General features: G+C 68.5%; 49 protein-coding genes (1 of these 49 cut by a window edge). 29 read left to right on the top strand and 20 right to left on the bottom strand.

The window, feature by feature from the left end; genetic code table 11:
- On the top strand, window positions 1-2,383 hold the 3' portion of the coding sequence (gene leuS, locus FAB82_RS19360; RefSeq protein ID WP_136536178.1) for a leucine--tRNA ligase. Its footprint begins 434 nt before the window's first position; only the last 2,383 of its 2,817 coding nucleotides appear in the window; the start codon falls outside the window, past its left edge; its stop codon occupies window positions 2,381-2,383.
- 25 nt (window positions 2,384-2,408) lie between these two features.
- Here the strand turns inward: leuS and FAB82_RS19355 are convergent, their stop codons facing one another.
- Entirely contained in the window at window positions 2,409-2,834 is a 426-nt protein-coding gene (locus tag FAB82_RS19355; RefSeq protein WP_136536177.1) for a hypothetical protein, read from the bottom strand.
- A 218-nt stretch (window positions 2,835-3,052) separates the two neighbouring features.
- On the opposite strand from FAB82_RS19355, the gene FAB82_RS19350 reads away from it, so the two are divergent.
- Window positions 3,053-4,459 (top strand): glycoside hydrolase family 10 protein, encoded by a 1,407-nt coding sequence (locus FAB82_RS19350; protein ID WP_136536176.1) that lies wholly within the window; start codon window positions 3,053-3,055, stop codon window positions 4,457-4,459.
- A 97-nt stretch (window positions 4,460-4,556) separates the two neighbouring features.
- Here FAB82_RS19350 and FAB82_RS19345 read toward each other — a convergent pair whose 3' ends face one another.
- On the bottom strand, window positions 4,557-5,027 hold the full coding sequence (locus FAB82_RS19345) for a Dps family protein (RefSeq protein ID WP_136536175.1): 471 nt from the start codon (window positions 5,025-5,027) through the stop codon (window positions 4,557-4,559).
- A gap of 233 nt (window positions 5,028-5,260) precedes the next feature.
- On the opposite strand from FAB82_RS19345, the gene FAB82_RS19340 reads away from it, so the two are divergent.
- From FAB82_RS19340 to FAB82_RS19320, 5 genes are all read left to right on the top strand, one after another.
- Entirely contained in the window at window positions 5,261-7,552 is a 2,292-nt protein-coding gene (locus tag FAB82_RS19340; RefSeq protein ID WP_136536174.1) for a TIM-barrel domain-containing protein, read from the top strand.
- Window positions 7,553-8,944 carry a xylulokinase gene (gene xylB / locus FAB82_RS19335; protein ID WP_136536173.1) on the top strand — a complete coding sequence of 464 codons (1,392 nt, stop codon included), beginning with the start codon at window positions 7,553-7,555 and terminating at the stop codon, window positions 8,942-8,944. It abuts the gene before it with no gap.
- A gap of 18 nt (window positions 8,945-8,962) precedes the next feature.
- Window positions 8,963-10,129 carry a xylose isomerase gene (xylA, locus tag FAB82_RS19330; RefSeq protein ID WP_136536172.1) on the top strand — a complete coding sequence of 389 codons (1,167 nt, stop codon included), beginning with the start codon at window positions 8,963-8,965 and terminating at the stop codon, window positions 10,127-10,129.
- Window positions 10,130-10,300: 171 nt separating this feature from the next.
- On the top strand, window positions 10,301-10,507 hold the full coding sequence (locus FAB82_RS19325) for a type II toxin-antitoxin system VapB family antitoxin (RefSeq protein WP_136536312.1): 207 nt from the start codon (window positions 10,301-10,303) through the stop codon (window positions 10,505-10,507).
- The gene (locus FAB82_RS19320) at window positions 10,498-10,917 is read left to right on the top strand and encodes a PIN domain nuclease (protein WP_136536171.1); all 420 of its coding nucleotides are present in this window, start codon (window positions 10,498-10,500) and stop codon (window positions 10,915-10,917) included. Before FAB82_RS19325 ends, FAB82_RS19320 begins: the two co-directional genes overlap by 10 nt.
- A gap of 209 nt (window positions 10,918-11,126) precedes the next feature.
- On the opposite strand, the gene FAB82_RS19315 is transcribed toward FAB82_RS19320, so the two are convergent.
- The 4 genes from FAB82_RS19315 to iscB form a co-directional block, all read right to left on the bottom strand.
- Window positions 11,127-11,912 (bottom strand): hypothetical protein, encoded by a 786-nt coding sequence (locus FAB82_RS19315; RefSeq protein ID WP_136536170.1) that lies wholly within the window; start codon window positions 11,910-11,912, stop codon window positions 11,127-11,129.
- A gap of 79 nt (window positions 11,913-11,991) precedes the next feature.
- Window positions 11,992-12,672 (bottom strand): GNAT family N-acetyltransferase, encoded by a 681-nt coding sequence (locus tag FAB82_RS19310; RefSeq protein WP_281276924.1) that lies wholly within the window; start codon window positions 12,670-12,672, stop codon window positions 11,992-11,994.
- Window positions 12,614-13,099: an Imm1 family immunity protein gene (locus tag FAB82_RS19305; protein WP_168801674.1), complete on the bottom strand. Its 486-nt coding sequence runs from the start codon at window positions 13,097-13,099 to the stop codon at window positions 12,614-12,616. The genes FAB82_RS19310 and FAB82_RS19305 overlap by 59 nt, the downstream gene beginning before the upstream one ends.
- Window positions 13,100-13,272: 173 nt before the next feature.
- Entirely contained in the window at window positions 13,273-14,577 is a 1,305-nt protein-coding gene (iscB, locus tag FAB82_RS19300; protein ID WP_136536167.1) for an RNA-guided endonuclease IscB, read from the bottom strand.
- Window positions 14,578-15,148: 571 nt separating this feature from the next.
- Between iscB and FAB82_RS19295 the strand changes: the two genes are divergently transcribed.
- Window positions 15,149-18,016: an AfsR/SARP family transcriptional regulator gene (locus FAB82_RS19295; protein WP_136536166.1), complete on the top strand. Its 2,868-nt coding sequence runs from the start codon at window positions 15,149-15,151 to the stop codon at window positions 18,014-18,016.
- Here the strand turns inward: FAB82_RS19295 and FAB82_RS19290 are convergent.
- From FAB82_RS19290 to FAB82_RS19270, 5 genes are all read right to left on the bottom strand, one after another.
- Window positions 18,006-18,794, bottom strand: coding sequence for an ABC transporter permease (locus tag FAB82_RS19290; RefSeq protein ID WP_136536165.1), 789 nt, complete (start codon window positions 18,792-18,794; stop codon window positions 18,006-18,008). The genes FAB82_RS19295 and FAB82_RS19290 overlap by 11 nt on opposite strands.
- Window positions 18,791-19,753 (bottom strand): ATP-binding cassette domain-containing protein, encoded by a 963-nt coding sequence (locus tag FAB82_RS19285; RefSeq protein ID WP_136536164.1) that lies wholly within the window; start codon window positions 19,751-19,753, stop codon window positions 18,791-18,793. The genes FAB82_RS19290 and FAB82_RS19285 overlap by 4 nt, the downstream gene beginning before the upstream one ends.
- 137 nt (window positions 19,754-19,890) lie before the next feature.
- Complete coding sequence (locus tag FAB82_RS19280) at window positions 19,891-20,835, bottom strand: carbohydrate ABC transporter permease (RefSeq protein WP_136536163.1); 945 nt, start codon at window positions 20,833-20,835, stop codon at window positions 19,891-19,893.
- Entirely contained in the window at window positions 20,832-21,815 is a 984-nt protein-coding gene (locus tag FAB82_RS19275; RefSeq protein ID WP_136536162.1) for an ABC transporter permease, read from the bottom strand. The genes FAB82_RS19280 and FAB82_RS19275 overlap by 4 nt, the downstream gene beginning before the upstream one ends.
- A gap of 80 nt (window positions 21,816-21,895) precedes the next feature.
- On the bottom strand, window positions 21,896-23,587 hold the full coding sequence (locus tag FAB82_RS19270; RefSeq protein ID WP_136536161.1) for an extracellular solute-binding protein: 1,692 nt from the start codon (window positions 23,585-23,587) through the stop codon (window positions 21,896-21,898).
- Between the two features lie 238 nt (window positions 23,588-23,825).
- Between FAB82_RS19270 and FAB82_RS19265 the strand changes: the two genes are divergently transcribed.
- Window positions 23,826-25,076 (top strand): ROK family protein, encoded by a 1,251-nt coding sequence (locus FAB82_RS19265; RefSeq protein WP_211116690.1) that lies wholly within the window; start codon window positions 23,826-23,828, stop codon window positions 25,074-25,076.
- Window positions 25,077-25,153: 77 nt separating this feature from the next.
- On the opposite strand, the gene FAB82_RS27210 is transcribed toward FAB82_RS19265, so the two are convergent.
- A complete protein-coding gene (locus tag FAB82_RS27210; protein ID WP_168801673.1) occupies window positions 25,154-25,297 on the bottom strand; it encodes a hypothetical protein in 144 nt (47 codons plus the stop codon).
- Between the two features lie 98 nt (window positions 25,298-25,395).
- On the opposite strand from FAB82_RS27210, the gene FAB82_RS19260 reads away from it, so the two are divergent.
- The 3 genes from FAB82_RS19260 to FAB82_RS19250 are packed head-to-tail and all read left to right on the top strand — an operon-like array spanning window position 25,396 to window position 30,364.
- Window positions 25,396-28,275: a glycoside hydrolase family 3 protein gene (locus FAB82_RS19260; RefSeq protein WP_136536160.1), complete on the top strand. Its 2,880-nt coding sequence runs from the start codon at window positions 25,396-25,398 to the stop codon at window positions 28,273-28,275.
- On the top strand, window positions 28,272-29,270 hold the full coding sequence (locus tag FAB82_RS19255; RefSeq protein WP_246039721.1) for a LacI family DNA-binding transcriptional regulator: 999 nt from the start codon (window positions 28,272-28,274) through the stop codon (window positions 29,268-29,270). Before FAB82_RS19260 ends, FAB82_RS19255 begins: the two co-directional genes overlap by 4 nt.
- A gap of 53 nt (window positions 29,271-29,323) precedes the next feature.
- A complete protein-coding gene (locus tag FAB82_RS19250) occupies window positions 29,324-30,364 on the top strand; it encodes an SAM-dependent methyltransferase (RefSeq protein ID WP_211116689.1) in 1,041 nt (346 codons plus the stop codon).
- Here the strand turns inward: FAB82_RS19250 and FAB82_RS19245 are convergent.
- Window positions 30,361-31,215, bottom strand: a complete 855-nt coding sequence (locus FAB82_RS19245) for a M23 family metallopeptidase (protein ID WP_136536158.1) — start codon at window positions 31,213-31,215, stop codon at window positions 30,361-30,363. The two genes, FAB82_RS19250 and FAB82_RS19245, sit on opposite strands and share 4 nt — an antisense overlap.
- Window positions 31,216-31,554: 339 nt before the next feature.
- Between FAB82_RS19245 and FAB82_RS19240 the strand changes: the two genes are divergently transcribed.
- A complete protein-coding gene (locus FAB82_RS19240) occupies window positions 31,555-33,174 on the top strand; it encodes an ABC-F family ATP-binding cassette domain-containing protein (protein ID WP_136536157.1) in 1,620 nt (539 codons plus the stop codon).
- A gap of 56 nt (window positions 33,175-33,230) precedes the next feature.
- Here the strand turns inward: FAB82_RS19240 and FAB82_RS19235 are convergent, their stop codons facing one another.
- Window positions 33,231-34,460 (bottom strand): hypothetical protein, encoded by a 1,230-nt coding sequence (locus FAB82_RS19235; RefSeq protein WP_136536156.1) that lies wholly within the window; start codon window positions 34,458-34,460, stop codon window positions 33,231-33,233.
- A 104-nt stretch (window positions 34,461-34,564) separates the two neighbouring features.
- Here FAB82_RS19235 and FAB82_RS19230 point away from each other — a divergent pair, with 104 nt between their 5' ends.
- From FAB82_RS19230 to FAB82_RS19220, 3 genes are all read left to right on the top strand, one after another.
- On the top strand, window positions 34,565-34,819 hold the full coding sequence (locus FAB82_RS19230) for a helix-turn-helix domain-containing protein (protein WP_136536155.1): 255 nt from the start codon (window positions 34,565-34,567) through the stop codon (window positions 34,817-34,819).
- A gap of 179 nt (window positions 34,820-34,998) precedes the next feature.
- Complete coding sequence (locus FAB82_RS19225; RefSeq protein WP_136536309.1) at window positions 34,999-36,903, top strand: ABC transporter ATP-binding protein; 1,905 nt, start codon at window positions 34,999-35,001, stop codon at window positions 36,901-36,903.
- A gap of 263 nt (window positions 36,904-37,166) precedes the next feature.
- Entirely contained in the window at window positions 37,167-37,370 is a 204-nt protein-coding gene (locus FAB82_RS19220; protein ID WP_136536154.1) for a cold-shock protein, read from the top strand.
- A 69-nt stretch (window positions 37,371-37,439) separates the two neighbouring features.
- Here FAB82_RS19220 and FAB82_RS19215 read toward each other — a convergent pair whose 3' ends face one another.
- The gene (locus tag FAB82_RS19215) at window positions 37,440-38,594 is read right to left on the bottom strand and encodes a TolB-like translocation protein (RefSeq protein ID WP_136536153.1); all 1,155 of its coding nucleotides are present in this window, start codon (window positions 38,592-38,594) and stop codon (window positions 37,440-37,442) included.
- A complete protein-coding gene (locus FAB82_RS19210) occupies window positions 38,587-39,171 on the bottom strand; it encodes a SigE family RNA polymerase sigma factor (RefSeq protein WP_246039720.1) in 585 nt (194 codons plus the stop codon). The genes FAB82_RS19215 and FAB82_RS19210 overlap by 8 nt, the downstream gene beginning before the upstream one ends.
- Before the next feature lie 157 nt (window positions 39,172-39,328).
- On the opposite strand from FAB82_RS19210, the gene FAB82_RS19205 reads away from it, so the two are divergent.
- The 4 genes from FAB82_RS19205 (at window position 39,329) to FAB82_RS19190 (ending at window position 44,695) form a co-directional block, all read left to right on the top strand.
- Window positions 39,329-40,351 (top strand): GNAT family N-acetyltransferase, encoded by a 1,023-nt coding sequence (locus tag FAB82_RS19205; protein ID WP_136536151.1) that lies wholly within the window; start codon window positions 39,329-39,331, stop codon window positions 40,349-40,351.
- A 1-nt stretch (window position 40,352) separates the two neighbouring features.
- A complete protein-coding gene (locus FAB82_RS19200; protein ID WP_136536150.1) occupies window positions 40,353-41,378 on the top strand; it encodes a GNAT family N-acetyltransferase in 1,026 nt (341 codons plus the stop codon).
- 58 nt (window positions 41,379-41,436) lie between these two features.
- Window positions 41,437-42,456, top strand: coding sequence for a GNAT family N-acetyltransferase (locus FAB82_RS19195; protein WP_168801672.1), 1,020 nt, complete (start codon window positions 41,437-41,439; stop codon window positions 42,454-42,456).
- A 187-nt stretch (window positions 42,457-42,643) separates the two neighbouring features.
- A complete protein-coding gene (locus tag FAB82_RS19190; RefSeq protein ID WP_211116688.1) occupies window positions 42,644-44,695 on the top strand; it encodes a DEAD/DEAH box helicase in 2,052 nt (683 codons plus the stop codon).
- A gap of 280 nt (window positions 44,696-44,975) precedes the next feature.
- On the opposite strand, the gene FAB82_RS19185 is transcribed toward FAB82_RS19190, so the two are convergent.
- The gene (locus FAB82_RS19185) at window positions 44,976-45,437 is read right to left on the bottom strand and encodes a DoxX family protein (RefSeq protein WP_136536148.1); all 462 of its coding nucleotides are present in this window, start codon (window positions 45,435-45,437) and stop codon (window positions 44,976-44,978) included.
- A 182-nt stretch (window positions 45,438-45,619) separates the two neighbouring features.
- The gene (locus tag FAB82_RS19180) at window positions 45,620-46,192 is read right to left on the bottom strand and encodes a TetR/AcrR family transcriptional regulator (protein WP_136536147.1); all 573 of its coding nucleotides are present in this window, start codon (window positions 46,190-46,192) and stop codon (window positions 45,620-45,622) included.
- Between the two features lie 150 nt (window positions 46,193-46,342).
- Here FAB82_RS19180 and FAB82_RS19175 point away from each other — a divergent pair, with 150 nt between their 5' ends.
- The 8 genes from FAB82_RS19175 (at window position 46,343) to FAB82_RS19140 (ending at window position 54,645) form a co-directional block, all read left to right on the top strand.
- On the top strand, window positions 46,343-46,546 hold the full coding sequence (locus FAB82_RS19175; protein ID WP_136536146.1) for a DUF3046 domain-containing protein: 204 nt from the start codon (window positions 46,343-46,345) through the stop codon (window positions 46,544-46,546).
- Between the two features lie 121 nt (window positions 46,547-46,667).
- Window positions 46,668-47,720: a recombinase RecA gene (gene recA, locus FAB82_RS19170; protein ID WP_136536145.1), complete on the top strand. Its 1,053-nt coding sequence runs from the start codon at window positions 46,668-46,670 to the stop codon at window positions 47,718-47,720.
- Window positions 47,695-48,231: a regulatory protein RecX gene (locus tag FAB82_RS19165; protein WP_246039719.1), complete on the top strand. Its 537-nt coding sequence runs from the start codon at window positions 47,695-47,697 to the stop codon at window positions 48,229-48,231. The genes recA and FAB82_RS19165 overlap by 26 nt, the downstream gene beginning before the upstream one ends.
- Window positions 48,232-48,390: 159 nt before the next feature.
- Complete coding sequence (gene serA / locus FAB82_RS19160) at window positions 48,391-49,989, top strand: phosphoglycerate dehydrogenase (RefSeq protein WP_136536144.1); 1,599 nt, start codon at window positions 48,391-48,393, stop codon at window positions 49,987-49,989.
- A 187-nt stretch (window positions 49,990-50,176) separates the two neighbouring features.
- Entirely contained in the window at window positions 50,177-51,214 is a 1,038-nt protein-coding gene (locus tag FAB82_RS19155; protein WP_136536143.1) for a 3-isopropylmalate dehydrogenase, read from the top strand.
- Window positions 51,215-51,367: 153 nt separating this feature from the next.
- Window positions 51,368-52,465: a branched-chain amino acid aminotransferase gene (locus FAB82_RS19150; protein WP_136536142.1), complete on the top strand. Its 1,098-nt coding sequence runs from the start codon at window positions 51,368-51,370 to the stop codon at window positions 52,463-52,465.
- Between the two features lie 288 nt (window positions 52,466-52,753).
- Window positions 52,754-53,347, top strand: a complete 594-nt coding sequence (locus FAB82_RS19145) for a hypothetical protein (protein ID WP_136536141.1) — start codon at window positions 52,754-52,756, stop codon at window positions 53,345-53,347.
- Window positions 53,344-54,645, top strand: coding sequence for a PrsW family intramembrane metalloprotease (locus FAB82_RS19140; RefSeq protein WP_136536140.1), 1,302 nt, complete (start codon window positions 53,344-53,346; stop codon window positions 54,643-54,645). Before FAB82_RS19145 ends, FAB82_RS19140 begins: the two co-directional genes overlap by 4 nt.
- On the opposite strand, the gene FAB82_RS19135 is transcribed toward FAB82_RS19140, so the two are convergent.
- Together FAB82_RS19135 and FAB82_RS19130 are read right to left on the bottom strand one after the other, a co-directional pair.
- Window positions 54,640-55,335: a hypothetical protein gene (locus FAB82_RS19135; RefSeq protein WP_136536139.1), complete on the bottom strand. Its 696-nt coding sequence runs from the start codon at window positions 55,333-55,335 to the stop codon at window positions 54,640-54,642. The two genes, FAB82_RS19140 and FAB82_RS19135, sit on opposite strands and share 6 nt — an antisense overlap.
- A 175-nt stretch (window positions 55,336-55,510) precedes the next feature.
- Window positions 55,511-56,563, bottom strand: coding sequence for a polyprenyl synthetase family protein (locus tag FAB82_RS19130; protein WP_211116687.1), 1,053 nt, complete (start codon window positions 56,561-56,563; stop codon window positions 55,511-55,513).
- A gap of 182 nt (window positions 56,564-56,745) precedes the next feature.
- Between FAB82_RS19130 and metF the strand changes: the two genes are divergently transcribed.
- A partial coding sequence (gene metF / locus FAB82_RS19125; RefSeq protein ID WP_136536306.1) for a methylenetetrahydrofolate reductase [NAD(P)H] occupies window positions 56,746-57,671 on the top strand: 926 nt, incomplete at its 3' end.

Here is a 57,671-nt window from a genome sequence, read left to right as displayed (position 1 = left end):
CACCGACCCCGAGTTCTTCAAGTGGACGCAGTGGATCTTCCTGCAGGTCTTCAACTCCTACTACGACTCGGAGGTCGACGCGGCGCGCCCGATCGAGGAGCTGATCGCGAAGTTCGAGTCCGGTGAGCGCACCACCGGCGACGGCCGCGCCTGGGCCGAGCTGAGCCCGATCGAGCGCCGCCGCGCCGTCGACGACCACCGCCTGGCCTACGTCACCGAGGCGCCCGTGAACTGGTGCCCGGGACTGGGCACGGTGCTGTCCAACGAGGAGGTCACCTCCGAGGGCCGCTCCGAGCGCGGCAACTTCCCCGTGTACACCCGCACCCTGAAGCAGTGGATGATGCGGATCACCGCCTACGCCGACCGGCTGCTGTCGGACCTGGACGGCCTGGACTGGACCGAGTCGCTGAAGTCCATGCAGCGCAACTGGATCGGCAAGTCCACCGGCGCCTACGCCGACTTCGCGACCTACGCGGGCGACGTGCGGGTGTTCACCACCCGCCCCGACACCCTGTTCGGCGCCACCTACATGGTCCTGGCCCCCGAGCACGCCCTGGTCGACCCGCTGACCGCCGAGTCCTGGCCGGCCGGCGTGCCCGAGTCCTGGACCGGCGGGCACGCCTCGCCCGCCGCGGCCGTCGCCGCCTACCGCGCCGAGGCCGCCGCCAAGACCGATGTGGAGCGCCAGGCCGACGCCAAGGTCAAGACCGGCGTCTTCACCGGCGGCTACGCCACCAACCCGGTCAACGGCGAGAACGTACCGGTGTTCATCGCCGACTACGTCCTGGCCGGCTACGGCACCGGCGCGATCATGGCCGTGCCCGCCCACGACGAGCGCGACTTCGCCTTCGCGACCGCCTTCGACATCCCCATCCGCCAGGTCGTCGCCGGCGCGGAAAAGTGGGACGGCGAGGCCGCCTACACCGACAACATCAATGGCGTGGTGGTCAACTCCGGCTTCCTGGACGGCCTGAAGGTCCCCGAGGCCAAGCAGCGCATCGCCGCCTGGCTGGTCGAACACGGCCGCGGCGAGGCGGCCACCACGTTCCGCCTGCGCGACTGGCTGTTCAGCCGCCAGCGCTACTGGGGCGAGCCGTTCCCCATCGTCTACGACGAGACCGGCCTGCCCGTCGCGCTGCCCGCCGACCACCTGCCCGTCGAACTGCCCCAAATGGACGACTTCTCGCCCAAGACCTACGAAGCCGAGGACGCCGACACCGCGCCCGAGCCGCCGCTGGGCCGCGCCAAGGAATGGGTCGAGGTCGAACTGGACCTGGGCGACGGGCCGAAGATGTACACCCGCGAGCTGAACACCATGCCCAACTGGGCCGGCTCCTCGTGGTACGAGCTGCGCTACACCGACCCGACTTCGACCGCGGCGCTGGCCGATCCGGCCAACGAGGCCTACTGGATGGGTCCGCAGGGCGAAGGCGACGTCGGAGGCGTCGACCTGTACATCGGCGGCGTCGAACATGCGGTCCTGCACCTGCTGTACGCCCGCTTCTGGCAGAAGGTCCTGTTCGACCTGGGGCACGTCTCCAGCCGGGAGCCCTTCCGCCGCCTGTTCAATCAGGGCTACATCTCGGCCTACGCCTACACCGACTCGCGGGGCGTCTACGTCCCGGCCGAAGAGGTCACCGAGGAAGACGGCGTCTTCTATTACGAGGGCGAGAAGGTCGACCGCGAGTACGGGAAGATCGGCAAGTCGCTGAAGAACGTCGTCACCCCCGACGGCGTGTGCGACGAGTACGGCGCGGACACCTTCCGCGTCTACGAGATGTCGATGGGCCCGCTGGCCGACTCCAAGCCGTGGGACACCCGCGCGATCGTCGGCTCTCAGCGGTTCCTGCAACGCCTGTGGCGCAACGTCATCGACGAGGAGACCGGCGAGGTCACCATCTCCGAGGACGCCCCGGGTCAGGCCACGCTGCGCGAGCTGCACCAGGCCATCGCCGGCGTCCGCGAGGACTACGAGCACCTGCGCATGAACACCGCCATCGCCAAGCTGATCACGCTGAACAACCACCTGACCGGCCTGGACTCGGTGCCGCGCGAGGCGGCCGAGGCCGCGGTGCGGATGGTCGCGCCGGTCGCCCCGCACATCGCCGAGGAGCTGTGGGAGCGCATGGGCCACACCGAGAGCGTGGCCTACGCCGACTTCCCCCGCGCCGACGAGCGCTACCTGGTGGCGGACACGGTCACCTATCCGGTGCAGGTCAACGGGAAGCTGCGCGGCCGCATCGAGGTCGCCGCCGACGCCGCTCAGGACGTGGTCCGCGAGGCCGCCCTGGCGGAGGAGAACGTCGCGGTGAACCTGGAGGGCAAGGACGTCAAGAAGGTCATCGTCGTCCCCGGCAAGATGGTCTCGATCGTCGCGAAGTAAGCGCGAGATGAGCGGGCGCGGGCTGTCAGGTTCGCGCCCGTCGCCTTCTCGGCGGGCGCCCGCACCATTCCTTCGCGTCGGCGCTGATGAGCATGGCGTACATGAGGATGCACAGGGCGAGCGCGATGAAGCCCGCAGCGCCGGTGGCCAGACTGGCGAGCGAGCCGACGGTGAAGACGGCGCTGAAGACCATGGCGGTGACCCTCGCCCAGTTCTTCCGCTGCTGCAGGCCGATCGCCGAGGCGATGAGCGCGCACCCGATGAGCGGGACCACCAACGCCTGGGCCGGGTAGTAGTAGAGGAAGTCCCCAAGGCTGTCCATGCCGCCGAAGGTCGCCCAGGTGCTGAAGGCGAGGAGCAGGGACCCGGCCCCCAGGATCCAGGTCAGTACCAGTGCCGTGACGACCTTGCCGGGAGGGCTGGTGCGCGGCGTCGATTCGTCGAGTTCCATGCCCGCACGGTAAGGCCCGAACTGCGGGAGGGGTCCCGGGCACGGGCGCCTTGGTTCGGCCGCAAGGGGACCGGCGGGTGCGGGCCTCGGATCGTCGCGGCCGGACAGTATTGACAGTAATCGATACGTGGATTAGCCTGGGCCTACCTTTGGGAGCGCTCCGCTCCCGTCCGCCAGTGCCACGTCCCCTCACGCGCGGCCGAGCATGAGGAGATTCCATGCTGTCCACCCGCACCCGCCGTCGAGCCTGGACCGCGGGGCTCGTCACCGTTGTCGCGGCGACGCTGGGCGTCGCCATGTCGACCCAGTTCGCCCACGCCCAGACGACCCTCCGCGATTCGGCCGACGCGATCGGCAAGGACATCGGTGTCGCCGTCGATGTCAACAAGCTGCAGAACGACGCGAGCTACCGCAACCTCGTCGCCACCGAGTTCAACTCGCTCACCGCCGAGAACGCCATGAAGTGGAACGCCACCGAGCCCTCCCAGGGCCAGTTCACCTTCGCCGGCGGCGACGCCATCGTCGACTTCGCCCAGCAGAACGACCAGTCCGTTCACGGCCACACCCTCGTCTGGCACTCCCAGACCCCGTCCTGGGTCCAGAACCTCTCGGCCGCGCAGATGCAGTCGGCCATGCAGAACCACATCACCACGGTGATGGACCACTACGAGGGCGACGTGGCCACGTGGGACGTCGTCAATGAGGTCGTCAGCGACTCCAATGGGGCGCTTCGCGATTCGTTCTGGCTCCAGAGGCTCGGCGAGGGCTACATCGCGCAGGCCTTCCAGTACGCGCGGGCGGCCGATCCGAACGCGGACCTGTACATCAACGACTATTCGATCGAGGCCATCGGCGCCAAGTCCGACCGGATCTACACGATCGCGCAGGGTCTGGCGAACCAGGACCTGGTCGACGGGGTCGGCCTCCAGTCCCACCTGATCCTGGGCCAGGTGCCGAGCACCATGGAGGCCAACCTCCAGCGCTTTGTGGACCTGGGCCTGAAGGTGCGCATCACCGAGCTGGACATCCGCATTCCGATGCCGGCCGACGGCAACGAGCTCGCCCAGCAGAAGGCGGACTTCCAGCGGGTCACCGAGCTGTGCGCGGACCTGGTCGACTGCTCGGGCGTCACGGTCTGGGGCCTGCGGGACGTCGACTCCTGGGTGCCCGACGTCTTCCCCGGCGAGGGCGCGCCGCTGCTGTTCGACGACAATTACAACCCCAAGCCCGCCTACGACGGCGTGCTGGCCGCCCTCGGCGGGACCCCCGGCGGCGGCAACCCGTCGACCCCGGGCGAGACCACCAGCCCGCCGCCCGCGGGCGACGGCTGCACCGCCACATTGTCGGTGGCGAGCCAGTGGGGCGCCGGAGCGACGTATTCGGCGACCGTGACCGCGGGGCAGTCCCTCTCGGGATGGAAGGTGACGTGGACCTGGCCGGGATCGGAGCGGATCTCCAACGCCTGGAGCATCGAGGGGGCCCTCTCGGGCCAGGCGGTGACGGCCTCGAACGCCGGCTACAACGGCACGCTCAGCGCCGGGCAGTCGACCAGTTTCGGCTTCAACATCACCAAGTCGGAGGGATCGACCGCCTCGCTCCCGGCGGTGACCTGCACGCCCGCCTGACGAACTGTGGGCCGGAGCGCGAAGCGCTCCGGCCCACCGGTCCCATGTCCTCGTCGCTGATCGCGGCGGCTCGTTCATGGGTATTGCTGACGGCTGGTCAGCTGAGTTCGGCCTGGAACATCCAGCTCTGCTTTTCGAGCTCGGCGGTGATGCCGATGAGGATGTCCTGGCTGACCGGGTCGGCGGACTCCGTTGCGGCGATGCGCTCGCGCATTCGTCCGATGATCGAGGTGTAGGCCTCGATGAAGAGGGTCACGACCTCGGAGTCGGCGATCTGGCCCTCGCGGATCTTGGGCATCGAGGTGTTGTCCGCGATCGTGGCGGCCCGTCCGTCGGCGCTCACGCCGATGGCGATGGCCCGTTCGGCGACGGTGTCGGCGGCATTTCGGGCCGAGGTGACGATATCGTCCAGCTGCAGGTGCAGCGACCGGAAGTTGCGGCCGTACACGTTCCAGTGCGCCTGCTTGCCCACGAGCGACAGGTCGATGAGATCCACCAGCGCGCCCTGCAGGGCCTCGGCGGTGGTGTCCCGGTTCTCGTCGGAAAGGCTGGATCGGACTGTCGACATCTCGGTACCTCGCAAGGAATTCTCGTTATTCCCAGTGTCTCAGGTCAGGGTAGTGGGGGAGTGCCCGGCGGGGAGGGAAGTCGGGCATGTCCGCGCGATTCGACGTTCCGGATCGGTCCGCTCCCCGTGATGCAGTTTGTTGGATTAGTCGATAAACTAAATACGGCCGTCCGCGTTCCTCTCGGATCCGCAGGGCGGTCGCAACCGTTCACACACTACGGCTGGAGTCACGAATGCCTTACCGCCCACCGCTGGTCGCACGCGAATTCTTCGTCGCCGATCCGCCGGAGCTGCCGCAGCGCGCCCCCGGTGAGCAGGGCCTGTCGGCGGTCAAGTCCGCCGAGGTCGTCGAGACCGGCCCGTCCTCGGTCCTGCTGAAGGCCGTCACGAGCGCGGAGGAGGAACTGTACGTCCGCCTCACCGCCGTCGCTGAGGGCGTCATCCGGGCCCGCCTGTCGGCCGACCCCGACGTGCGGCCCGACTCGGCCAAGGTCATCGAGATGCTCAATGTCGGCGAGTACGAGGGCGCCCGCATCGCGGTCGACGGCGCCTCGGTCACTGTCGACGCCGGCTCGGTCAAGGCCGTCGTCACCCTGGACGAGTGGACGCTGCTGTATACCGACGCCGCCGGCAAGACCCTCGTCGCCCAGAACCCGGGCGAGGTCGACATCTCCGGGCGCCTGCGCACCCTCCCGTTCGGCCGCAGCCTGGTCGACGGCGAGCCCGTCGCCTACCACGAGTCCTTCACCTGCGCCCCCGACGAGGCCTTCGCCGGCTTCGGCGAGCGGTTCGCGCCGCTGAACGCGCGCGGCCAGCGCCCGCTGATGTGGAACTTCGACGCGTTCGGCTCGGAGTCGATCCGCGCCTACAAGAACGTCCCGATCTACGTCTCCAGCCGCGGTTACGGCATCGTGGTCAACTCCGGCGCCCCCGTCGAGTTCGACGTCGCCCAGCAGACGCACGCGGCCGTCGAGATCCTCGTGCCCGACTCGGTCATGGAGTACTTCGTGCTCGCCGGGACCCCCGTGGAGGTCCTCGACCGCTTCGACGGGATCTCCTCGCGTCCGGTCCTGCCGCCGAAGTGGGCCTTCGGCACCTGGATCTCCTCGGGCTTCTTCGAGGACAGCCGGGGCCAGGTCATGGAGCGGGCCAAGAAGATCCGCGAGCGCGGCATTCCCTGCGACGTGCTCCACCTCGACACCTTCTGGCAGACCGACGGGCGCTGGTCGGACATGCAGTGGGACCCCGAGAACTTCCCCGAGCCCGATTCCATGCTGGCCGACCTGGCCGAGCAGGGCTTCAAGGTCTGCCTCTGGATGAACTCCTACATCTCCTACAAGTCGCCGCTGTTCAAGGTGGCCGACGAGAAGGGGTACTTCCTCAAGAACGCCAAGGGCGAGACGTACGTGGCCGACACGTGGCACGGCACCTTCCCGGCCTGCGGCATCGTCGACTTCACCAACCCCGAGGCCACCGCGTGGTGGCAGGACCTGCTGCGGCCCCCGCTCCAGGCGGGCGCGGCCCTGTACAAGACCGACTTCGCCGAGGGCGTCCCGGCCGACGCCGTCGCGTTCAACGGCATGAGCGGCACTGAGCTGCACAACGTCTACACCCTGCTGTTCAATGACGCGGTGTGCGAGGTGACCCGCGAGATCCACGGCTACGACTTCGTGTGGGCCCGGTCCTCGTTCCTCGGCGGTCAGCGCCACCCCGCGCAGTGGTCGGGCGACGTCCAGACCACCTGGGCCGGCCTGGGCGGCACCATCCGCGGCGGCGCGTCCCACGGCCTGTCGGGGATGCCGTTCTGGTCGCACGACACGGGCGGTTTCAACGGGACCCCCACCGACGACCTGTACATCCGCTGGGCCCAGTTCGGCGCGCTGTCGCCGCTGCTGCGCTACCACGGGACCACCACCCGTGAGCTGTGGGAGTTCTCCGAGGAGGCCGAGCGCCTGGCGATCGAGTCGCTGAAGCTCCGCTACTCGCTGGCCCCGTACATCTACTCGGCGGCCGTGAAGTCCTCGCGCACCGGCGAGCCGGTGCTGCGCGCGCTGAGCGTCGACAATCCGGGCGACCCGGTCGCGTGGAACGCCGACCAGGAGTACCGCTTCGGCACCGACCTGCTGGTCGCCCCGGTCAACGACCCGTCGGGCGAGCGCAAGGTGTACCTGCCCGAGGGCAGGTGGATCGACTTCTGGACCAAGGAGGTCATCGAGGGCGGTCGCTACATCGACACCAAGCACGAACTGGAGACCTTCCCGGTCTTCGTCCGCTACGGGGCGATCCTGCCGCGCGTCGAGCCCGGCGCGACCTTCGGCGACGAGCCGTTCGAGGCGATCACGCTCCAGGTCTGGGGCACCCCGGACCGGGACCTGGTCATCTCGGATGTAAACGGTGACACGAAAGTTTCGGTAACTGTTTCTGAAACTTATGTGACCCTGGTTTCGCAGGGTCCCGCCGACATCAGTAAGGTGGAGGTCGTCGATGTCGACGGCAAGCCTGAAAAGGTCGGACTGGAGCGGTAGATGGCGCTAGTAGCGGGTGTTGATTCCTCAACGCAGTCAACCAAGGTCCTCTTGGTCGAGTCCGAGACCGGCGAGATCGTCGGTTCCGGCAAGGCCCCCCACCCCGACGGGACCGAGTGCCCGCCCGAGGCCTGGTGGGACGCCCTCCAGGAGGCCGGCAAGGGCCTCCTCGACCGAGCCGACGCAGTCGCCGTCTCCGGACAGCAGCACGGCATGGTCGCGCTCGACGCCGAGGGCCGGGTCGTCCGGCCGGCACTGCTGTGGAACGACACCCGCTCGGCGCCCCAGGCCGAGCGCCTGACCGCCGACGGCGGCCCGGCCGCCTGGGCCGAGGACACCGGCCTGGTCCTGGCCGCCTCCTTCACCGTCACCAAGCTCGCCTGGATGGCCGAGCACGAACCCGAGAACGCCGCCAAGACGGCCGCGGTCATGCTCCCGCACGACTGGCTCACCATGAAGCTGCGCGGCGTCGGATTCGACCAGGCCACCACCGACCGCTCCGACGCCTCCGGCACCGGCTACTGGTCCCCGTCCACCGGGGAATACCTGCCCGCCAAGGTGATCGGGGCCCTCGGACACGAAGCAGCGCTGCCGCGGGTGGCGGCCCCGAACGAGATCGTCGGCCGCACCCGGAGCGGCGCGGCCGTCGCCCCCGGCACCGGCGACAATGCCGGCGCCGCCCTCGGGCTCGGCCTCGGGGCGGGCGACGTGGTCGTCTCCCTGGGCACCTCCGGCACCGTCTTCGGCGTCTCCGACACCCGCGCGGCCGACGCCTCCGGGCTCGTCGCCGGCTTCGCCGACGCGACCGGCCGGTACCTGCCGCTGGTGTGCACCCTCAATGCCGCCCGCGTCCTCGACACGTTCCGTAACCTCCTGGGAGTGGACCACGCCGAATTCGACGCGCTCGCCCTCGCCGCCGAACCGGGAGCCGACGGGCTCACCCTCCTCCCGTACCTCGACGGCGAACGGACCCCCAACCGCCCCAACGCGACCGGGGTCATTAGCGGGATCACCACCGGCACCACCCGCGCCGGACTTGCCCGCGCCGCCGTCGAAGGCATGCTCTCGGCCCAGGCCGACGGGCTGGCAGCGCTCGCGGACCAGGGCCTGGACGCCCAGCGCGTCCTTCTCATCGGGGGAGCCTCGGCCTCGCAGGCGGTCCGCCGGATTGCGGCGTCGGTGTTCGGCGTCGACGTGGAGATCCCGCCGTCGGCCGAGTACGTGGCCCTCGGCGCCGCCAAGCAGGCGGCCTGGGCCCTCTCGGGCCGGGCAGAACCGCCACAGTGGAATGTAGGAGACACGGCGCGGCTGAGCGGCAAGGCCGCAACCGCTGTGTCCGAGCAGTATTCGACGCTCAGGAACGAAACCGGCTCCTGGGCCTCGCACCAGTAAGCAGCAAAGGACAGCATTATGAGCGACAAGTACGCGCCCACACCAGAAGACAAGTTCTCCTTCGGTATCTGGACGGTCGGCTGGGCCGCCCAGGACGTGTTCGGCTCCGCGACGCGCGCGCCGATGGCCGCCGACCGGGCCGTTCGCAAGCTCGCCGAGATCGGCGCTTACGGGGTCAACTTCCACGACAACGACGTGTTCGAGTTCGACGAGTCCGACCGCGACGAGAAGATCTCCTCGTTCCGCAAGGCCCTGGACGAGACGGGCCTGAAGGTCACCACCGCGACCACGAACCTGTTCAGCCACCCGATCTTCAAGGACGGCGGCTTCACCCACAACGACCGCGACGTCCGCCGCTTCGCGATCTCGAAGGTCATGCGCAACCTGGACCTCGCCGCCGAGCTCGGCGCCGAGATCTACGTGTGCTGGGGCGGTCGCGAGGGCGCCGAGTCCGGCGGCTCCAAGGACGTCCAGTCCGCCATGGCCCGGATGAAGGAGGCCTACGACACGCTCGGCCAGTACGTCACCGAGCAGGGCTACGGCATTCGCTTCGCCATCGAGCCCAAGCCCAACGAACCCCGCGGGAACATCCTGCTGCCGACCCTCGGCCACGCCCTGGCGTTCATCAACGAGCTGGAGCAGCCCGAACTCGTGGGCATCAACCCCGAGATCGGGCACGAGGAGATGGCCGGCCTCGACTACGCCGCCGGCATCCGCCAGGCGCTGTGGCACGGCAAGCTCTACCACATCGACCTCAATGGCCAGACCGGTCCGCGCTACGACCAGGACCTGCGCTTCGGCGCCGGGAACGTCGGCGGGGCCTTCTGGACCGTCGACGCGGTCGAGGAGGGCATCGCCAAGGGCCAGTACACCGGGCCCGTCCACTTCGACTTCAAGCCCCCGCGCACCGAGGACGACGAGGGCGTGTGGGTCTCGGCCGCCGCCTGCATGCGCAACTACAAGATCCTGCAGGACAAGGTCCGCGCCTTCCGCGCCGACCCCGAGGTCCAGGAGGCGCTGGCGGCCGCCCGCGTCGACCAGCTCGCCGTGCCGACGCTCGCCGAGGGCGAGACCTTCGCCGACCTCAAGCACGTCGAGATCGACGTCGATGGCCTGGCCGCCAAGGGCATGGGCTTCGAGCGCCTCGACCAGCTCGCGCTCGAGCACCTCTACGGTGTCCGCTAGACCGAGTGACGAAGGGCGGTGGCCCCGGAGATCTGCTCCGGGGCCACCGCCCTTTCGATATCTTGTCTGAATAGAATGAGATGTCGATAAAAATTGCTCAGGGATGCCGACGCGCCGAAGTAAAAGCTATGATTGAGCAGACCTGTCACGTACGGTCAGGGGGTGAAAACGATGACCAGAACAGTGATCAATCTCGACGACGAACTCTTGGCCCAAGCCAGCGAGATCTTTGGAACCACAACCAAGGTCTCAACGGTTCACGCGGCACTCAAGGAAGCGGTCGACCGGCGTGGCCGGCAGGAGTTCCTTGACTGGCTGGCGGGGGGCAATCTGCCGGATCTCGCTGACGAGGGGCTCAGGGAGCAAATGTGGCGGTAGCCGGTTACCTGGTAGACAACAGTGTATTTGCACGCCAGGCCAAGCCCGTAGTCGCTGCGCGGCTCGGTCCTCTGTCGCAGCAAGGAAAGCTGGCTCTGTGTGGGATCGGCATCCTGGAGATGCAGGTCAGCGCTAGGAACCAGCAGGATCTCGAATTTCTTCGCCGATCGTTCAATACGTTCGAACGGTTGACAACGCCCGATGATGTCTGGGATAGGGCGATTGAGGTGCAAGTCGAGCTGGTCGAACGCTCGTTGCACCGCAGCGTCAAGATCCCCGACCTACTCGTGGCGGCAACAGCTGAACGGCACCGGGTCACCGTGTTGCACTACGACAAGGACTTCGACCGGATCGCGGACGTGACCGGGCAGCCGATGGAGTGGGTGGTCCCGGCCGGGGAGGCGGACTGACAGCGACAACGAGACAAGGCCCGGAGCCATGCTCCGGGCCTTGTCTACACCCCACACCCATACTTCGAGACGAGTTGTCCACTCTCCTCTTTCACAGTTTCCCCTCAGAGAACTGAGAACGGATCCCGGGCCTGTGCCGCCCGGGCTTCGCTCGTATCAGTGAATCTACGACCGGACCCTAGGTATTGGGGGCGAAAAGCTTTAGAGGTTCATGAGAACCGGCCGTAGTAGGACTCGTACGGCGTCTGGGGCCGCGGCGCCGTCCAGCAGTTCAGCACGATCGGCGAGAGGCGCAGCGTCAGCCAGCACAGGAACATGTGCGACAAGGCGATCCCGAGCAGGATCAGGACCAGGGTCGGGTCCGTGCCCGCGTTGCCGCCGTTGAGCTTCCCGACCAGGTTGATCAGGCCCATCGGGATGATGCAAGGCAGGCACAGGATGACCGGCAGCACCACCATGGCCGAGGGGGCCGAGGCGAGGCTGACGTTCAGCAGCCCGGTCCACCAGCGCTGCGGCGTCCAGCGGTAGGACACGAAGTACGCGGCCAGCACCAGCGCCAGGTAGCCGGCGGTGAGCCAGTTGAACTGGATGAGCAGCGGCACCAGCCGCCACAGGTTCGCCTCGTAGTGGGCCGGGTCGGCATCGGTTTTGGTGTCGAGGTCCGCCCAGTGGCCGTCCACGTCGCCGGTGAGCGACAGGAACTGGCCGATGAGGAAGCACAGCAGCACCACGAAGACCTGCGCCCCGACCGCGAAGCCCGACACCGTCAGCTTCGACCAACGCTGTTTCGGGGTGAAGGACCTGACCCGCGCGATGGCGGTGCGCAGGGCCCGCCGGGTGGTCTTCCCGGCCTCGGTGAGGGTCTTGACGGTGTCGAGCCAGGACTTGGCGAAGATGTACAGGAAGACCAGGAAGATGATCGCCGAGCCGACACCCATGGCGCCGAGGAGTTGCTTGAGGAGGTGGTTCGGATCGAGTTGATCGAAGAGTTCCATATGCCGGGGTCAGCCAATTGCCTTGGAGGAGTGGGGAACCCCGATATCCTATAGCGATCGCGCCCGATGGGCGACGGCTTTAATCCTCGGTCGGCGCGGTGGTCGGCCGAGGCGGATCGGCCAGCTCCGCCAGGTCCTTCTGCCAGTAGGCCACGTCGTACCAGGTGCCGAACTTGTAGCCCGCGTGGTCGAGTTTGCCGACCCACCTGAAGCCGAACGCGCGGTGGAGCGCCTCGCTGCCGGGGTTCGGACTGGTCACCCCCGCGACGACGCTGCGGAAGCCCTGCTGTTCGAGAAGCTTGAACAGGCGGCCGTAGAGCGAGGAGCCGATGCCCTTGCCGGTGTTCCCTGGAGCGATGTAGACCGTCGCCTCGGCGGTCCAGTCGTAGGCCCCGCGGGGGTTCCACGGCTTCGCATAGGCCAGGCCCACCACCGCACCGGACTCGACGGCCACCAGCCACGGGAATCGCCCGCCGTAGGTCGCCAAGTCATGGGCCCACTCCGACTCCCGCTGCGGCTCGGTGCGCAGGTTCGAGGTGTCGTGGGCGATGTAGTGATTGACGATCGCGCAGATGGCGCTCACGTCGTCGGGCCCGGCGAAACGCACTTGGATGGCGTGGTCATGGCTCATGGGGAACAAGACTAGCCGCGTGTACAGGTGGCGGCCGGGTTCCGTCTTGCCTAGTGGATCACCAGTCGGATCACCAAACAGTGCTGGGCCGCCACGACACGATCGTCGGACGCAGTCCGCCGGTGGCACGGAAGTCCTCGACCGCGCGGGCCAGCGTGCTCAACGGAATATGAGAATCGGAAGGGAACGTGCTCGCCCCGTCCATATCGCGGAATAGGCGGACTTCGGATTGCTTATTCTCGCCCGAATAGGTCACCCAGGCGCCCGGACCGTAGTCCTCGCCGCCCGGTCCGAAATAGGCGAGCGCGCCCACTTCGGCATCCCTATCGGCCACGATCTTCAGGCCGTGGTCGGGCCGTCCGCCCGGCAGGTAGCCGGGACGGTCCCGCACCAGCGCGGTCGAGACCTGCACCAGGTCGGCCGCGATTATGGTCGCGACGGCCGCCGCCACGCCGTCCGGGTCGTTTGCGAGAAGGATCTGCGACCCGTCACCGGTTTCGAGCCTGAATTCGGCACAGTAGCCGGCGATGTGCGCGCCAATGGGTCCGGCGCTCATCGGTGGTGCTCCTTCCGATGCGGGGGAGACAGGGGTGGGGGAGTGGGAACCGTGGTGGAAATCAAGTCGGATCGTCATCTGACTTCCTTCGTGAATGCACTGACCGGAAGGTCGGAGAGGAATCGAAGCTCCGGAGGAGCGGGTCAAGGACAGTCGATTCGCGAGAACCTATATCAGGGTCGGCATGTTTCCTCCTGCCGGTGATAGGTGTATCCATCCCCACGTTGCAGCAGGTGGAGGTTCTTCCATGAGGTTTTGACTGGCCCCTGAGGGGTTTGCACGGTGTGGCTGCCGCTGGAACGCACCGCGACCCGGCCGGTGTGCGTGCCTTGGTACTTCCCTCTGAGCACTACCGCGCGTACGAGGTCCCCGGTCTGGAAGCCGTGGATCTGTTTGGTGCGGGGCATCTTCAAGCGCGGAAATCCGAAAGCGTCGGTGCGGGTCCGGCAGTATGTTCCACGCCCAGTCGCCTTGACCACCAGGACCTGGCCCGGCCAGGAGGGGACCGCCCTGAGCGCCCCGACATGGAGCCCGTCCAGAGTGTGCGATTTGGGTGCGCCGGTGATGAACCGGTTGTACTTGGTCCGCCCACCCGAACTCGAATGGGCGGGCAGGCCCGTTCCTGTCAGGGAACCCCACAGGGCGTTGCGGGTGGCGTTCATCGCCGCGGCATCGCTCAAAGGCGCCTTCGCCTGCTTGAGGATGCGCGCCAGAAGCGTTGAGCGGTCGGCCAGGAACATTTCCACAGGTGTGGTGTTCTTCGCCTGGTTGCAAGCCCCGCAAGCGAGGGTGAGGTTCGAGATCCGGTGGGAGCCGCCCCGCGCCTTGGGGCGAATATGTTCGACCTGCAACGGCGTGTCGCCCGCGCCGCAGTAGGCGCAGGCCCGCCCCCATTTCTCAAGGAGGTACTGCCGGACTTCGTATCCGGCGAGAGTGCCTTGCTGGTACTCCACGCCAGTCAAGGACTGGCCCGCCGACATGGCGTGCGTGTCGAAGCTGACGCGTTCGACATGCACGGCGGTGACCGGCGCCCACCGTCGCAGGCGCGCGATCTGCGACATGGTGGTGTCGACCCGGTGTTGCAGGCTCGGGGCGAGTCGGCCTTGCGGCCTGGTGCGGTTGGCGAACCGGGGCGTACGGTAGCGCAGGTTCCGGCCCCGCCTGGCCCGCCGATACGCGGCGCGGGCGGTCAGTTTGTCGCGGATCTTCCCGCCGCGATGGTTGACCTGGAGGGCGTACAAGCCTTGCCGTCGGCCACCACCGACATCAGCGAACACCGCGATTCCGGTGTGCTTACTCCCGGGGTCGATTCCCACTTCCACGCCCTGTACCTCGGATTCAGCGGCGCTGCGGTCGCGCAACCGGATCACGAATGGCGTATGCCGTGCCACCACCGCCCGGCCCTTATTGAGTAGCTTCCGGGCCCGTGCCGGATGGCACGGGTCCAATTGTGTTCCGTCCTTCGCGAGGACGAACACGCATGGCGCGGTCTCACGACCACAGGCTCCGCTTTCGCGGGTGACGCCCGCGATCCCAGGTGAAGGATCACGAATCTCCCCTCGACCATGTACCCCGCCGGGTGCCTGAAGGCCTCCACGGCCCGTTTCGTTCCCGATCCGGGGATTGTCTGCTGCCGTGAATTCGAGAGCCTGGAGCTGAGGAAGCATCCCAGGGTCGGTCTTCTGTCCTACGCGATACGTAGCCAACTTGTTCACCTCCAAAATGATCTGTTGGCTGGGTCTGGTAACGGCGGCTCTCAACCAGTGCGACTGAAAGCCCACTCCTGCAGGAGGGGATCCCGTTACGGAGGACACCGCACCTCAAGGTGGCGAGGTTTGTGAACGACAGTACGTGCATCATCGCGCCGTTTGGCCGGTCAGTCGGGAAATTGACAAAAAGCGCCGGTTGCGACAACCTGTCTATGCAATTAGTAGATTCCACTAGGGAACTCCAGGGAATGTGGTTGGGCCAGAAGCGAAAGCGATCGGTCACCCGCCGTGCGCGGCGACACGGCCGAACCCGGACCCGTTCGTCGGGCAAGATTGGGGCATGCGCGTAGACCTGCTCGGACCGCTCCGCGTCCGCGACGACTCCGGGGCCGAAATCGCCGTCCCCGCCGGCCGCCAGCGCGCCCTCCTCATCCGCCTCGCCCAAGAGCCCGGCCGCCTCGTCCCCGCCGCCGTCCTCATCGACGCGCTCTGGCCCGGCGAGCCGCCCGCCAACGCGCCCGGCGCCCTCCAGACCCAGGTCTCCCGCCTGAGGGGGCGCATCGGCGACCGCCTCGCCGCCGACTCCGGCGGCTACCGGCTCACCGACACGGCCACCGACGCCGCCGAATTCGAACGACTCGCCGCCCAGACCGAGACCGCCGCCCGCGAACAGGACGCCGGAACCGTCCGGCACCTGGCGGGCCGCGCACTGGAACTGTGGCGCGGGCCGGCCCTCGCGGGCGTCGCCGACCTGCCGTTCGCCGAGGCCGAGGCCACCCGCCTCACCGCCCGGCGCGAGGCCGTGGCCGCCCTGCTCGTGGAGGCCCGCCTCGAACTCGAAGGCGCCGCCGCCGTCCTGGCCGAACTCGCCGCCCGCCACGGCGCCGACCCGCTCTCCGAACCCGACGCGGGCCGCTACATGCGGGCCCTGGCCGCCTCGGGACGCCAGGCCGAGGCGCTCGACGTCTACGAGAAGCTCCGCTCCCGCCTCGCCGACGAGCTGGGCATCGACCCCTCGCCCGCGCTGGCCCGGGCGCATCTCGACGTGCTGCGCGGCATCGAGACCGCACCCGCCGCCGAGACCGTGAGCCACCTGCCGCGCCCGCTCACCGATTGCATCGGGCGCGAGCACGATCTGACGGCGCTGCGGGACCTCGTCGACGCGAACCGGCTGGTCACCCTGACCGGTCCCGGCGGCACCGGCAAGACCCGCCTCGTCATCGAGGCCGGCCACCGGATCGAGCAGGAGGGCACCGGGGTCCGACTGGTCGAACTCGCGCCGGTGAACGATGCGGGGCGGCTCGACGACGTGTTCCTCGACGCGCTGGGACTGAGCGAACCGGCGCTGTCGAAACGCAATGTCGACGCGCGCGAACGGCTGGCGGAGGCCCTGCGCAACCGCCGGATGGTCCTGATCGTGGACAACTGCGAGCACCTCATCGACGCCGTCGCCGCATTGGCCGCGCACCTGCTGCCCCGCGCGCCGGTGCTGCGGATGCTCGCCACCAGCCGCGAACCACTGGGCCTGACCGGCGAGGCCGTCTTCAATCTCGGCCCGCTGTCCACTCCCGACTCCGCCACCGCGGCCGACGCGGCCTCGCACTCGGCCGTGCGGCTGTTCGTGGAGCGCGGCCGCCAGTCTGATTCGTCCTTCGCGCTCTCAGCGGCCAACGCGGGCACCGTCGTCGGAATCTGCGCCGCACTCGACGGACTGCCGCTGTCGATCGAGCTGGCCGCCGCGCGGCTGCGCTCGATGAGCCTGGAGGACTTGGCCTCGCGCCTGGACGACCGCTTCACCCTCCTCAACCGCGGCGACCGCACCGCCGCGCCGCGCCAGCGGTCCCTGCGCGGGGTGGTCGACTGGAGCTGGGACCTGCTCGACGAGCACGAGCGGCGCGTGCTGGCCCGCCTGTCGGTCTTCAACGGCGGCGCGGACCTCGACGCGGCCTGCGAGGTCTGCTCGGCGGACGCGGACGACATTCGAAGTCTGGTGGACAAGTCCCTCGTGCAGCGCCTGCCCAGAGGCCGCTACCGGCTGCTGGAGACCGTCCGCGAATACTCCGCCGAGCGCCTCGCCGAATTCGGCGAGACGGCCCGGGCCTACCTCGCGCACGCCGAGTACTTCGCGCGCCTGGCCGAGCGCGCCGCGCCGTACCTGCAACGCGCCGAACAGGTCGAATGGCTCGATCGCCTCGCCGCCGACCACGAGAACCTCACCGCCGCGATCCGTCGCATGATCGCCGCCGGGAACGCCCGGCTCGCCCACCAGGCCGTCGTCCCGATCTCCTGGTACTGGTGGATGCGCGGATACCGCAAGGAGGGCCAGGAACTGTCCTTCCAGGTCCGCGACATGGAAGGACCGGTCGAGCCCGTCCACCGCGCCGGCGCCCACCTCGCCGGCATGTGGGCCCTGTGGTCGGGGCTGCTCGACCCCGACGAAGTGGCCGCCGGATACGCCGAGGCCGAGCGGATCATCGAGGAGCACGATCTCTACGAGGTCGACCCGCTGCTGAAGATGGTGCCGGTCCTCCGCGCGCTCCTGTCCGGGGACGAGACCGCGCTGCGAGCGGTCGGGGCGGGGCTCGACCGCGAGCGCGACGCTCACGTCAGGGGCATGGTGCTGCTGTTCTGCTCCGAATACTCCGCCCGTGCGGGGAAACCGGAGCAGGCGCTGGCCGAACTGACCGAGTCCAATGCGATCTTCACCGCGCTCGGCGAGCGGTTCGGGATCATCATGTCGCTCCAGGCGCTGGCCAGCACCCGTACGGCCGAGGGCGACCACGTCGAGGCCCGCCGGATGCTGCTGAGCGCCTTGGAGGCCGAGTCGGAGCTGGGCGCCGACCGATCCGACTCGGTCATCGTGGAGAACGTGTGGCGCATCGACGCCGAGTTCGGCGCGGACCCCGAGGCCGTGCTGGCCCAGATGCGGGTCGAGGAAGAGGGGGCGAGGCAGATCGGCAACTTCGAGAACGTGATCGGCGCCCGGACCTCGGCGGCGGTGTGCCTGCGCCGCTTGGGAAAGCTCACCGAGGCCCGCGACGAGCTGCTGGCCGCCGAGGCGGGACTGCCCGAGTACATCAATTTCTCCGAGGTCTCGCTGCGGCTGTACCGGCACCTCGCGGAGGTGGCGCGCGAACTCGGCGACCGCGAGCTGGAAGCCCGGGCCGCCGAGAAGGCCGAAGGGAGCCTGTGGCCGTTTACCCTGTGAGCTTGCGGCGGTAGGCCCGCAGCGACAGCGGCACGAACACCGCGATGATCGCCGCGCTCCAGCCCAGGAGCGCCGCGACCTCGCCGCCGGGAGTCCCGCCGTCGAGGAAGACCCGCATCGAGTCGCCCAGTGCCGTCAGGGGATTGATCTCGGCCCACCACTGGACCGCCGTCGGCAGCGTCTCGATCTCCACGAAGATCGACGAGGTGTAGGCCAGCGGCATGAGCAGCGCGACCATCCACGTCTGGATCTGCTCCTCCGACTTCGCCGTCAGGCCGACCAGGACCATCGCCCAGGAGGAGGCGAACAGGAACAGCAGCACCGCACCGGCGGCCGCGGCGACGCCGAGCCCGCCGCCGTCGGCGCGGTAGCCGATGGCGAACGCGACGCCGCCGACGACCAGCAGCGCCCACGCGTGCTTGACCATGTCGGCGGCGACCCGCCCGGCCAGCAGCGCGAACCGGGACACCGGCATGGCCGTGAGCCGGTCGAACACGCCGTCCTTGATGTCGCCGTACAGGCTCAGCCCGGTGGAGGTGATCGCGAAGAACAGGCCCATGGCGATGAGCGACGGCCCGGCGTACTGGAGGAAGTCCTGCCAGGAGCCCATCATCTGCCCGCCCATGAAGAACGTGATGGACAGCAGGATCATCATCGGGATCATGACGAAGTCGATGAGCTGGGCGGGCTGGTGCTTGATCGACGCTAGTGAGCGGGCGGCCATCGACGCCGACTGCGCCAGCGGGCCCCGGTGCGTGGTCCAAGTCGTGACGCTCATGCCGCCACCTCCTGATTCTCCTGGGCGGCTTCGGCCTTGTGGCCGGTGAGGGTGAGGAACACTTCGTCGAGCGTCGGCTCGTCCAGCCCGAAGGCGACCAGGTCGATCCCGGCCTGGGAGACGCGCGACATGACCGCCGTCGCCTCGCCGGCGTGGGAGACGGGCACGATCGCCTCGCCGTCCTCGCCGCGGGCCTTCGCGTCGATCGTCCAGTCCGCCACGTCGATGAGCTTCGGCAGCGCCTCCGCGTTGACCGGCCGCATGCGCAGCACCAGGCCGCCGACCATCCGCTTGAGCTCGGAGGGGACGCCCGAGGCGATGACGCGCCCGGAGTCGATGACCGCGATGGTGTCGGCGAGCTGGTCGGCCTCCTCCAGGTACTGGGTGGTGAGCAGGACCGTGGTGCCCTCGGCGACCAGGTCCCGGACGAGCTCCCACAGCTGGCCGCGGCTCTTCGGGTCGAGCCCGGTCGTCGGTTCGTCCAGGAACAGGACCTCGGGGCGGCGGACGATCGAGGCGGCCAGGTCGAGCCGGCGCCGCATGCCGCCGGAGTACTTGGAGGCGGCGCGGGTCGCGGCGTGGACGAGCTCGAACCGTTCGAGCAGTTCCGCCGCGCGGTTTTTCGCCTGCGAGCGGGAGGCGCCGAGCAGGCGGGCGATGAGGACGAGGTTCTGCTCGCCGGAGAGGTTCGGATCGAGCCCGGCGTACTGGCCGGTCAGCCCGATGCGGGCGCGGACCTCGGCGGCCTGCGTGACCGCGTCCAGGCCCAGGACGCGGGCGGTGCCGGAGTCGGGGACGGTGAGAGTGGTCAGGCACCGGACGGCGGTGGTCTTGCCCGCGCCGTTGGGCCCGAGGACGCCCAGGACGGTGCCCTGGGGGGCGGAGAGGTCGACGCCGTCGAGGGCGCGGACGTCGCCGAACGCCTTCTTCAACCCTCTGACCTCGATCGCATGCTGCATGGGGAGTTCCTTTCCGTTAGGACGCCCCCATGGTGGCCGCCGGTCCTTTCACTTCACTTGCACTTCGCATGCACCCGCCCGGCACGCGAAAGGGCCGCCTCCCGGAGGGGAGACGGCCCTGGAAGACTCTCCGCGCGTCAGCCCTTGATCGCGCCGGTGATGACGGCCTTGGTGAAGTGTTTCTGGATGAACGGGTACATGATCACGATCGGGATGATCGTGCAGACCACGACGGCCATCTTCAGCGCCGAGTCGGGGGCGGCGGCGGTCTGGTACTGGCTGGCCTGGCCCGCCGCGCCGGGCAGGCCCTGCGTCGACATGAGCATTCGCTGGAGCACCACCTGGATCGGCTGGACGTCCTGGGCGGGGACGTACAGCACGGCCGAGAAGTAGATGTTCCAGTACCCGACCGCGTAGAAGAGTGCGATGACGGCCAGGATCGCCTTCGACATCGGCAGGACGATCTTGAACAGGAGCCGGAACTCTCCGGCCCCGTCCATTTTGGCCGCGTCGATGAGCTCGCCGGGCACGCTGTTCATGAAGAACGCCCGCAGCACGATCAGGTTGAAGGCGTTGAGCGCCATCGGCAGAACCAGCGACAGGTAGGAGTTGAACAGGCCCAATTTCTGCACTACCAGGAACTGGGGGTACATGCCCGGCGCGAACAGGAAGGTGAACAGCACCAGCATCAGCAGTGGCCGGTGCATCAGGGTTCCGGGACGCGAGAGTCCGTAGGCGGCGCCGATGGTGAGCACCATGCTGAGGGCGGTGCCACCCGCGGTCAGGATGATGGTCAGGACCAGCGATTCGGTCAGGGCACCGCCGCTGAAGATCTCACGGTAGGCCTGGAGGCTCAGGTCGGTCGGCACGAGCAGGAGGTTGCCGCCGGCGCGGTTCATCGCCTCCTCGCTGGCGAGACTGGTGACCACGATCGCCCAGATGGGCACCACGATGGCGGCCGCGTAGCAGATCAGGAATGCGGCCTTGGAGAGCTTGCCCAGGCGGGACGGCTCGTCGTCCCAGACCGGCCGGGTGTTCTTCTTGCGCTTCCGATTCAGCGCTTGGAGATCGACGGTACTCATGACTTCTGGTAGATCCCTTGCTCTCCGAGGCGGTGCGCGACGTTGTTGGCGACCAGGACCAGGATCAGGCCGATCACGCCCTTGAACAGACCCGCCGCGGTGCCGAAGGACGCGCCCGCGGTGCCGATGACGCTGCGGTAGTACACGAAGGTGTCGAGCACCTCGGTGGTCTGGTACCCGATGGCGTCGCGCTGGAGCTGGTACTGCTCGAAGCCGACGCTGAGGATGCCGCCGATCTGGAGGATCAGCAGCAGGATGATGACCGGCCGGATCCCCGGAAGGGTGATGTGCCAAAGGCGCCGCCAGCGGCTGGCGCCGTCGACCGCGGCCGCCTCGTAGAGGCTCGGGTTGATCGAGGCGAGTGCGGCCAGGAAGATGATCATGCCCCAGCCGGCGTCCTTCCATGACCACTGCATCCAGGCCAGCAGCGTGAAGGTCTCGGGGTCGGACGTGAAGGTGAGCCGGTCGCCGCCGACGCCCAACAGGAGGTTGCTGAACAGGCCGTCGGAACCGAGCATCTGGACGAAGACGGTGACGACCAGGACCCAGGAGAAGAAGTAGGGCAGGTAGACGACCGACTGGAAGATGCTGCGGATCTTGGTGGAGACGACGCTGTGCATCAGCAGCGCCAGCGCGATCGACAGCGGGAACACGAACATCAGCTGGGCGAAGGCGTACTTGAGGGTGTTGAGCAGCGCCGGCACGAAGTACGGGCTCAAGAACAGGCGCTCGAACCATGCGAAGCCCACGAACGGGTTCTCCCAGAAGGCCCGGTTCGGGTCGTAGTCCATGAACGCGATGATGTTCCAGGACGAGGGCCAGTAGAAGAACACCGCCAGTTGCAGCAGTGCGGGAAGCGTCAGAAGCAGCAGCGGCCAGTCGTGCCGGAGGCGCTGCCGGACGCTTCGCTTGCGTCTGATGGGGATTGTTCGGGAGGCTTGCCCCGATGCTGGTGGTGCTGTGGTGTGTAGAGCTGCCATCGCTTGTCTGCGTCCAGTCGTGAGGTCCGGGTACGGGGAGCGAGTCGTGGCCGGGCGGCGTCACGCCGCCCGGCCGTTCATTACTCGCCTTGGGCCGTCCGGTAAGCGGCCGTGTAGTGCTCGCGAGCCTCTTCGCCGCCGGCGGCGAGGAAGTCCTCGACCATCGAATCGATCTCGGACAGCTCGGCCCGTCCGTATGAGACGTCGTTCTCCTGGTCTTCCAGGGTGGCGCGGGCGTCCTTGAAGGCGGCCGGGCCCTCGACCCGGAGCCCTTCGAAGATGTCCACCTCGGCGTATTCCAGGACCGAGGCGTTGTAGTCGAACACGCGCTGGACCCTGTCGGCGCCCCCGGCCAGGAAGTTCTGGACGCGGGCGATCGTCTTGAAGTTGACCGGTGCGTTGACGACGGCGGTGCCGGTCTCGGTGTAGACGGGGGTGCCGTCGTCGCCGTATTCGAAGTGCTCGCCTTCGACGCCGTAGATGAGCAGTTCGTACTCGGTGGTCCCCAGGGGTGCGGCGCAGAAGTTCGCGACGTCCAGGAACTCCTCCACCTGCTCCTTTTCGAGGTCCTTCCTGAGGAAGGTCCAGCCGTCGACGCCGAAGTTGACGTGCACCAGCGGGGTGCGCCCTTCGGCGGCCAGCGGCCCGAGCGGCTCGATGTCGCCCTCGGCCTCGCCGCTGTTGACCTGGTCGGTGTAGCCCCCCCACCAGGACATGCCGTCCTGCTGGAACAGGATCGTTCCCTCTTTGTGCAGTGCCTGGGTGTCCAACGTCCCGGTGGGGGCGTCGGGGTGGACGAGCCCTTCGTCCCAGAGGGTGCGCCGGAACTCGAGCCATTCCTTGTACTCGGGCATCTCGGAGCGGTGAAGCAGCTTGTCCTGCTCCTCGTCGAACCACCAGTTGTCGCGGCTGGGGAGCCCGAACCACATGGGTGTGTAGTAGTCGAGACCCGCGAAGGCCCACTTGCCGGCCGATCCGTCGGTCCACTCGCGGGCGACTTCGAGCAACTCCTCGATGGTCGTCGGCTTGTCCAGACCGGCGTCCGCGAGCAGGTCGGTGCGGACGAACATGCCGTTGCCGGGACCGCCGGAGGCCGGGCCGGGGATGCCGAAGATGCGGGAGGTCTCCGGGTCCTCGGGGTCGGTCGCCCAGACCGAATTGCCCCAGGAGGAGGTCGGGAGTCCGGCCAGCAGCGGCCAGCGCTCGGAGATGTCGCCCTTCAGGATGTCGGTCAGGTCGTAGAAGGTGTTGGGGACCGTGTTCTGGAAGTCCGTGTGGGCCAGCAGCATCCAGCTGAACATGTGGATGGCGTCGCCGAATTCCTTGGCCTGGAGCCACTGGACCGAGGTCTCGGCGAACTCGTTGCCGTCGGCGTATCGGAGGTTGATCTTCGTGCCGCCCCATGCCTTGGAGACCGCCTGGAAGTACGGGTCGTCCCCGCTGGGCCCCTCGCCCCAGTTGGGCACGGTGAGCTCATAGGTTCCGCTGTTCTCCGGCACCTCGGTGATCGCCTGGACGGCCTCGGGGTGGACGGTGAAGCCCGAGGGGTGGTGCGGCGGCTCGCCGATGAGGTCGGGCTGGACCGGGAGCGGCCATTCCTTGTAGGTGGGGAGGAAGTCCAGGCCCTCGGTGACCTGGGTGCCTCCGCCGCCGGACTCGATGTCGCTGCAAGCGGCGATCACGGGCAGTCCGGCGGCTCCGGCGGCGCCGAGTCCGGCCGCCTTGAACAGGGAGCGGCGCCTGAACGGCGACCTGCGGGAGGGAGTAGCCACGTTGCTGTCCTTTCGGTCATGTTCTTCGTGAGGGTTGAGAGGTTCGAGAGCCGGTAATTAGTTCGGCTGCTCGATAAACTAAAGTAGCGCACAGTGATATCCGGTACAAGCCCAGGGGTCCCGAGAGACCATCGCGAATCGATCACGATTCGGGAACTCGACGGCCCTCCTGGGGCAGTAACCGACCGGTTGTCGCCATCGAAGAGAATGAGCCACGAGTGCAGCAGGAGGAGCAGACATGGCGATGCGCATTGCGGCGAAGTCGGCCGGAGTCGGTGACGAGCCCCGGAGCGGGAACGTCCGCGCCAAGCGCGCCGACTTCACTGACGTGCGGGCCAACAACCTCGGCTACGTCCTGCGTCAGGTGCGCGCCGAGGTCCGGTGCTCCCGCGCCGACCTGGCGGCCAAGACAGGGCTCAATAAGGCCACCGTCTCCAGCCTCGTCGCCGAGCTCATCGAGCGTCGCGTGCTGCGCGAATCCGGTTCCGTCATAGGCAATATCGGCCGGCCGGCCGTGCTGCTCAGCGTCGACACCGGCTACTTCGCCTCCCTCGGCGTCGAAGTCAACGTCGACTACATGACCCTCGTCGCGGTCGACCTGGCCGGCAACCGGCTCCTGTCCTGGCGCCGTGCCCACGACGGCAGCGGATCGACGCCCGGCAAGTCCGTCTCCGCCCTCGCCGGGCTCGCCAAGCGAGCCGTCGACAAGATGGACTCCGAGGGTCGTCAGATCCTCGGTCTGGCCGTCGCAGTCCCCGGCATGGTCGACACCGACGGCGTCGTCCAGCGCGCCCCGATGCTCGGCTGGACCGACTTCGACCTCACCGCGCGCCTCCAGAGCGCCATGCGCGACCCCAAGTACGCCGTCACCGCCGACAATGACGCCAACCTCGGCGCCGTCGCCGAGCAGCGCTTCGGCGCCTGGGCCGGGATAGCCGACATGATCTACCTGACCGGCGAGATCGGCCTCGGTTCGGGCCTCATCGTCGACGGCGAACTGCGGCGCGGTGCCACCGGTTTCGCCGGCGAGTTCGGCAACCTCCGCGTCGAGGTCGACGGACGCGTCGGACGAGTCGAGGACTTCGCCAGCATTCACACGCTCCTGAGTGAACTGTCCGAATCGGACAGAATTGCGGGCACCGAGGTCGAGGCCGAGGTCGAGGACATCGTCACCCGAGCCCGCGCCGGCGAATCCGATGTCGTCGAGGCCCTGGCCCGCATCGGCCGCGCCCTCGGGGCCGGCATCGCGGTGGCCGTGGACCTGCTCAACCCCGAGGCGGTCGTCCTCGGCGGCCACTACCAGGCGCTGAGTCAGTGGATCGTGCCCGCCGCCGAATCCGAACTGGCCGAACGCGTTCACGCCTCCGGTGCCGGGGGAGTGAAGCTCGTGGTCTCCACGCTCGGGCACGAGGCGCCCGCGCTCGGCGCCGCCACCGGCATCCTCAACGACATCGACGCCGGCCTCATGCCGACCCCGCTCGGAACATGATTCCGGCGCTTGCCTTCGAATCGGGCATCTGGGAACCCCCCGTTCAATGATCGCGCGAGCGGCCACCCACCTGCTTCTCAAGCCATTTGTTTCTGAACTGTTACTTCATTCGTCGCCGCTGGTAGCGCAGCTGCGATGCGGCGATTTAGACCGATACGCACCCGCTGTCGAAGCGCTTCGACCTTGACTGCCATGCGCCCGCAGGTGTAGAACTCATACATTCCTGAATCGAAGCGCTTCGAAACGCGTGAGCAGTCCCGGCATCTGCAAAGTCGAAGCGCTTCGACAACGACAGCGACGTCCCCAAGGAAGTCTCCACATGACGAACTCAGCTGACCAGGCCCCCGCCTTCCGCGACCCCGCCCGCCCCCGCGATGAACGAATCGCCGATCTGCTCGACCGTCTCACTCTGGACGAGAAGGTCGGGCTGCTGCACCAGTACCACCGGCCGGTTCCCCGACTCGGCATGGGCCCGTTCAAGACCGGCACCGAGGCGCTGCACGGGCTTGCCTGGCTCGGCGAGGCCACCGTCTTCCCGCAGGTCGTCGCCCTCGGCGCCACCTGGAACCCCGAACTCGTCGAATCCGTGGGCGCCGCGACCGCCGACGAGGTCCTGGCCTACCACCACCGCGACTCGGCCGGCGCCGGGCGCAACGTGTGGGCGCCGACGGTCAATCCGCTGCGCGACCCCCGCTGGGGCCGCAATGAGGAGGGCTACTCCGAGGACGCGTGGATGACCGGCGTCATGGGCGCCGCGTACTCGCGGGGCCTCAAGAGCGACAACGGGACCGTCTGGAAGACCGCCCCGACCCTCAAGCACTTCCTGGCCTACGGCAACGAGGCCGACCGCTACATCACCTCCTCGAACATGCCGCCGCGCGTCCTCCGCGAATACGAGTTCGCCGCCCACCGCCCGGCCCTGGCCAGCGGCGACGCGGTCGCCGTCATGCTCTCCTACAACCTCGTCAACGGCCGCCCCGCGCATGTGACCCCGCTGGTCAACACCGAGCTGCGCACCTGGACGACCGACGAGGTCTTCATCGTCTCGGACGCCTACGCGCCCAACAACCTCGCGCAGATTCAGGGCTACTTCGAGGACCTGCCCACCGCGTACGCCGCCGCCGTCAAGGCCGGGCTCGACTCCTTCACCCAGGACGACGAGAAGCCCGACGCCGTGCTCGGCCACCTCCACGCCGCGCTCGAACGCGGGCTGCTGGACGAGGCCGACATCGACACCGCCGTGCGCCGGAACCTGTTCGTGCGCTTCGGGCTCGGCGAGTTCGATCCCGAGGACCCGTACGCCGGCATCGGCGACGAAGCCGTCAATTCCCCCGAGCACCAGGCGCTCGCCCGCGAGGCCGCCACCCAGTCGATCACCGTCCTGAAGAACGACGGCATCCTCCCGCTCAAGTCCCCGAAGAAGATCGCCGTGCTCGGCCCGTTGGCCGACACCGTCATGCAGGACTGGTACTCCGGGACCCTGCCGTACTCGGTCACTGCGCGGGACGCGCTCGCCGAGCGCGCCGAGGTCGTCTCCAGTGAGGGTGTCGACCGGATTCGCTTGCGCCACAAGGACGGCAATCTCACCGCCTCGTCCGACGGCGCCGAACTGACCCTGACCGACTTCACCGGAGCGGCCACCCAGTTCGACCTGATCGATTGGGGCGACTGGACATACACCATCCGCAACGTCGCCACTGCCAAGTTCCTGGACGGCAGGCTCGACGGCACCGTCGGCGCCGACTCCGTCGGTCCGCACGAGTTCGACGTCCATGAGACCTTTCGCCTCCACGACGTCGAGGTCGGAAAGTTCGCGTTGCAACAGGTCCATCGGGCCGAGGGCGCCGAATCCGGCAAATGGATCGGCATCGAGGACGGACGCCTGGTCATGGTGACGGACATCGTCGACGCGGCCCCCCTCGATCTCGACATCGTGGTCAAGGGCCACGACGTCGCCGTGGACCTGGCTCGCGAGGCCGACATCGCCATCGTCGTGGTCGGCGACCACCCGCTGGTCAACGGCCGCGAGACCGAGGACCGCCGCGACCTGAAGATCCCGAGCGCCCAGGAGTGGCTGCTGAAGCGGGTCCTGGAGGTCAATCCGAATACGATTCTGGTCATGGCCTCCTCATACCCCTTCGCCGCGAACTGGGCGACCAAGCACGCGCCCGCGATCGTGTGGTCAGGCCACGGTGGACAGGAGTGGGGCAATGCCCTGGCCGACGTCCTCTACGGCGACCGCGACGCCGAGGGCCGCCTGCCGCAGACGTGGTACACCGACGCCGCCGAGCTCCCGGCGATGCTCGACTACGACATCATCGCCTCCGACGCGACCTACATGTACTACCTGGGCCAGCCGCTCTACCCGTTCGGGCACGGCCTGTCCTACGCCGACTTCGCTTACAGCGCATTGAAGGTCGACCACGAGCGCGCCGGATCCGGTGACGAGCTGACCGTCCAGGTCGACGTCGCCAACACCTCCGGCCGCGACGGCGTCGAGGTCGTCCAGCTCTACTCCCACCAGTGCGGATCGCGCGTCAAGCAGCCGCTGCGGCAGCTGCGCGGCTTCGAGAAGATCCGCCTCGCCGCCGGCGAGCAGCGCACCGTGTCCTTCACCGTCGCCGTGGACGACCTCGCCCACTGGGACAATGTCACCGGCCGCATGATCGTCGAGAAGAGCCGCCAGCGGCTCATGATCGGCCGCTCGGCCACCGACATCGTGCTCTCGGCCTCGGTCCGCATCGACGGCGAGACCGTCGGCGCCCGCGACCTCTCGGTCCCCTTGGCCGCCAGCGCGAACGACGCGTACTCCGGAGTCGACTGGCGCGACGAGAACCGCACCAGTGGCGACGTCATCGCCGCCGAAGAGGCGGGCGGCTGGATCATGCTGGGCGACTGTGACTTCGGCTCCGCCACCACACCTCAGGCCGGCGGAGCCGGGCAGGGGCACAGTGAACCCGGATACTCCACCGTGACCGCCCGAGTCGCCGGTCCCGGCGCGCAGCTGACCCTCCGCGTGGACGACCCGCTCGACGGCGACGTCCTCGCCAAGATCGACACCCCGGCCACCGCCGGCGTCTACGACTACGCGGACGCCCGCGTGGAACTCGGCGCCGTCGAGGGCGTTAAGGACCTCTACGTGACCTTCGAGAACGGCCCGGTCCGCCTGGCGTCGCTGAGCTTCGGACGGGCCGAGTGATGGCCGGCCCGCGCGGGGTCACCATCGCCGAGGTGGCCGCCCGAGCCGGCGTCGCCGCCAGCACGGTCTCTTACGTGCTCAGCGGAAAACGATCGATCTCCCCGGCCACGGCACGCCGCGTCATGGACGCGGTCGCCGAGCTCGGCTACCACCCGCACGCCGGGGCGCGCTCCCTGGCGTCGCGGCGGGCCGGGGTCGTGGCGATGATGCTGCCGCTGCGCGACGGCATGCACCTGCCGGTGCTGATGCAGTTCGCCTCCGGCGCGGTCACCGAGGCCCGCCGCGCGGACCAGGACGTGCTCCTGATGACCGCCGACGAGGGACCGGCCGGGCTCGCCCGCGTCGCCGCTTCGGCCATTGTGGACGGACTCATCCTCATGGACGTGGAGGTCCGCGACCCCCGAGTGGAGACACTGCGGCGGCTCGGGCTCCCCAGCGTCCTGATCGGCTTCCCGGCCGACGCGGAGGGGCTGACCTGTGTCGACCTCGACTTCACCGCCGCCGGACGGGTCTGCGCCGACTACCTGGTCGAGCGCGGCTGCCGCGACATCGCCCTGCTGGGCGCCTCCGAGGCCGTCTACGCCCGCCGCACCGGCTTCGCCGAACGGGTCCGCGAGGGCTTCCTCGGCGGCCCCGCAGGCCGGGCCCACGCCGAGGTCTGGCCCTGCCCCGACGATGCGGTCTCGGTGCAGCGCACCGTGAAAGAGCTCCTGGTCGCCCGTCCCGAGCTGACCGGCCTGGCCGTCCACAATGAACCTGCCGTCGGGCACGTGATGCACGCGCTCGCCGACGCCGGAAAGCGCGTGGGGGAGGACTTCCACGTGGTCGTCATCGGCCCCGACGAGGTCGCCGAGCGGGTGCACCCGCACCTGCCCTCGGTGCTCGTCCCGGCCGAGCGCTTGGCCGAGATCGCCGTGAGACACCTCATGCGCAAGCTCGACGGCGAGGACGTCCCGGACTCGACCCTGGTCGAACCCCAGCTCACCACCCGCTGACGAGGGCGTTCGCGCTCCGAGCGGCGCGGGTGGTGTGGGAGGATGGCCGCGTGTTGAGTGAGCAGCGAGTAGTCGTATCGGCGGCCGAAGAGTCCATGTCCCTGGCGAAGCAGGAACTGGAGCGCGACTTCGGCCCCACCGCGAAGATCGAGCCGATCGGGCCCGACCTGTTCGCGATCGTTGCACCCGGCCTGTCCGCGCAGGAGGTCGCCGACCGCTGCGAGGACGCCCCGCTGGTCTTCCCGCGCCACCTCACCACCGAGGTCGCCATGCTGGAGACCAAGGCCGAGCTCGCCGACGTCGCCGACGCCGCCCTGGCGGCGGTGCGGGAATCCGGCATCAAGAAGTCCCTCGCCGTGCAGGTGTGGGCCTCCGGCCGCTCCGACTACGAATTCGGCCCCGCCGCGGTCTTCTCCGCCATCGCCGACAAGCTCGGTGAGGCCGGGTACAAGGTGGTCAAGTCGGGCCGGGACCACGTCCTGTCCTGCTGCCTCACCCCACGCGGAATCCTGTTGGGAATCAACGAGACCCGCGACTCACTCAGCGACTGGCCCGGCGGCGGCGTCCGCCTCTCCAAGGGCTCGGACCAGATCTCGCGCGCCGAATTCAAACTCGAGGAGGCCATCCGCGAGTTCGGCCTGAAGCTCCCCAGGGGCGGCAGGGCCGTCGACTTCGGCGCCGCACCCGGCGGCTGGTCGCGCATCCTGCGCGGGCGCGGCATGAAGGTCTGGGCCGTCGACCCCGGCGACCTCGACGCCCGCCTCGAAGGCGACCCGCAGATCAAGCACCTGAACCTCACCGCGGGCCGCTTCCTGCACAGCAATCGCACCGAGTTCGACATCGCGGTCAACGACATGCGCATGGACCCCGCGCTCAGCTGCTCGCTCATGGTCCAGGCCGCCCCGCACCTCAAGCCCGGCGCGCTGGCGATCGTGACGCTCAAGACCGGCACCAGCAATGCGGCCCTGTTCACCATCGACGAGTGCCTGAAGGACCTCGGCACGGCCTACGAGATCCTGCACGCCCGCCAACTGCGCCACAACCGGCACGAGATCACGGTCATCGCCAGGAGACTCGACGAACTGACGAGCTAGAGCTCGACGCCCCGCTCCTCCAGCCAACCCATCGGGTCGACCTGCTCGTCGTCGATGCGGACCTCGAAGTGCAGGTGCGGGCCGGTGGAGTTGCCGGTCGAACCGGTCAGGGAGACCACGTCGCCCTGCGACACCTCGTCGCCGACGCTGACCAGCACCTCGGTGGCGTGGCCGTAGGCAGTCGTGACGCCGTCGCCGTGGTCGACCACGACGAAGTTGCCGTAGCCGTCCATCCAGCCCGCGTAGGTGACGGTCCCGTCGGCGATCGTCCAGATGTCGTCGCCCGTGTTGTTGCCGAAGTCGAGTCCGGCGTGGAGCCTGCCCCACCGCTCGCCGTAGGTGGAGGTGATCGAGGAGTCGGACGGGGAGATCCAGTCCGGTCGTGCCGCTTCGGCGGCCGCCGCCTCCTCCTCCGCCAGGCGCTGGGCCTCGGCCTCGGCCTCGGCGGCCGCCTGCTCCTCGGCCTCCTTCTGCGCGGCCTCGGCGGCAGCGGCTTCGGCTGCGGCGGCCTCAGCGGCGGCGGCTTCGGCAGCGGCGGCTTCGGCCGCGGCAGCCTCGGCTGCGGCCGCCTGCGCGGCGGTGATCTCATCGATCACGGAGTCGACCTCCCATGAGGCCTGCACGAACTCGACCTGCTCGGTCGAGTCCGCCTCGGCCGCCTCGGAGGCAGCACTGTGCCCAGAGACCGCGGACATCACGGAACCGGCGGCGATGATGCCGACCAGCCCGGCGGTGACGTAGCGCCAGCCGTGACGTTCATTACGGATCCGCCTCAGTCGCAGTACGGCCCGGAGGCGGCGGCTGCGGAGCTGGCGGTTGGAGAACTCGGGAGTGTCATCGTGTTTAGCCATAGAACCGGGAAACCTACAGGGTCCGAATCGGACAAGCGGCCCATGACCAGGTGATACAACGTCCGAACTGGTCCCCTTGCTTCGCAGGTCGGCACCCGGGGTCCGCGCCGCCTCCCCCGAAAGGAGGAGGGGAATAACGGATCGTGATCGTACGGTTGCACATTGAGCCGCCCGGTGAACCGGGGAGGCCCGGCGCACGCCCGATATCGGGATGACCGTGACGCACGCCGCCGCCTAAGCTTGACTCTGTCTGCCCGCGCCAGGGAACGCGCCCGGTCCGGCAGACGTTCCGGTCGGCGCTCACCCGCTCGACCACCGATCCAGTCTTGAAGGAGTGCCATGATCACCGCCACGGGCCTTGAGCTGCGCGCCGGTTCGCGCATCCTCCTGTCCGGGGCCGATCTGCGAGTGCAGCCCGGCGACCGGATCGGACTCGTCGGACGCAACGGCGCCGGCAAGACCACCACCATGAACGTCCTCGCGGGCCTCACCCAGCCGTACACGGGCAAGATCGAGAACAACGGCCCCTTCGGCTACCTGCCGCAAGACCCGCGCTTCGCCGACCTCACACAGACCGCCGCCAACCGCGTCCTCTCGGCCCGCGGGCTCGACCAGCTCCTGTCCGACCTCGCCAAGACCGAGGTCGCGCTGGCCGAGGCCGCCGACGACGCCGAGCGCGACAAGCTGGTGCGCCGCTACTCCCGCCTCGAAGAGCAGTTCTCCGCCCGCGGCGGCTACCAGGCCGAGTCCGAGGCCGCCCGCATCTGCTCCAACCTCGGCCTCGAGGAGCGGATCCTCGCCCAGACCCTGGAGACGCTCTCCGGCGGTCAGCGGCGCCGCGTCGAGCTCGCCCGCATCCTCTTCGCCGACGACGGCGACGGCATCCTCCTGCTGGACGAACCCACCAACCACCTCGACGCCGACTCCATCAACTGGCTCCGCGGCTTCCTCGCCGGCCACAAGGGCGGCCTCGTGCTCATCACGCACGACGTCGAACTGCTCGGCGAGGTCGTGAACAAGGTCTGGTTCCTCGACCCGACCCGTTCGGTCATCGACGCCTACAACCTCGGCTGGAAGTCCTACCAGCGCCAGCGCGCCGAGGACGCCGAGCGCCGCCGCCGCGAGCGCCAGAACGCCGAGAAGAAGGCCGCGACCCTCACCAAGCAGGCCGCAAAGCTGGGCGCCAAGGCCACCAAGGCCAAGGCCGCCAAGGGCATGCTGCGCCGCGCCGAGGCCATGATCGACGACCTCGAAGAGGACCTGATGGAGGAGAAGGTGGCCGACGTGCGGCTGCCGGAACCGGCACCGTGCGGCAAGGTCCCGCTCACCGCCTCCGGGCTGTCCAAGAGCTACGGCTCGCTGGAGATCTTCACCGGCGTCAACCTCGCCATCGACCGCGGCTCGCGCGTGGTCATCCTGGGCCTCAACGGCGCGGGCAAGACCACCCTGCTGCGCATGCTGGCCGGGACGCTCGAACCCGACACCGGCGAGGTCGAGCCGGGCTTCGGCCTGCGCATCGGCTACTTCGCGCAGGAGCACGACACGCTCGACCACACCGGGACGGTCCTGGAACAGATGCAGTCGGCCGCCGCGGCGAACGGCGCGGACCTGGCCGACGCCGACCTGCGCAAGATCCTGGGCGCCTTCCTGTTCCCCGGCGAGGACGTCTACAAGCCGGTCGGAGTCCTCTCCGGCGGCGAGAAGACCCGCCTGGCCCTGGCCAGCCTGGTCAGCTCCGGCGCGAACGTGCTGCTGCTGGACGAGCCGACGAACAACCTGGACCCGGCCAGCCGCCAGCAGGTGCTCGACGCGGTCGACGGCTTCTCCGGCGCGATCGTCATGGTCACCCACGACCCCGGCGCGGTGGAGGCACTGCGTCCCGAGCGGGCGATCCTGCTCCCCGACGGCGACGAGGACCTCTGGTCCGACGATCTAATGGAACTCGTCGAACTCGCTTAAGCCCCAACGCGTTCACGGCCCGAATTCCGCTTCGGCGGTCTGCGGGCCGTTTCGCGTCAGCCGGAGAACATGAGGACGACGGCCGCGCAGGCCCCGGCGGCCGCCGAGATCAACGGCGCCTTGACCGAGCGGCCTGAGCGGACGGCCGGGGCGGTGGCGGCCACGACGAGCCACGGGCACAGGGCCACCCAGCCGTATTCGGGCTGTTCGGGGTTCGAGCCGGAGAGCGGCGCGATCATGAGCGCCAGGAGCGGGCCGATCATGAGCGGCCATGCCGAGCTCGATCCGAAGCGCCGCAAGCTTTCCACGACCGCCGGACCACAGGCGATGAGCGCCAGCGCCGGCATGAGCAGCAGCCACCACAACTGGCCCGGATGGGCCGCGATCTCGCCGATGGCCGCGTTGTAGGTGTCGACCAGCCCGTAGGGCCAGGACGTCCCGAGGGCCGCGGCGAACGCCAGGATCCCCAGTGCGGCCGCGGCCGAGACCATGATCTGGACCGGGCGGCGGCGGGCGAAGTACAGGCACAGCAACGAGACCGCGAACCACGCGGCCGCATAGGACAGCAGTGAGGCGATCCCCAGCAGCGCCCCGGCCCCGGCCGCGCCCCAGAACGCGTCGTGGCCCTTGACGCGCCGCTCGGAGGCGACGGCCCCGGCGGCCAGGACGCCCGCGCAAGCGGCGGCGGCGACGCCGTCGATGCCCAGCGTCGTCCATGCCGCCCAGGGGCCGAGGATGACGACCGGCGACAGCGCCCGCGCCGCGACCGGCCCGCACACCGACCGGACCGCGACGAGCGTGAGCGGAACGGCCAGGCAGGACAGGGCGATCACCGCGATGGCGAGTCCGGCGCGAGAACCGGTGTAGGCCACCAGTTGCTCGATCGCGCGGGCCGACCCGGCGGTGGCGGTGGGGGAGGTCTGGGGGTCGACATTGGTGTGCAGCGCCGCCGACCAGGCGATCGAGGCCAGATAGGACAGCACCAGCAGGCCCGGCCACGACATTCGGGCGGCGGCCGGGCGGGAGGCGGTCACGAGGACGACGGCCGCCGTCAACGGCGCCACGACCATGCCGGCGGTGACGTGGAGCGAGAGGTTCTGGGCGGGCCACCACGGCAGGGTGGCGGGTCCGATCACCTCGGAGGTCGAGACGGCGACCGAGGCGAGCATCAGCGTCACGACGAGCAGTGAGAGCCAGATTGCTATGTCGCGCAGGCGATCGTGTCGCAGCCGGGTATGGGCAAGGGTGTCCACCGGGCGGGCGAACGGAGTCTGCGGTGCGGTCACTTCACGAAACTATCGGGTATCCGACAGAACTGACCGCCGGGCGTAAGAACTCCGGCAAACTTCACAAGACACTTCGATCACCGTCCGTGCTCAAGGAAGGACAAATGGGCCCCGACACTCCCGCACCCCAGGGCGGAACCGCAGGCGCTTCCGCCAGGACCGACCCCAATCGCCAGGTCCGCGGCGACGAGCGCCGCGAGCTGACCGAATACGTCGCCACCGCCTACGATCAAGGCCGGAGCATTCGGGACATCGCCTCCACCATAGGGCGCTCCTACGGCTTCGTGCACCGGCTCCTCACCGAGGCCGACGTCAAATTCCGCACCAGGGGAGGCGCGCGCAAAGCCACCAGACCCTGATCGGTCCGCCGAATTCAGGCGGCCACAGTCGCCAGTGTCATCTCCGGACACCGTGAAATAAACCGCGAGCTCGGCTGCGTTGATAATCATGCTCAGAACATCCTGAGCACGATCCAGCCCAAGCCCCACACCGACTCCGGCCCTTGGGCGCCCGACCCGGGAGGCACTGAGTGGCATCGATGGGACCTGCCGGCTGGGACGCGATGCGTTCCCTTCGGCGCGGCGACGACCTCAAGGGCGTCAAGCTCACGCGAGGCGTCAAGCGGCGCATCCTGGAGTTCGGCCGGCCCTACGCGCGCGACATCGCCGTCTTCCTGCTCGTCGTCACCGTCACCGCCGGCATCGGCGTGGCCACCCCGGTGCTGGCCGGCGACATCGTCAACGAGCTCACCGGCACCGGCGGCACCCAGCGCGGCGTCCTCATCCTCGCCGGGATCATAGCGGGCCTGGCCGTCGTCGAGGGCGTCATCTCCCTCATCCAGCGCTGGTACGGGGCGAAGCTCGGCGAGGGCATCATCTTCGATCTGCGCCGCGCCGTGTTCGACCACGTCCAGTCCATGCCGGTCGCGTTCTTCACCCGCTCCCAGACCGGGGCGCTCGTCTCGCGCCTCAACAACGACGTCATGGGCGCCCAGCGGGCCTTCACCACGACCCTCTCGGGTCTCGTCTCCAACGGCATCGCCGTCGCGCTCACCCTCGGCGTCATGTTCTTCCAGTCCTGGCAGATCACCCTGCTGTCCCTGGTCCTGGTGCCGGTCTTCATCATCCCGGCCAAGTGGGTCGGCCGCAAGCTCGCGGCGCTCACCAAGGAGAGCTACGACCTCAACGCCGCCATGAACACCCAGATGACCGAGCGGTTCAACGTCGGCGGCGCGATGCTCGTCAAGCTGTTCGGGCGTCCCGCCACCGAGACCGCCGAATTCGCCGACAAGGCCGACCGGGTGCGCTCCATCGGCATCACCACCGCGATGTACGCCCGCACCTTCATCGTCGCGCTCACCGTCGTCGCCGGGCTCTCCCAGGCCCTCGCCTACGGTCTCGGCGGCGCCTTCGTCTTCGGCGGGGAGCTGTCGGCCGGCACCGTCGTCACCCTCGCTCTGCTGCTGACACGCCTCTACGGGCCGCTCACGGCCCTGTCCAACGTGCGCGTCGACGTCATGAGCGCGCTGGTGAGCTTCCAGCGCGTCTTCGAGATCCTCGACCTCAGGCCGCTCATCCGCGAAGCCGACGATGCCCGCGACCTGCCCGACGGGGCCGCCTCGATCGCCTTCCGGGACGTTCACTTCCGTTACCCCAGTGCCGAAGAGGTCTCGCTGGCCAGCCTGGAGGACCTGGCCCGCCCCGACCGCTCCGACAACAGCCGCACCGTCCTGAACGGCATCTCCTTCGCCGTCGAGCCGGGGGAGCTGGTCGCGCTCGTCGGCCACTCCGGCGCCGGCAAGACCACCACGGCCTCGCTGGTCCCGCGCCTGTACGACGTGACGGGAGGCTCGGTCGAGGTCGGCGGCGTGGACGTGCGCGAACTCCGGCTCGGTTCCCTGGCCGACCACATCGGCATGGTCACGCAGGACGCGCACCTGTTCCACGACACCGTTCGCGAGAACCTGCGCTACGCCCGTCCCGGCTCGAGCGACGAGGAGATCTGGGCGGCGCTCGACCGGGCCCAGATCGGCGACGTCGTCCGCCGCCTCGAATCCGGGCTCGACACCGTCGTCGGGGAGCGCGGCTACCGCTTCTCCGGCGGGGAGAAGCAGCGCCTGGCCATCGCGCGGGTCCTGCTCAAGGCCCCGCCGATCGTCATCCTGGACGAGGCCACCGCCCACCTCGACTCCGAATCCGAGGCCGCCGTCCAGCACGCCCTCGACACCGCCCTGGAGGGCCGCACCTCCCTGGTGATCGCCCACCGCTTCTCGACGGTCCGCCGCGCCGACAAGATCCTGGTGCTGGAAGAGGGCGAGGTCGTCGAGAGCGGGACCCACGACGAACTGGTCGCGCGCCACGGCCTCTACGCGGAGCTCTACCGGACGCAGTTCGCCGGCGGAGCGGACGCGCCGGCACCGGAACCCACGGAAGCAGTGATGTGAAACATACACACGCCCGCGGAAGTGGACTGTCCTGGCGCAAAACCGCGAATATGAACAGAATTTCCCCGCCAGGCGGTTGCGGGCGGTCGAAAGTGCTGTAAAGTCCAAGGGTCACCGGCGTGGGGCAACCTGCCTCGGTGAAGAAGCGTCAGTAATGGCGGCAATAATTCGGATCGGGTCAACTGCCAGTTCGACTAGGTGATTAATCCCCCTGGGAAAACCGGTTGCCGGTCTGAAACTCAACATCGCAAGGATAGTAGTAAATGGCGCAAGGCACTGTTAAGTGGTTCAACGCGGAGAAGGGCTTTGGTTTCATCGCCCCGGACGGCGACGGCCAGGACATCTTCGTCCACTTCACCGCAATCAGCGGCTCCGGTTACCGCTCCCTGGAGGAGCAGCAGCGGGTGGAATTCGACGTCGAGCAGGGCAAGAAGGGTCCGCAGGCCGCAAACCTGCGCGTCCTCTAGCTCAAACTCTAGGAACACGAAGCCGCTGCCCTCTCATTAGGGACAGCGGCTTCTAACGTGTCCGGGTCCTTATCCGGTGTAGTAACCCATCAGGCGGGTCGTGCTCGCGTCCTGAGCGTCGAGCGTCCGGCTGTCGAGCAGGCTCATATCGGCGTCCATCAATGAGACCGTGATGTCCTCACCCGAGCGGCCGGAGACGATCATGCCGCCGTCGGCCAGGAAGACCACCTGGTTCTCCTGGGTATCGACCGGCAGGCCGATCGCGTCGCCGGACGCGGTGTCGACGAGGCGGTCGCATCGCCACGGGTCGATGTGCCCAGAGGATGCAAGCTCCGCGTCGTCGAACTGGAGGCAGGCCCGGCCGAGGTCCGCCGAGATCGCGGACAGGCCCGAGAAGGTCTCGTCCGAGGTCCAGGTCGAGGCGCCCGCCAGCTCGGTCCGGTCCGAGCCGTCCGTCCGCATCGCGACCGTGCCCTCCCCGTTGACCAGGTACTCGCCGCCCGCGGACCACCTTGGGGAGCAGGAGACCTCCTCGGGCAGGTCGGTCTGCTCGCCCGTCGCGAGGTCGAGCAGGTAGCCCTCGTCGTATTCCGGACTGGGGACCGTGATCGCCACCGAGTTCGAGTCGGGAGCCCAGGTCGGGCTGCAGAAGAGCGAGTCGATTCCCAGGCCGGTGATCGCCGCGGCGTTCTCGCCGATCGTCGCGATCGCCATGCCGCACATCGGCGTTGTCGCGTAGCGGTTGCCGTCCGGTGCGACCGAGAAACCCATGGACTCGCCTTCGAGGACGTATTCGGAGTCACCGCCGGCGTACCGATGGACCTGCGTGAGAGTGCCATCGGACCAGGTGAGCTCCAGATACAGCGCCTCCGGCAGTTCGGTGAGTTCCATCGTCGAAGCCGAGTCGCCCCAGCCGGTCCAGTCCGTGCTCGGGCGCCCGCAGTCGCCCTCAGCCTCATTCTCATCGTCGGTCGGCGAGTTGGTGGGCGCCTCGGTCGTCTCCCGATTGGTCGGCGGGGGCGGCGAGTCGTCGCCGGGGGTGATGAGCGCGGCGGCCGCGATGCCCGTCAAGGCGAGTCCGGCTACCGCCCCGAGCGCACCGGCGGCCATCCGTCGGCGCCCGATGACGCGGGCCTTCTTCATCGCACCGGCGGTCAAGTCTTGCGGCGGAGTGCCGCCCTCGGCCGCGAGGCGTTGCAGCAGTTCGCGAAGCGAGTCAGGCATGGGATTCTCCGTTCTGAGGGTTGAACCGGCGTTCCAGGCGCGCCGGGGAATCGGCGATTTCGAGTACGAGTTCGGGGAAGCCCTGTCGCAGGCGCTTCAGACCTCGCTGGGTCCGGGCCCGCAGCGTCGAGACCGGACAGCCGAGCGTCTCCGCCGCGGCGGCCTCGGTCAGGTCCTCGAAGTAACGCAACACGATCGCGGCTCGCTGCGTGACCGGCAGCGACAGCAGCGCGCCGTGAATCGCCAGCCGCAGTGCGGTGTCGGGATCCTCCCCGGACGCTTCGGGCAACGCCTCGGTTGAGACTTCGGCGACCTTCCTGCGGCGCCAACGGCTGACCGCGAGGTGGTACATGGTGCGACGGGTATAGGCCTCGGCGTTCTCGCTGCGGTGCAGGCGCTTCCACGAACGCCACGTTCGAGCAAGCGCGTCCTGCAACAGGTCCTCGGCGAGCCCGCGATCGCCGGTGAGCAGGAACGCGGACGCGTACAGCGCCCCCGACCTGGCCTTGACGAACTCCTCGAACTCGCCGGGCGGCGCGGCCGGAGGCGCGCCCGATTGGGCAATCGGTCCACTCACGATCGGATTCCGTTCACTCGAAGGGTGATGGTTCATTTACTCAGACGGCTGATTCGGCGCCGCCGCGCCTCCACCGAACGGACGACTCATTCAGGCCGAGTGTCCAGTGCGGAAATTCCCTTGAGCGCAATCGGCCGCAGCCGCGATACTTGCCGCCATGCGGATCATCGAATTCAACGCGGACGACCCGGAGCTCATCGCCGGCGCGTTCGAACTCCTCACCGCCGCCCACAAGGCGGACACCCCCGAGAACCCGGTGCCCGTACGGCGCTACTACGAGACCACCTACACCCACCTCTTCCCCGGCCGCGTCAAACACTGGTTCGCCGCGGTCGAGAACGGCAAGGTCGTCGGCTACCTCGTGGTCTACCTCTGGACCGACTCCAACCCGCAACTCGCCATATTCGACGCCGCCGTCCATCCCGAACATCGCGGCAAAGGCATCGGCACGGCGCTGCTCGCCCAGGTCGAAACCACCGCCCGCGAAAAGGGCCGCAGCATCCTGACCACCGAGGCACCGCTGTACTGGGAGGGCGGCCCGAAACGGACCGAGGCCGGCGCCAGGCTCCTCGAAAAGCACGGCTTCTCGCGCGCCCTCACCTGCGTCAACCGCCGCAGCAAGGTCGCCTCGATCGACCCGGCCGAGGAGGAGCGGCTCTACGCCGGCGCGCTGGCCGCCGCCGGTGACACCTACACCTTGCGCCAGTGGGTCGGCCCGGTCCCCGAGGACCTCCTCGCGACCATGGCCCGCATGGAATCCACGATCATCAGTGAGATTCCGCTCGGCGACCTCGAGATCGAACCCGAGGACGTCGACACCGAGAAGATCCGCGCCAAGGAGGTCGTCTACCTGGCCGAGGGCCGGATCAATCTGCACAGCGTCGCGGTCGCGGGCGCCACCGGCGAGGTCGTCGCGTGGAGCGAGATCGGCCTGGACGACGGCCCCTACATCGCCGGACACCAGGGCATCACGATCGTCGCCCCCGGCCACCGGGGCCACCGGCTCGGACTGCTCACCAAGCTCGCCAACCTCCGACTGCTGCGCGAGCACTCCCCCCACGTCGAAGAGATCTGGACGGACAATGCCGACGTCAACGAGCACATGATCGCCATCAACGCCACGCTCGGATACGAGACCGTCGACGCCTACGGCGAATACCAACGCAAACTGGAGAGCTGACGTGACCGACCTCGACATTCGCCGCCTCGATCCCCGGGACGAGGCCGCCGTCAAGCGGGTCCACGCCGTGATGGACCTCGTCGACCGCCACGACACCCCCGAAAACGCCTCGGTGTCAGAGCAGCGGTTCGCCCGCGGACTCGAACATCCGCCCCCCGGCTCCGAATCCCGCTTCTACTACGCCGAGGCCGGCGGCGAAGTCGTCGGCTACATCTCGGCCTACATGCCGACGGCCGACAATCGGCAGTACCTCGAAGCCGAACTGGCGGTCCACCCCGACCGCCGCGAGCGGGGCATCGGTTCCGCCCTGCTCGACTACCTGCTGGCGTTCGCGAACGCCGAGGAACGCACCGAACTGATCGTGACCGCCCGCATCGCCTGGGAAGGCGGGGCGGAGCGCTCCGGAACCGGGGCGAGGTTCCTGGAGCGGCGCGGCCTCGCCGCCGCACTGACCGAAGTGGACCGGCGCCTCACCGTCGCCGACCTCGACGCCGAGACCGAGCAGCGGCTTTGGGACGAAGCGGCCGCGGCGAGCGGCGACTACGACCTCGTCTCCTGGACCGGTCGCGCCCCCGAGGAGTACTTGGAGGGACTGGCCCGCATCGATTCCAGGATCTTCGAGGAGATCCCGCTCGGCGATGTCGTCCTGCAACCGCGCACGCTCGACGTCGAGCGGATCCGCGCCCGCGACGACCGCAGCGAATTGATCCGCGCCACACCGGTCCGCACCATCGCGGTCCACCGGGAGACGGGCCACATCGCCGCGCACACCGCCATCTACACGTTCGCCGGCGAGACCGATGCGGACCAGGCGATCACCATTGTGGATCCCGACCACCGGGGCCGGCGCCTCGGACTGGGCGCCAAGCTCGCGAACCTGCGGCTGCTGCGCCAAGCTCTCCCGCACGTCGAACTCGTCTGGGCCGGCAATGCCGACAGCAATGCACAGATGGTCTCCATCAACGACCGGCTCGGCTACCAGGTGGTCGACGCGCTCATCTGCTACAAGCGGAAGCAGGAAGCCTGAGTGGGGCGGCGCGCGAAAATCGATTGTCGGTGTCACAGGCATCGGCCAGACTGAGCGCATGGATATCGTTGAATTCGGCCCTGAGGACGGCGAACTCGTCTCAGGCGCCTTCGAGGTATTGCGCGCCGCCCACGAGTTCGATATTCCCGAGGGCCCGCCACCGCATTGGGGTGTGTTCGAGAAATCTCTCGCTCACCCCATGCCCGACGAGGACAGCACCAGCTACGTCGCCCTGCGCGATGGAAAGGTCGTCGGCACCTTCCGGACCATGTTCCCCAACCGGGAGAACAAGCACTTCGGCATGGCATCGCTGACCGTCCACCCCGAACACCGCCGCCAGGGCATCGGCACGTCCATGCTGGAGCGCTTCCTCCAACTGGCCCGCGCCGAGTCCCGCACCGAGGTCTCGCTCGACACCCATGTCACGTGGGAGGACGGCCCCGCTCGCAGCGAGGCCGGCGCCGAGTTCCTGAAGAAGCACGGTTTCACCTTGGCGCTCACCAGCGTCAACCGACGCTGCCTCACCGACGCCATGGCCCCCGAGGACGAGCAGACCCTCATGGACAAGTCGGTCGCCGCCGCGGGCGACGAGTACGAGATCATCTCCTGGACCGGGCGCACCCCGCCCGAACTCGTGGACACCATGTGCCGCATCGACTCCATGATCCTCTCGGAGGTGCCGCTCGGCGAGCTCAACCTCGAACCTGAGGTCGTCGATCCGGAACTCAAGGAGGCCAAGGCGGTCCGCAATGAGGCCCTCGGCGTCCTACCGCTCCAGACCGTCGCCCGTCACCGCGCGAGCGGCGAGGTCGTCGCCAACACCATCCTCGGCGTATTCGACGACACCGAGTACACCGACGGCTTCCAGTGGATCACCATCGTGGACCCGGCCCACCGCGGCCACCGGCTCGGCACCCTGATCAAGCTCGTCAACCTGCGACTGCTGCGCGAACAGCACCCGCACGTGCGACGCATCTGGACCGACAACGCCGATGTCAACGCCCACATGATCGACATCAACGTCAAGATGGGCTTCGAATCCGTCGATGCCCTCGCCGAAATGCAGCGCAAAATCTAACGCTGACAGTGTCTCCGGGCACAAGCCGGCCATGAATGTGGCGTGACCACTTCATGGTCGGCTATTGTTCATAGCTGGCCCGCTTTGTGGCCCGATCAGGCGCGTCCCGCCCCCATCACCGTCGGTTTATGGTGAATCAGAGTATCCGCGGAACGTGCATCACACATGTTCTCGCGGAAGGCGAACCATGACTCTTGACCCGACTGTGTCGGATGCTGCCATCAGCACCCCTGACAACTCGACCGAAACCCCCGAAGCCCCCGAAATCGCAGTGGCGGAAGCCACTCAGACTGAGGCCGTCGAGGTTGTCGAAACCGTGACCACCGAAGCCGCTCCGGCCACCGAGACCGCAGCTGCGGCCCCGGCCGAAGCCGCTGCTCCGGTTGCGACTCCGGAGGCGGAGGCAGCGCCGTTCACCGTCGAGACCGACGAAGTGAACCCCGAAGCCGAAGGCCCCCGATTCGAAGAACTCGGGCTTCCCGAGAAGATCACCGCCGCGCTGGCCGAGCAGGGCATCATCACGCCCTTCCCGATCCAGGCGGCCACGATCCCCGACGCCCTCGCCGGGCGCGACATCCTCGGCCGCGGCCAGACCGGCTCGGGCAAGACGCTCGCTTTCGGTCTGCCGACCCTGGCTCGCCTCGCCGCGAGCGGACGCACCAGGCCCAAACACCCTCGCGCGATCATCCTGACTCCGACCCGTGAGCTGGCGATCCAGGTCGCCGATTCGCTCCAGACCTACGGCGACGCCGTCGGCATCGACATGAAGGTCGTCTGCGGCGGGACCGCGTTCTCCCGTCAGATCGACGCGCTGCGCGGCGGGGTCGACATGCTCGTCGCCACCCCCGGCCGCCTGCGCGACCTGATCCGGCGCGGCGAGTGCTCGCTGGACTCGGTCGAGCTCGCCGTCCTCGACGAGGCCGACCAGATGGCCGACATGGGCTTCCTGCCCGAGGTCCAGGAGCTGTTCGACATGCTCCCCGCCGGCGGACAGCGGATGCTGTTCTCGGCCACGCTGGAGCGCGAGATCGACGTCCTCGTCAAGAAGTACCTGATCGACCCCGTTACGCACTCGGTCGACCCGTCGGCCGGTTCGGTCACCACCATGACCCACCACCTGCTGCTCATCGGGCCGCGCGACAAGGCCACCATGACGGCCGCAGTCGCCGGACGTCCCGGTCTGACGATGGTGTTCGTGCGGACCCAGCTCGCCGTGGACCGCATCGCGGATGAACTGCGCGAGGAAGGCGTCAACGCCGAGGGCCTCCACGGAGGCATGTCGCAGGTCGACCGCTCCAAGGTGCTCGACCGGTTCAAGAACGGTCGCCTCGACGCGCTCGTCTGCACCGACGTGGCCGCCCGAGGCATTCACGTCGACGGCGTCGACATGGTCCTCCACGTCGACCCGCCCAAGACCCACAAGGACTACCTGCACCGCGCCGGGCGCACCGCCCGCGCCGGCGAGTCCGGTCACGTGGCGACCCTGGTGCTGCCGCACCAGAACCGCTCCATGTTCAGCCTGATCGAGCGGGCCGGCGTCGAGGCCAACCGCCACTTCGTGAACGACAACTTCGACCCCGAGCTGGCCGTACTGCTCGGCGCGCGCAACTTCACCGACATGCGCGCCGCCCGGGCCGACCACCAGGCGCTTCGCAATGAGGAAGAGATCGTGCGCATGGAGCGCCAGATCGAGCGCATGCGCGAGGACGTCGAGGGACTGAAGGCCGAGGCCGTGCGCCTGCGCGCCCAGGCCGAGGACGAACTCGTCAACCCGCCCAAGCGTCAGGACCGCGGCCCGCGCCGCGACCGTGACGACCGCAATGGCGGCGGTGGCTACCGCGGCGGCAACGGCGGCGGACGCAGCGGCGGCTACCGCGGGAACCGTGAAGGCGGCGGTGACCGTGGCGGTTACCGTGGCAACCGCGAGGGCGGCGACCGCGGTGGATACCGCGGGAACCGCGAGGGCGGCGGTGACCGTGGCGGTTACCGTGGCAACCGCGAAGGTGGCAGCGGCGGTGGCTACCGCGGCGGCGACCAGGGTGGCTACCGTGGCAACCGTGAAGGCGGCGGCAGCAGCGGTGGTTACCGCGGCAACCGCGAGGGCGGCAGCGCTGGTGGCGGCTACCGCGGCAACCGCGAGGGCGGCGGCGCCAGCGGCGGCTACCGCGGCAACCGTGAAGGCGGCGGTGACCGTGGCGGTTACCGTGGCAGCCGCGAAGGTGGCAGCGGCGGTGGCTAACGCGGCGGCGACCAGGGTGGCTACCGCGGCAACCGTGAAGGCGGCGGTGACCGTGGCGGTTACCGTGGCAACCGCGAAGGCAGCGGCAGCGGCGGTGGCGGCTACCGTGGCGGCGACCGCGAGGGCGGCTACCGCGGCAACCGCGAGGGCAGCGACCGTCCCCGTCGTAACTGGTAACGCATAGGCATGAAAGGCCCCGAGGAGCACTGCTCCTCGGGGCCTTTTTAACAGGGTCGCAGCTGAAGACCTCCCAACTGGCCTTCAGCGGATGCCGGGTGGGTCAGACCGCAGTGCGGATCGCCGTGGTGGCGTCCGCGGCGGCCTGGTCCTCATCCTGGTTCTTCTTCCTGGTGAACAGCTTGTCCACCGCGAACGCGCCGCCGCCGGAGAAGCCGAGGGCGATGGAGGCGGCGGCGAGGACGAGGACGTACTCGTACCCACCCTCCTGGTTGAAGAACGTGGCGCTGTGAACGTAGTAGTACGCGCCGGCCATGGTGAAGGCGAAGAGGAAGCCGACGATCGGCATCAGCGCACCGAGGATGAACAAAACGCCGCCGACGAGTTCGACGGTGGCGGTGAAGTACGCCGCCAACTGGGGTGCCGGGATTCCCAGGCCTTCAAAACCCTGGGTGGTGGCGTCCATGCCCTTGACGAACCATTTCTGATAGCCGTGGGCGATGAAGACGACACCGATGACGACACGGCCTATGAGCAGGCCGTACGGTTGTAGTTTGTCGATCATTGAGGTGCTCCTTGAATCAGTGGGTTGTTCTGGGGAGCGGACTCGCGCCGTCGTCATTGACAAGCGCGACTCGGGGACCGGGGTCAGTTGACAATTCAACTAACCCTGGAGCATATCAATGTCGCTAGTATATGTAAATATATAAATATGATCTGTCTGCGGATTCTGAACGACTCGGCCGGCTAGTGGCGGCGGACGGCGTCCTCGATCAGTCGCAGAATGCTCGTGATGTCCAGGTCATCGCGGCCCGTCGCCAGGTAGCGCACCAGGCCGTCGTACATCAGCTGGAGGAAGCCGCCGAGCACCTCGATGTCGACGTCGGTGCGGAGCACCCCGATCTCGCGCTGGTGCTCCAGCCGCTCGCGGCTGGCCTCGGAGATCGCCTCGCGCCGCCGTCCCCACGCCTCGGCGAACTCGGGGTCCGTGCGCAGGCGCCGCGCCACCTCCAGCTGGGTACCCAGCCAGCCGGAGATCTCGGGTTTGTCGGCCCCAGCCGTCAGGTCCTGCATGACGCCGACCAGGCCGCGCTCGGCCACCGTCGCGGCCATCTCGGCCGCATCGACCGAGGCCACCGCCAGGAACAGGGCGTCCTTGTCCCGGAAGTGATGGAAGATCGCCCCGCGCGACAGCCCGGTCGCCTCCTCGAGCCGCCGCACCGTCGCGCCCTCGTACCCGTACTTGGCGAAGCAGGAACGCGCCCCGTCGAGGATCTGCTGACGGCGGGAGTCGAGGTGTTCTTGGCTGACACGAGGCACGCGGCAATCTTGCCATCCGGACTTGGTACCGGGCCAACTAGTCGCCTACCGTTACTCCAATGAGATTGCATTCATTCAAGTTCGGGACGCGGCGGGTGGCCCGATGAACCAGCATTCATTCCGGTTCGGGCGGTGGCGGGTGACGGGCGGGTGAAACACAGTGATTTCTGGGACCGCATGACCGAGACCTTCGGTGCCGGCTACGCCCGCAGTGTCGCCTCCGACCATTCCATCTCGATGCTGGAAGGTCGCACGATCGATCAGGCGCTCTCCGACGGGGAGAACGCGAAAACCGTCTGGATGGCGGTCTGCCGGACCTGGCCCGAGCGGGTCCCGCAGCGCCTCGTCCGCTGACGCGCGCCCTCCTCGTCTCTGCGAGATGGACCCTGTTCGAACATGCCGCTGGTCTAGGTTGTCGGTGGTGGCGTCTACCGTATTGGACATGGCGAAACAAACGAATTCCAGGGGAGGCGGGATGAACTCCGCGCAGGACAAGTCGAAGGCGCTGGACCTCGCGCTGGCTCAAATCGACAAACAATTCGGCAAGGGCTCGGTCATGCGGCTGGGGGAGAAGCCGAAGCAGAACGTCAGGACCATCCCGACGGGCTCCATCGCGCTCGACGTGGCGCTCGGAGTCGGTGGGCTGCCGCAGGGCCGGATCATCGAGGTCTACGGACCCGAGTCCAGCGGTAAGACCACCATTGCCCTGCACGCCATGGCGAATGTGCAGGCCGAGGGTGGTGTGGCGGCGATGATCGACGCTGAGCACGCGCTCGACCCGATCTACGCCGAGAAGCTCGGCGTCAATGTTGACGACCTCCTGGTCAGCCAGCCGGACACCGGCGAGCAGGCCCTGGAGATCGCCGACATGCTGGTTCGCTCCGGCGCGGTCGACCTCATCGTCATCGACTCGGTGGCCGCACTCGTGCCGCGCGCCGAGATCGAGGGCGAGATGGGCGACTCGCACGTGGGTCTGCAGGCCCGGCTCATGAGCCAGGCGCTGCGCAAGATCACCGGTGGACTGAACAACACCGGCACCACGATGATCTTCATCAACCAGCTGCGCGAGAAGATCGGCGTCATGTTCGGCTCGCCCGAGACCACCGCCGGTGGCAAGGCGTTGAAGTTCTACGCCTCGGTGCGCCTGGACATCCGTCGGATCGAGACGTTGAAGGACGGCGGCGAGGCCGTCGGCAACCGGACCCGCGTCAAGGTCGTGAAGAACAAGGTCGGTTCGCCGTTCCGGCAGGCCGAGTTCGACATCCTCTACGGGCACGGCATCTCCAAGGAGGGCTCGATCATCGACATGGGTGTCGAGCACGGGATCGTCAAGAAGTCCGGTGCCTGGTACACCTACGAGGGCGACCAGCTCGGGCAGGGCAAGGAGAAGGTCCGCACCAACCTCAAGGAGAACCCGGATCTGACGCTCGAGATCGAGAAGAAGATCAAGGAGAAGCTCGGCGTGGACGAAGCCGCCGCCGAGGCACCTGCGAAGGACGAGATTGAAGAAGCCCCGGTCGACTTCTAAGCCAGACGACCCAGAGGCCGCCCGACAGTACTGCCTGAAGCTGCTGTCGGGCCGGCCCTGCACCAGCTCGGAGCTCGGCGACGCAATGCGCCGCAAGGGCTTCGAAGAGGAGATCGTCGTCGACATCCTGGACCGGTACGCCGAGGTCGGGATGATCGACGACGAGGTCTTCGCCCGGGCCTGGGTCGACTCGCGCCACCGCAGCCGGGGCCTGTCAAAACGGGCCCTGGCGGGGGAGCTGCGCCGCAAGGGCGTCGACCCGGACTACGTCGAGGCCGCCGTCGAGGCGGTCAGCGACGAGGACGAGCGAGCGGCCGCCCTGGAACTGGCCCGCCGCCGCTACCGCAGCATGGCCGGACAGCCGGCGGACGCGATCCTGCGCAAACTGGTCGGCATGCTGGCCAGAAAGGGCTACGGGTCAGGGGTGGCGATCCCGGTGGTCAAGCAGGTCCTCGCGGAGGCGGAGGACGAAGCGGCCGAGCTCCTCGACGAGCAGGCGAACTTCGACTGAGTCAGGCGTGGCGGATGGGGCTGGGGTGTGATCTGGGTTCCAGGATTCGGAATACCCCAGGTCGGTAAGTCGCTGTTAACGCGTTCGACATACCATTGGCCGCGACGACGCAGCGCCGCGCCCGGTCCTCCGTCTTTCCTTACCTTTGCGAGGTATCCCATGACCGAACCGAAACCCGTCGTGGTCATTGCCGACCCACTCGCGCCCGCTGCGATCGAGGTTCTCTCCGGAGACTTCGACGTCCGGGAGATCGACGGTACGAACGTGGAGTCCCTCCACGCCGCGCTGGTCGAGGCCGATGCCGTGATCGTCCGCTCCGCCACCACCATCAACGCCGCCGCGCTGGAATTCGCGCCGAAGCTCAAGGTCATCGCCCGTGCGGGCGTCGGCCTCGACAATGTCGACCTGCCCGCCGCCACCGAACGCGGCGTCATGGTCGTCAACGCGCCGACCTCCAACATCGTCTCCGCCGCCGAGCAGGCCATCGTGCTGCTGCTCGCCAGCGCCCGACACACCGCCCGCGCCGACGCCTCGCTCCGCGAAGGCCGTTGGGACCGCAAGAAGTTCACCGGCGTGGAGATCCAGGGCAAGACCCTCGGCGTCATCGGCTTCGGCAAGATCGGCCAACTGGTCACCACCCGCATGCAGGCCTTCGACATGAACGTCGTCGCCTACGACCCCTACGCGCAGCCCGCACTGGCCGCGAAGCTCGGGGTCAAACTCGTCAGCCTCGACGAGGTCCTGGCGGCCGCCGACTTCATCACGATCCACCTGCCGAAGACCCCCGAGACCGTGGGCCTCATCGGCGAGGAGAACCTGAAGAAGGTCAAGCCGAACGTGCGCATCATCAACGCCGCCCGCGGCGGACTGATCGATGAGGCCGCGCTCGCCAAGGCCATCAAGGAGGGCCGCGTCGCCGGCGCCGGCGTCGACGTCTTCGACTCCGAGCCGTGCACCGACTCGCCGCTGTTCGAGCTCGACCAGGTCGTCGCCACCCCGCACCTCGGCGCCTCCACCCGCGAGGCCCAGGACAACGCGGGACTCGCGGTCGCCAAGAGCGTCAAGCTGGCCCTGTCGGGCGAGTTCGTGCCCGACGCCGCCAACGTCCAGGCCGGCGGGGTCGTCAACGAGGAAGTCCGTCCGCTCCTGGCCCTGTCCGAGCGACTGGGCAAGACCTTCACCGCGCTGGCCAACAGCGCCGTCCAGTCGGTGACCGTCGAGGTCCGCGGCGAGGTCGTCAACCACGACGTCTCGGTGCTCCAGCTGGCCGCGTCCAAGGGCCTGTTCGCGGACGTGGCCGACTCGGTCACCTACGTCAACGCGCCGCTGGTCGCCGAGCAGCGCGGCGTCGAAGTGGGCCTGTACACCTCGGCCGAGTCGCCGGAGTTCCAGACCCTCGTGACGCTGCGGGGCGCGCTGGTCAATGGCAAGAGCCTGACCGTGTCCGGCACGATCAGCCCGACTCCGCACCACGAGCTGCGGCTGACCGAGATCGACGGCTTCGAGCTCGACATCGAGCTGGACGGCTCGCTGCTGTTCCTGCGCTACACCGACCGTCCCGGCGTCGTCGGCCTCATCGGCGGCACCTTGGGCGATCTGAACATCAACATCGCCGCGATGCAGGTGGCCCGCAAGGCGGCCGGCGGCGAAGCGGTCATGGCCATGGCCCTCGACGCGCCGGTGCCGTCCGAGGTGCTCGGCCGGATCAAGGACTCGGTCGGCGCGACCGGAGCCAAAGCGGTAACGCTGGAGGACTAGCAGTCCCTCCGCGGCCTGGAGATCTGCTTCCAGGTTCCACTTGCTGAGAGTCGTTTGTCGGAATGCGGGACGGGTGCGTTAAAGTGAACGCACCCGCCCGCATTCCGCGTTTTCGACTGCGAATGTCTGAACGGATGCGGCGCACCAGTTCGCTCTCGCGACTGAGGATCGAAATCAGAGAGGCAGCATGACTAAGATCGCGGTCATTCCCGGCGACGGGATCGGGCAAGAGGTCATCGCCGAAGCCCAGAAGGTGCTGGCGCTGGCACTTCCCGGCTACGAGGCCACCGAATACGACCTTGGCGCGCGCCGCTACAACCGCAACGGGGAGATCCTCCCCGACAGCGTGCTGTCAGAACTGGACGAACACGACGCGATCCTGCTGGGCGCCATCGGCGACCCGACCGTCCCGCCGGGCGTGCTGGAGCGCGGTCTGCTGCTCAAGCTCCGCTTCGAGCTCGACCAGTACGTGAACCTGCGCCCGAGCCGCCTCTACCCGGGCGCGGCCACCCCGCTGGCCGACGTCAAGCCCGGCGACATCGACTTCGTCGTCGTCCGAGAGGGCACCGAGGGCCTGTACACCGGCGCCGGCGGCAACCTCCACGTGAACTCGGCCGCCGAGGTCGCCACCGAGGAGAGCCTGAACACCCGGTACGGCACCGAGCGGGTCATCCGCGACGCCTTCGAGCGCGCCCGTCGCCGCCGCGGCCACCTGACGCTGGTCCACAAGACCAACGTCCTGATCCACGCCGGCGGCCTGTGGAAGCGCACCTTCGATGACGTCGCCGCCGAATACCCGGACGTGACCACCGAGTACCAGCACGTCGACGCCGCCGCGATGTTCCTGGTGAACCGGCCGCACACCTTCGACGTGATCGTCACCGACAACCTGTTCGGCGACATCCTCACCGACATCGCCGCCGCCGTCACCGGCGGGATCGGCCTGGCCGCGACCGGTTCGATCAACCCCGACCACCAGCACCCGTCGACGTTCGAGCCGGTCCACGGCTCGGCCCCCGACATCGCAGGTCAGGGCATCGCCGACCCGGTCGCCGCGATCTCCTCGACCGCGCTGCTGCTCGACCACCTGGGCCGCGCCGACGCGGCCGCCGCCGTGAACGCCGCGGTCGAGCGTGAGCTCGGCTCGCGCGAGGCCGGAGCGTCGATTCGCACGTCCGAGGTAGGCGACCGAGTAGCCGCCGACGTCGCCGGACAGCTCAGCTAGAACCAAGCACAGCTTCTCAGCCCGGCGAGGGAACCCCCTTGCCGGGCTTTGTCGTGTCGTCCGTGACCCGAGCACGACCTGCCCGACTACCTGAACGAGCGGTAAGTTAGGCAAAAGAACCATTATCGAAGGCATTGACCGAAGGAATTTTCCATGACCAGCGAAGGTCTTCCCGATCTGCGGCGCGAACCGCACCCGAATCCGACTCCGACCGCTGAGCGCGAGCGCCTCGTCGCCGCACCCAGCTTCGGGACCCTGTTCACCGACCACATGTTCACGATGTCCTACACCGAGGGCCAGGGCTGGCACGACGCCAGCATCCAGCCCTACGGCCCGATCACGATGTCCCCGGCCGCGGCGGTGCTGCACTACGCGCAGGAGATCTTCGAGGGGCTCAAGGCCTACCGCTACCCGGACGGCGGCATCGGCTTGTTCCGGCCCGAGGCCAACGCGCGCCGGTTGAACCTGTCGGCCGAGCGCATGGCGATGCCGAAGCTTCCCGAACCCTGGTTCATCGAGTCCATCCGCGAACTCCTGGCCGTCGACGGCGGCTGGGTGCCCGGCGAGGACGAGACCAGTCTGTACCTGCGGCCGTTCATGTTCGCCTCCGAGCAGTTCCTCGGAGTGCGGCCGGCCAAGGAATACCGGTACCTGGTCATCGCCTCGCCCGCCGGGGCCTACTTCAAGCACGGCCCCAAGCCGTTGACGCTGTGGGTCTCCGATGAGTACAACCGGGCCGGACCGGGCGGGACTGGCGCGGCCAAGTGCGGAGGCAACTACGCCGCCAGCCTGCTGCCCCAGTCCGAGGCGATGGAGAACGGCTGCGACCAGGTGGTGTTCCTGGACGCGGTCAACTACGAGTACGTCGACGAGCTCGGCGGCATGAACCTGTTCTTCGCCTACGAGAACGACCAGGTCCTGTACACGCCGAAGCTCGGCACCATCCTTCCCGGCATCACCCGCGACGCGATCTTCACGCTCGCGACCGAGGCCGGCTGGGAGGTCCGCGAGACCGACTACTCGATGACCCGCTGGCGCGAGGACGCCGAGTCGGGCGCGTTGACGGAGGCGTTCGCCTGCGGCACCGCCGCGGTCATCACTCCGGTCGGCACCGTCAAGGGCCGCTCGGGCGAGTTCCAGGTCAACGGCGGCGAGGCCGGCAAGTTCACGATGCAGCTGCGCCAGACCATCCTCGACATCCAGCACGGCAGGGCCGAGGACACCCACAACTGGACGATGCGAATCGCCTAGCGTCCAGGCCCTAGGGGGTGATTAAGAACCCCTAGCCAGGCACGCGACCGGAAACGGGGCGGCACCCGCAACGTCGGGGCGCCGCCCCGTTCCGGTGCCCGTCAAAGTCCCTGGTTCCGGTTTCCGCCAATGCCGCATTGCTCCGGTTCCCGGAGGTGCCGAGCCGCGGCTGCCGGGGAGATCGGGTAAAGCCGCCTCGCAGGTTGGATTTCTCCCCGTAACCTTGGGACACAAGCGCGGGGCCGCAACTGGTTCCGCGTCTCGCGCGTCGAGGCTCGGGGAGGGGACTTGGGCGAGGTCACCATACGGCTCAATCGCTCGGGACTGGAACAGGGCCGCATGTGGCAGGCAGTTCTCGCCGCCGTCGCGATCCTGCTGCCCATGGCGATCTGGGCCGGAACCGAACGACTCATCGGCTCCACCACCCAGGCGCTCGATCCCGATGAGGCGATCTCGCTCCAGTCGTTCCCGGTGGACAGCGCCAGCCTCGAGTTCCACGTTCCCGGCGAAGGCTGGACCACCGGGGTCGGGCTCTCCGCGCAGCAGCGCGCCCTCTCGAACGGTCGCACCAGCGCCACCGTCGAAGTCGACGCGAATGTCGACAGCCTGCGGACGCTGCTCGACCGGCGCTCCGACCGCCTCACCTCGAGCCAGGTCGGGCTCGCCGCCACGAACGTCCGCGAATACGAGAACGAGGAGTCCGGCCTCGAGGGCTACCGGGCCGACCTGTACGGGCGCGACAGCGCCGGTTCGATAGTGGTGGTCGGCAACGGCAAGGGGGCCGCCGCGAGCCTGATCGTGCTGGCCCCGTCCGACAAGTTGAAGGCCGCCACGGCGGGCGCCGACGACTTCGTCGCGAGTTTCAAGTTGGAGGGCGAGTGAGCGTCCCAACCGAACGACTCGTGGTCGAGAGCCAGGGCGCCTTCATCCGCGTCAGGCGACCCGCCTACTGGCTCTACTGCGCCTGCCTCGTCTACGGACTCATCGGACTCGGCCGCGTGCTGTCCCCCGACTACGCCGATATCGCCAGCGCCCTGTGGGCCTCGGTCGCCATCAATGGCATCCTCGCCATCATCTTCCTGACCATCCTCGCCCGCCTCGACCTGTTCGAGCGCGAACCGGTCACTGTCCGCGCCGCCGCCATGTGCTGGGGCGGACTGGCAGCCGTCGCGTTCGCGATGACCGCCAACGACTCGGCGCTGGTCGTCCTCGCGGAACTCCACGACGCCGAATGGGCCCGCACCTGGGGTCCGGCCATCGCCGGGCCGCTGAACGAGGAGTGGCTCAAGGCCCTCGGGGTGGTCCTGCTCGTGCTCATCGTCCGCGAGCACTTCGACCGCCCCATCGACGGCCTCATCTACGGTGCCCTGGTGGGCCTCGGCTTCCAGGTGGTCGAGAACCTGACGTACGCGATCAACTTCGCCGTCCTCAATCCGAACTCCAGCCTGGTCGGGTCGCTGAGCGTGACCTTCAGCCGCGTCCTGGTCGCCGGGCCGTGGTCCCACCCGCTGTACACGGGGACGGCCGGGCTCGGCATCGCCTACCTGGTGACGCAGAGCCGCCGTTCCATGCGGAACCGGCTCAGCGTCGCGGCAGGCCTGTTCGTGCTGGCGATGGCCATGCACGCGTTGTGGAACCTGCCTTTTCCGCCGGAGCTCAGCCCGCTGGTGTCGATCCCGCTGATGTACGGCAAGGGCCTGATCATCCTGGCGCTGTTCTTCGTGCTCTACCACCTGGCCGCGCGCGCCGAGTGGAACTGGTTCGTCACCACCATGTCCGACCAGGACGAGGAGGTCATCACCACCGACGACCTGACGTCGATGCGGACGCTGCGGAGCCGCAAGCGGGCCCGCAATGCCGCCGCGAGTCGGTGGGGCAAGCGCGCCGCGCACCTGACCGGACAGTTGCAGCGGGAGCTGGTGAAGCTCGCGGCGCTCGTCGCCCGCGACCAGCGTCGCGGCGACGATGACGACGAGGACCCCCTCGACGTCGCGGCGGTAAAGCGCAATATCGCCGCGATCCGCGCCGAGCTGGCACAGGTCGAGACCGAGCAGTCCTCCGTCGGCGCCACGAAGTTGCGCTTACCGGCCGCCACCGGCGTCTTAAGGAACCAGCCGAACCGCCGCCTAACCGGCGGCCCGCCCGACCGCGCGAATCGCTTGGCCCCAGAGGGCCTATGAGGCCGGCGCCTTCTGCGGTTCGGGGGCCCTCGAGGACGACTTGCCCAGCTCCGGCTCGTCGGTGGGGTCCTGGCTCGACGTGGGCCCCTCCGAGGTCGGCTGGTCGGCCGGCGGCTCTGATGAGGTCGGGTCCTCCGAAGGCACCCCGCTCGTGGGCTCGTCGCTGGTCGGCTCGTCCGTCGTCGGGTCCTCGCCGGGGGACGACGGGTCGGGCCCCGGCGAGGTGGGCGGGGCCGAGTCGCTCTCCTCCTCGCCGGGAGCGCTCGACGTCGGGTCGCCGACCGGATTCAGTCCCGGCGTGCCCGTGGGCGATTTGGGCGGGGAGCCGACCTTGCGACTCGCGGACGACTCGCCCGGGTCGTCGTTCGGGCCCAGCTCATCCGGTGCCGCCTGGTCTCCGGCGGACTCTGAATTGGATTCGGCGTCCTGGCCGGTGGTGTCCGAGCCGGCTCCGAACCAGTTATCGGTGATGCCGGAGCCGTCCTCGTCGCTCCCCATGCCCATCATTTCGGGCACTGGTCCACGCATGAGCGCTCCGGTGGCTATAACGCCGCCGGCGACGGTCGCGACCGCCATGACGCCGATCCGGCGGAACCGTTTCGACTGGTGCAAATCGTAACTGAGCGAGCGCAGCGCGCCCCTGGTCTCGCGCCCGATGGCGCCGAAGAGTCCCACAGCAATAAACCCCACCGTTCGATTCGTGTCTCTCACTCGTACCAACGAGCGAATCGACCGGGGGTAACCGCTGTGTCACTCGAGCGGGGTGGAAATCGGACGTTCGGCTGAGTCGCACTGGCCCGAACGCCTAGAGTCCGGCCGGCACCGACTCAGGCCCGCTCGGGTCCTAGAGGGTTCTTAAACACCCCTAGAAGTCGCGCTTGACGGCGCTGACCAGCAGATCGGCGAAGACGTGCAGCGCCTCGGGCTCCACGTCGGGCCGCGAGGCCTCCAAGGCGGCCTCCGCTTGGGAGGCAAGGGCTTCGATCCGCTGCTCGGTATCGGCCAGCGCGCCGGTGTCCATGAGGATCGCTCGCAGGCGCTCGACTCCGGACCGGTCCAGGTCCGGATCGCCGAGCCCGGCGTCCAGCGCCGCGCGCTGCGCCTCGTCGGCGGCGGCCCAGGCCCTCGCCACGAGGAACGTGTGCTTGCCTTCGCGCAGATCGTCGCCGGCGGGCTTCCCGGTCTGCGCCGGGTCGCCGAAGACGCCGAGGACGTCGTCGCGCAGCTGGAACGCCTCGCCCAGCGGCAGGCCGATCGCCGAATAGTGCTCCCGCACGACTCCGACCGCCCCCGCCAGTGAGGCGCCGAGCAGCAGCGGGCGCTCGATCGTGTACTTCGCCGACTTGTAGCGGGCGACCTTCGCGGCCGTGTCCTCGGAGACGTCGCGGCGCACCTCGGAGAGCACGTCCAGGTACTGCCCGGCGCTCACCTCGGTGCGCATGAGGTCGAAGTCGCGGCGCGCGGCGGCCACCGAGGCGAACGGCATTCCGGCAGAGCACAGCAGCTCGTCCGACCACGCCAAGCACAGGTCGCCCAGCAGGATCGCGGCCGCCGTCCCGAACTCGTCGGGGCGGCCCGACCAGCCCTCGCTGGAGTGGAGCGTCGCGAAGCGCCGGTGGATCGAGGGGGCCCCGCGCCGGGTGTCCGAACCGTCGATCAGGTCGTCGTGCATCAGTGCCGAAGCCTGAAGCAGCTCAAGTGAGGAGACGCAGGCGACGAGCTCGTCCGAGTCGTTCAGGCCGGCGCCGCGCGCGCCCCAGTACGCGAACGTGGGGCGGATGCGCTTGCCGCCGCCGAGCACGAAGTCGCGCACCGCGTCGGCGTACGCGCCGAGATTGTCGTCGATGCCGCAGATGACGGCGGCCTGCCGATCCAGAAAGTCGGTCAGGGCTGCGTCAATGCGGTCTTTGAGCTCCACGCCCCGACCCTAGGCGAACAACTGTCCGTCTCAACTATTGGGTGGTCACGAGTGCAGGTCAGAACACGTGTTTCCCAGCGGTTACGGTTGGTGCGCGGCCCGCCTCATTACGCGCCCCGCCGCTCGGAAACTCCAAGAACTCGCCGTGTCCGACAGCTCGCCATGAACAGGAGTAAACGCGTATGACTCTAGGAGTCGCCTCAGTGATGCCGACGCAGGCCGCCAAGATCGGCGACCTGCTTCGTTCCGGCACCCCGAGGTTCTCCTTCGAGATGTTCCCGCCTCGTACCGAGAAGGGTGAGGAGACGCTGTGGCGCACGGTCCGCGCGCTGGAGGGACTCGGGGCCGACTACGTGTCCGTCACCTACGGCGCCGGCGGCCGGACCAGGGGAAAGACCGTCGAGACCACCGACCGGATCATCTCCGACACGACGCTGCTCACGATGGCGCACTGCACCGCCGTCGACCACTCCGTCGCCGAACTGCGCAATCTCATCGGCCACTTCGCCAACGTCGGCGTCCGCAATATCCTCGCCCTGCGCGGCGACCCGCCGGGCGACCCCAGGGCCGAGTGGATCGAACACCCTGACGGCCTCAAGCAGGCCCGCGACCTGGTCGAACTCATCAAGTCCTCCGGCGACTTCAGCGTCGGAGTCGCGGCCTTCCCCGAAGGCCACCCCCGGGACGTCGACTGGGAGGCCGGGGTGCGCCACTTCGTGGAGAAGTGCCGCGCCGGCGCCGACTTCGCCATCACCCAGATCTTCTTCGACCCCGAGGACTACCTGCGGTTCCGCGATGCCGTCGCCGCCGCCGGCTGCGACATCCCGATCGTCCCGGGCATCATGCCGGTCACCAACATCAAGCAGATCGAGCGGTTCGCCGTGCTCACCGGCATGGACTTCCCCGCCGAACTGGCCGAGCGACTGCGCGCCGTCGAGGACGACCGCGACGCGATCCGCGACATCGGAGTCGAAGTCGCCACCGACATGGGCCGGCGCCTGCTGGCCGAGGGCGCGCCGGGCCTGCACTTCACGACGCTCAACCACTCCAGGTCCACCCGCCGCGTCTGGCAGAACCTCAACGGCGCCGGGAACCCCAAGGCATTAGC

The organism is Glycomyces buryatensis, from assembly GCF_004912275.1.
GTDB lineage: Bacteria > Actinomycetota > Actinomycetes > Mycobacteriales > Micromonosporaceae > Glycomyces > Glycomyces buryatensis.
This window is presented reverse-complemented; position numbering and strand designations above follow the sequence as displayed.

Excerpts from the sequence above, each read along its gene's own strand:
- FAB82_RS19340 (WP_136536174.1), top strand. The coding sequence starts at position 5,261 with ATGCCTTACCGCCCACCGCTGGTCGCACGCGAATTCTTCGTCGCCGAT.
- FAB82_RS19290 (WP_136536165.1), bottom strand. The coding sequence starts at position 18,794 with ATGAGCGTCACGACTTGGACCACGCACCGGGGCCCGCTGGCGCAGTCG.
- FAB82_RS19185 (WP_136536148.1), bottom strand. The coding sequence starts at position 45,437 with ATGATCGACAAACTACAACCGTACGGCCTGCTCATAGGCCGTGTCGTC.
- FAB82_RS19285 (WP_136536164.1), bottom strand. The coding sequence starts at position 19,753 with ATGCAGCATGCGATCGAGGTCAGAGGGTTGAAGAAGGCGTTCGGCGAC.
- FAB82_RS19155 (WP_136536143.1), top strand. The coding sequence starts at position 50,177 with ATGACTAAGATCGCGGTCATTCCCGGCGACGGGATCGGGCAAGAGGTC.
- FAB82_RS19230 (WP_136536155.1), top strand. The coding sequence starts at position 34,565 with ATGGGCCCCGACACTCCCGCACCCCAGGGCGGAACCGCAGGCGCTTCC.
- FAB82_RS19150 (WP_136536142.1), top strand. The coding sequence starts at position 51,368 with ATGACCAGCGAAGGTCTTCCCGATCTGCGGCGCGAACCGCACCCGAAT.
- FAB82_RS19295 (WP_136536166.1), top strand. The coding sequence starts at position 15,149 with ATGCGCGTAGACCTGCTCGGACCGCTCCGCGTCCGCGACGACTCCGGG.
- FAB82_RS19205 (WP_136536151.1), top strand. The coding sequence starts at position 39,329 with ATGCGGATCATCGAATTCAACGCGGACGACCCGGAGCTCATCGCCGGC.
- FAB82_RS19215 (WP_136536153.1), bottom strand. The coding sequence starts at position 38,594 with ATGCCTGACTCGCTTCGCGAACTGCTGCAACGCCTCGCGGCCGAGGGC.
- FAB82_RS19305 (WP_168801674.1), bottom strand. The coding sequence starts at position 13,099 with ATGAGCGCCGGACCCATTGGCGCGCACATCGCCGGCTACTGTGCCGAA.
- FAB82_RS19245 (WP_136536158.1), bottom strand. The coding sequence starts at position 31,215 with ATGGCTAAACACGATGACACTCCCGAGTTCTCCAACCGCCAGCTCCGC.
- FAB82_RS19190 (WP_211116688.1), top strand. The coding sequence starts at position 42,644 with ATGACTCTTGACCCGACTGTGTCGGATGCTGCCATCAGCACCCCTGAC.
- xylB (WP_136536173.1), top strand. The coding sequence starts at position 7,553 with ATGGCGCTAGTAGCGGGTGTTGATTCCTCAACGCAGTCAACCAAGGTC.
- FAB82_RS19240 (WP_136536157.1), top strand. The coding sequence starts at position 31,555 with ATGATCACCGCCACGGGCCTTGAGCTGCGCGCCGGTTCGCGCATCCTC.
- FAB82_RS19220 (WP_136536154.1), top strand. The coding sequence starts at position 37,167 with ATGGCGCAAGGCACTGTTAAGTGGTTCAACGCGGAGAAGGGCTTTGGT.
- FAB82_RS19275 (WP_136536162.1), bottom strand. The coding sequence starts at position 21,815 with ATGGCAGCTCTACACACCACAGCACCACCAGCATCGGGGCAAGCCTCC.
- FAB82_RS19265 (WP_211116690.1), top strand. The coding sequence starts at position 23,826 with ATGGCGATGCGCATTGCGGCGAAGTCGGCCGGAGTCGGTGACGAGCCC.
- FAB82_RS19195 (WP_168801672.1), top strand. The coding sequence starts at position 41,437 with ATGGATATCGTTGAATTCGGCCCTGAGGACGGCGAACTCGTCTCAGGC.
- FAB82_RS19325 (WP_136536312.1), top strand. The coding sequence starts at position 10,301 with ATGACCAGAACAGTGATCAATCTCGACGACGAACTCTTGGCCCAAGCC.
- FAB82_RS27210 (WP_168801673.1), bottom strand. The coding sequence starts at position 25,297 with ATGTATGAGTTCTACACCTGCGGGCGCATGGCAGTCAAGGTCGAAGCG.
- xylA (WP_136536172.1), top strand. The coding sequence starts at position 8,963 with ATGAGCGACAAGTACGCGCCCACACCAGAAGACAAGTTCTCCTTCGGT.
- FAB82_RS19355 (WP_136536177.1), bottom strand. The coding sequence starts at position 2,834 with ATGGAACTCGACGAATCGACGCCGCGCACCAGCCCTCCCGGCAAGGTC.
- FAB82_RS19315 (WP_136536170.1), bottom strand. The coding sequence starts at position 11,912 with ATGGAACTCTTCGATCAACTCGATCCGAACCACCTCCTCAAGCAACTC.
- FAB82_RS19350 (WP_136536176.1), top strand. The coding sequence starts at position 3,053 with ATGCTGTCCACCCGCACCCGCCGTCGAGCCTGGACCGCGGGGCTCGTC.
- serA (WP_136536144.1), top strand. The coding sequence starts at position 48,391 with ATGACCGAACCGAAACCCGTCGTGGTCATTGCCGACCCACTCGCGCCC.
- recA (WP_136536145.1), top strand. The coding sequence starts at position 46,668 with ATGAACTCCGCGCAGGACAAGTCGAAGGCGCTGGACCTCGCGCTGGCT.
- FAB82_RS19225 (WP_136536309.1), top strand. The coding sequence starts at position 34,999 with ATGGGACCTGCCGGCTGGGACGCGATGCGTTCCCTTCGGCGCGGCGAC.
- FAB82_RS19280 (WP_136536163.1), bottom strand. The coding sequence starts at position 20,835 with ATGAGTACCGTCGATCTCCAAGCGCTGAATCGGAAGCGCAAGAAGAAC.
- FAB82_RS19345 (WP_136536175.1), bottom strand. The coding sequence starts at position 5,027 with ATGTCGACAGTCCGATCCAGCCTTTCCGACGAGAACCGGGACACCACC.
- FAB82_RS19260 (WP_136536160.1), top strand. The coding sequence starts at position 25,396 with ATGACGAACTCAGCTGACCAGGCCCCCGCCTTCCGCGACCCCGCCCGC.